We start from the raw sequence: 48,242 nt of genomic DNA on the forward strand, positions 1-48,242 counted from the left end.
CAGCAATCAATACTATTCTCAATTGGTGTGTAATACTTATCTTTACCTGTTAACTCTGCAAGAAGTAAGCATGCACCCATGTGTGTGTCATCCCAAGACATTGTCCAAGAATATGCAATTTCATCGCCACCCTGGAATTCTGAACCAAAGTTTTCAGCATACTTCTCTGCCTTTGTAAGATATGTCTTATCTCCTGTTGCCTTGTACAACCAGCATCCAGCTAAAGCAAGCTCATCATAGAATCCGCTGTATGATGTGTAGAATCCGCTTGCTGCTGTGTAGCCTGCATCACTCTTTGCACTTTCTGCCATCTTATATAAGGTCTTGGCATGTGATAAGTATGATGCTGCTCTTGAAGGATCTGAATCCTTTAATACAAGAGATGCTACTGCAAGTGAAGCTGCAGCCTCACCTGTTACACAAGAACCACCACCTGCAGATGTTCCATCTACCTTAAAGGATGGTCTAGACATCTTTGTTTCAACAAGCTCTGGTGCGCCCCAGAATCCATGGTCCTTTCCACCATCGCCTACTTGATAATAATATGTGTTTGAATCTGGATTACATTTTACAAAGTAATCATTTGCCCACTTAATATCGTGAAGCATCCACTTTTCCTGTCCAGACTCCTTGTATGCCTTTGGATTATTTAAGTATGACCAACCAAGAACCATAGATGAATATGCCATTGGTAAATTAAACTTAACATTATCACCAGCATCATACCATCCACCAGTAAGATCAAGTCCGTTGTCTGAGCCATCCTTAAGTGCAGAATCTGCTCTCCAGTTTGTTCTTGATAATGTTTCCTCTGAAAGCTTTCCAGATTCCTGAAGCTGATAGAACAATAATGACTTTGCAAGAGCATCACCATAATTGTAATTTGCAGCATCAGCCTTAAGTGTTGGAAGGCTAAAGCCGCCAATCACCATGGATGCAGACAGAGAGCACATCAGAACCTTTTTGCAAAAAGATTTTGTGTTTTTGTGCATATAACATATTCCTCCTTAAAAATTGTTTTTATATTATGATATCCGCGCGCTTGATATCATAGTTTACTTAAACGTTTGAGTTTCTGATTAAAAGGAATGCGAGTAAAATTTACTCTAAAAATCTACCCGCATTCTCTAATTTTTTAATCTTACTTAACAGTTATATCTACTGTTGTACCAATTGAACCATTGCCCTGAATTCCGAAGTCTACCGACGCTCCCGCTTCTATAGAAGAATTCCATGACATTGGTGTGATTACATAATAGTCACCATCCTCGGCAACATTTACACACCAGCTTGAATCAATCTTTACATCTTTCTTATTTACCTTCGCTGTCCATGTATTAACCTTAGCTGAAGAATCATTCTTTACCTTGATTAATACCTGATAGCCTGAACCCCAATTATTAATTGTGTACTCTGCCTTTAAATCACCTGTAGCTGAAGGTGTTGCTGTTGGCTGAGGAGTTGGTGTAGGTGTTGGCTTTGGCGTTGGTGTAGGTGTTGGCTTTGGTGTTGGTGTAGGTGTTGCTGTTGGCACTGGTGTAGGTGTTGGAACAACTTTTCCATTGATAGTAGCTGGTGTTCCATCTACATGCTTCATAATTGCACTGATGATTTCTGGATCCATCCACTTTAATGAATTTCTATCAATGTATCTGTGACACTCACCATCAGAACCTGCAGAATTATTCTCATAGACATTGTTATCCCAGAGAACCATTGCTACATTGCTGTACTTTGCAGCTGTTCCCCAATAGTAATTAGCCCACTTTACACGGTCTGCTCTATTGTTTCTGTTTGTTGCACTTGTCTCACCAACGATAACTGGTACGTTCTTTGATAAGAACTTAGAATTTAAATCATTGAAGAATGAATCAATATCCCCCTTATTGCTATCGTCAAACTTTGTTGTGTATGTATCACTTGCAAGAGCGAAATAATAAGGAATATAAGCATGAACTGAAAGAATCAGTCTGCCCGTTGCAGAGTCCTTAGGCATAGCAAATGAATTTGTCATACAGCCTTCGATAGAAGCATCATAACCTGGAACCATTACGCATCTTGTAGCGTTGTTTCCACCTGTTGCTCTGATTGCATCAAGTGCTACCTGATTGTAATCATTGATGCATGCAACAGCCTCTTTAATATCAGAGCTTGGATTATTTCTTGGGAACCACCACTCCTCGCTGTGTCCAACAAGTCTTGGCTCATTCATTGTTTCAAAAACAAGGTGATAATCATAATCCTTGAACTCTTTACCAATCTGTGTCCAAACTGACTTGAAATAAGCCTCTGAACGATTCTTATTAGCATTGTTTGGAACATAGAAGCAATAATCACTATTGATATCATGATGTGTATTTAAGATTACATACATATCATTTGCAATACAGTAATCTACTACTTCATGTACTCTCTTCATGAAGAAATCAGGAATTTGATAATTAGATCCTGTTGTATACTGTCCCCATGAAACAGGAATACGAATTGTATTAAAGCCTGCCTTTGCGACTTCATCGATTAATGCTTTTGTTGTCTTTGGGTTTCCCCAGTATGTCTCATTTGAGCTTGTGTATGGGAAATTGGCTTTCTGACCATATGAGTCAAGACTGTTCCCAATATTCCAACCTACTGTCATGTCTGAGACAACCTGTGTAGCAGTTTTGTTTGTACCGCTGGCAGCATTTGCTGTTTTTACAGGAACTGCTGTTACAACGATTATTAATGTCAATACTAACGATAATAATCGCTTAATTTTTTTAACATTATGCATTCTTATGCATCTCCCTTCAAATTACTGTCGCGACCTATATATATAATAAGTTTTCGAAAACGTTATAGTCAATAACTTATGCCTCGCTGTGTATTATTTCACACGTGCAGTTTTCACGTCGCAAAAACTCTGTCAAGACTAATATACTAGTATTTTTAACAATTAATCGTAGTATTTTTTTATGCACTTTGTATCATTTTCGTAATATTTTGTTAATATTTTACTCTTTCGATTTAATTTTTCACTGTGCATATTTACTAAAAAAGACCCAATTTTTTCTTACAAAAAAATCGGGTCTTTTTTTAGAGTTTCCTTTTTCAGAAGGAAAACTTTAAATTGGCGAGTATCATTTTTACTCTACTACTTTTATATAACTGCTTACGCAATATAGTGTCTGTCCGTTGTAATCAATTCTTGACCAGCCATACTCATTATTAATCCCTGTACGTGTAGCCGTCATACCATTGTATAAAGTGATAACAACCTGCGAATCTGCATCGGTAACACTTGGCTTAGAGCGAAGGTTAACTATTTCCTTTGCAGTTATTAACTCATTACAATCTGTAAATTTTGTTTTAAATCCTGTTGTAGCTGGTGTCTGCTCTGCTTGGGCTGCATCTGTAGCTGTTTCTGGAGTAGGTGAAGGTGCTGTCTGGGCGGCTGCAGATAAATCTGTTGTAAGGTAGCTTGAAACTGCATAATATGTGCCACCCTCAAATACCACTCTTGACCATCCGCTCTTGCTGACTCCTGTACGTGTAGCAGTCTGACCATTAAGAAGTGTCACCTTAACTGTACTATCTGCTCCCTGGCTAGGCTTATCTCTTAAGTTTGTCTTACTCTTCGCTGTAACTGTTTCCTCCACAGCATCGAACTTCATAAGTGCTTCCACGTCAGCTGACGCCACTGCTCTTTCAGATGTATCCTTGGCTGTTTCTGTGCCGTTGTAACCAAAGTATGCCACATCAACATCTACCTTTTTGCTAATTCCAGGAATAGTTCCCTGATTTGTGTACTGCCACATAGCGCATTTTCCGCTATATGCAGGACCTGTAGCAATGGCTGATGTGTCCTGGTTATACCATGCCATCCAGATTTTCCATTTTTTCTCTAACGAAGATGCATTCCACTTGGCATCATTTGTCAGCTCATTTTTTGAAGCGTAGAAAATAGGTGTATATCCGGCCTTATATATGGCATCCAAAAAAGCATCTGCAACTGCACTTCTCTCATCCATTGTCAGATTGTACTGTCGACTTGAGCTATTTTCAAATCCCTCACAGTTATATCCAACAGGATATGTTATAGGATATTGAGCAATATAATTTGCAACCCAGGTAGCCTCCTCATTGGCCTCTGTAGAATTTATCGCTGTAGAAAAGAAATAAGCACCAATCTTAATTCCATTCTTTTCAGCTTCCTGCATATTATATTTTGCATTTGTGTCAGCTTTGATTTCTCCTGTAGATGAATCTCTGTAACCAACACGAATCATTGCAAAATTGATACCAGATGAAGCTACCTTGGCCCAATCGATTGTACCCTGGAATTTAGAAACATCTATACCATAAGTGATGTTTGAATTCTCTCCTACTGTGCTGGCACTAACCAAATTACCAACATCTACAACCTCGCCTGATTCCACCTTTACTTCTGTCTGTGGATCCTTTGCTGTTTTATCCTCTTCGGATTCCTCCAGCTGCTCCGTTGCCTCTTCTGATTCTTCCTGTGGCTCCCCAGTCACCACTTCGATTTTCACATCATCCTCTGGCTCCTGTATCTCTGCCACCTCGACTGGTTCTTCCTTTCCACCAGCTAGTTTTTTGACAATAAATACGGTCCCCAGTGTGAAAAACAGAATACCTACAGCGATGCCGCCAATAAGTATCCTGCGTTTAATAATATTTTTTTGCTTCCTTCCTCGGCTGGAAGCTTTCTTGTTGTAATCAAAATGATCAAAGTCCTTCATTGTTGTTATATTCTTCCTCCAATTTTTTCAAAACATACATGTTTAGTATAACAAAATAAAAAAAATAAGCCAGCCCGAAGGCTGGCAATTTCAACATTTTTAAGCTATGAAGTTTTTAATCATCTGACGTCCATCAGGTGTGAGAATTGATTCTGGATGAAACTGTAACCCGTAAATTTCATAATCCTTATGCTTTACAGCCATTACCTCTCCATCATCTGAAGTAGCTACCACTTTTAGATTAGAAGGAAGAACTTCAGGGTCTGCTGCCAAGGAATGGTAACGGGCTACTTTTATCACTTCAGGAAGTCCCTTAAATAATTTGCAGTCTTTGTCAATTGAAACAACCGACTGCTTTCCATGCATCAATTCCTTAGCGTAGGTAATGTTAGCGCCAAATGTCTCACAGATTGCCTGATGTCCAAGACATACTCCAAGAATAGGAACCTTTCCTGCAAAGTGAGCTATTACATCTTCGCAAATCCCAGCATCTATTGGCCTACCCGGACCTGGGGAAATAATAATCTGATCAGGATTAAGCTTTTCAATATCGCATAGACGAAGTTCGTCATTACGAATTACTAATATATCTGAATTAATCTCTCCAACCAGCTGATAAAGATTGTATGAAAAACTGTCGTAATTATCTATTAGTAAAATCATGCCAATCCCCCTTCTGCGTATTTTACAGCATTAACTACTGCCTTTGCTTTATTGATACACTCCTCTGCCTCTGTAAGAGGTACTGAATCATACACAATTCCAGCCCCCGAACGAATACAGATTGCATCTTTTTTCTTATAAACAAGTCTGATAGCAATACACACATCAAGATTGCCTGCAAAATCAATATACCCTAATGCACCGCCGTAGATACCACGTTTGCTCTGTTCCAGTTCTTCGATAATCTGACAAGCTCTAAACTTTGGTGCACCTGAAAGAGTTCCAGCTGGTAAAATTGCATCGACAGCATCTATAACATCCTTATTGTCAGCAAGCTGTCCTACCACTGTAGAACCTATGTGCATTACATGAGAATAACGCTCTACTCCCATATACTTTTCTACATTTACGGAACCAAGCTTACTTATTTTTCCAATATCATTTCTACCAAGATCCACAAGCATATTGTGTTCTGCCAGTTCTTTTTCATCCTTTAGGAGCTCTGCCTCAAGTGCTTCATCTTCGCTCTGACTCTTTCCTCTAGGACGTGTCCCTGCAAGTGGAAATGTGCTTACAGTTTTTTGCTCTACTTTTACTAAAGTTTCAGGTGATGCACCTGCAATTTCTATGTCATCACTGTTGAAATAAAACATATATGGTGATGGGTTTGTAGAACGTAGATACCTGTATGTATCAAACAGACTTCCTTCTGCCTTTGCTGTCATAGGGTTAGATAGAACCACCTGGAAGATATCCCCCTCCTTGATGTAATGTCTGGCTTTTTCAACCATCTGACCATATTCTTCTTTTGAAAACTTTGGTGTTATTTCTGAATTGAGCTTAAGTGGTTTAAACTCCATTTTAACACCCTCATTAAGAAGCTTCTTTAGCTGCTCTAGTCTCTCGCCGGCCTTTGAGTATGCTTCATCCATAGAATCAGTATCTAGCATTATTCCTGTAATTATGAAAATCTTCTGCTTGTAATTGTCGAATGCAATTACATCATCAAAAAGCATAAGGTCCATATCCTTAAAATCATCTTCTCCATGATTTTCAAGGGCAAGCTTTGGCTCAGCATACTTAATATAGTCATAAGAAAAATATCCAACAAGACCTCCTGTAAAAGTTGGTAAGCCTTTTACAGTTGGGCTCTTATAGTCATTAAGTATCTGACGAAGAATTAATCCTGGATGGGCAACCTTACGCTCCTCTACAAGAGTTTTATCTGCCCCATGATTATCTTTAATCTGCACTGTACCATCCTGACAGGTGATTTCCATTTTAGGGTTGAACCCTAAGAATGAATACCTTCCCCATGTCTCAGACTGGCTGGCACTTTCTAAAAGATAACATTGATGGCTTGCATTTCTTAAAATTCTCACTGTCTCTATTGCAGTAAGGCTGTCTGAAAGCATCTCAATTGCTACAGGAATACGTTTATAGTCACCGCTTTCAGCCAGCTTTTTTACTTCCTCTAAACTAGGAAACATAATAAGCCTCCTTCATTTCTTTAACGAATCTTCCTACATGCTTAGGTGCATCTTTACCATGCTCTGCAATAACTCTCACAATTGCAGAACCTACAATAGCTCCATCTGAAATACCTGCCATTTCACCAGCCTGTTCAGGTGTAGATATGCCAAAGCCTACTGCACATGGTACATCAGTATTCTTTCTAACACGTTCCACTAAAGACTTGATATTTCCATTAAGCTCTTTTCTTGTACCTGTAACGCCAAGGCTAGATACGATATAAATAAATCCTTTAGCATCTGCAGAAATCATATCAATTCTGTCTTCTGAAGTAGGTGCAATCATTGACACAAACTCTACATCATATTCTACAGCTACATCTTCAAACTCAGCCTTTTCCTCAAATGGAACATCAGGCAGGATAATTCCGCAGATTCCTGTTTCCTTACACTTTTCAAAGAATCTTTCACTTCCATATGAATAAACTACATTTGCATATGTCATAAATACTAATGGTATACTTACTTCCCCACGAACCTCTGCAACCATATTGAACACATCATCAGTTGTGACCTTATTCTTGAGAGCTCTGATATTTGCCTCCATGATGACTGGTCCCTCTGCTGTAGGATCTGAAAATGGGATACCAAGCTCAATTAAATCTGCGCCGTTTTTCTCAAGCTCTTTTATTATTTCTTTTGTGGTCTCAAGGTCTGGATCACCGCATGTAATAAATGGAATAAATGCTTTTTTATTGTTAAATGCTTCTGCTATTTTACTCATAGATGTTCTCTCCTCTGTAACGTGCAATTGCGGCACAATCCTTGTCGCCACGACCTGAAACTGTAACCATGATAATCTGATCCTTGCTCATTGTAGGTGCCAGCTTCTTCGCATATGCGATAGCATGTGAGCTTTCGATTGCTGCAATAATTCCCTCTGTCTTAGCTATATACTCAAATGCCTCCACTGCCTCATCATCTGAAACAGGTACATATTCTGCTCTGCCAATGTCATGAAGATATGCATGCTCTGGACCAACTCCAGGATAATCAAGACCTGCCGAAATAGAATATACAGGTGCAATCTGTCCATACTCATCCTGACAGAAATATGACTTCATACCGTGGAAGATTCCCACCTTACCAGTGTTAACTGTAGCTGCTGTCTCAAATGTATCAATACCACGACCAGCTGCCTCACAGCCGATTAGCTTTACATTTTCATCTCCAATATAGTGATAGAATGAACCCATTGCATTACTTCCGCCACCTACACAGGCTAGAACAGCATCTGGAAGTCTTCCTTCCACCTCAAGAATCTGTGCTCTGGATTCTCTTGAAATAACAGCCTGGAAATCTCTAACAATTGTAGGAAATGGATGTGGCCCCATAACAGAACCAAGACAGTAATGTGTATCATCAATTCTTGTAGTCCATTCTCTCATACACTCTGAAACCGCATCCTTAAGAGTTGCTGTTCCACTTGTAACTGGAACTACATCTGCGCCTAAAAGCTTCATTCTATATACGTTTAATGCCTGACGCTTAGTATCCTCTTCACCCATGAAAATTACACATTCCATATCAAGAAGGGCTGCCGCTGTGGCTGTTGCAACGCCATGTTGTCCTGCACCAGTTTCAGCAATGAGTCTGGTCTTTCCCATCTTCTTTGCAAGAAGAGCCTGTCCTAAAACATTGTTAATCTTATGGGAACCTGTATGATTCAAATCTTCTCTCTTAAGATAAATCTTTGCTCCGCCCAAATCCTTAGTCATCTTCTCAGCGTAATAAAGAAGACTTGGACGACCAGCATAGTTATCAAGAAGTTCCTTTAACTCTCTATTAAATTCCGGATCATCCTTGTAGTGGTTGTAAGCTTCCTCCAACTCATTTACTGCATTCATAAGAGTCTCTGGAATATACTGACCACCGTGTACACCAAATCTTCCTGTAGTCTTAGATGCTTTTTTATCCTCTCGTACCGCATTTACGAATTCACGCATCTTATGACCATCCTTAAGCTTGTCAGTCTCAATACCTGAACTTACATCTACACCATAAGGATTAGTAGCTTCAATAGCATCAGCAACATTTTCCTGATTGAGACCACCAGCTAACATAAAAGGTCTATCGATATATGAAAGCAATTTCCAATTGAAAGTCTTTCCTTCTCCCTGACCTACATCAAAAAGAATCATGTCTGCACTGGACTTTTCAGCCTTAATAAGCTCCTCAGGTTCATCACCCTTAAATCGCTTGATTACAGGAATACTCTTATCCTGAAGCTCCTTGATATAATCCTCACTTTCATTTCCATGAAGCTGAGCCACATCAATAATTCTCTCATCATATAGATTTTCAATTTCAACTGGATTGGCATCAACAAAGACACCTACAGTTTTAATTTCTGGGTTAAGCATTGCTCTAAGCTTTTTCGCCTTATCCTTTGTGATATTTCGTCTGCTCTTCTCATAGAATACAAAACCAACATACTCTGGCTTAACTTCGTTTGCTTTTTTAATATCTTCTTCTCTTGTAAGTCCGCATAATTTAATTGCTGTCATATCAATTTCCTCTTAACTCTCTAAGTTTTGCTGCTTTATCTTCTGCCTTCATCAACGTCTCGCCAATAAGGACCGCATCTACTTTGGAATCCTTTAGAAGCTTTATATCTTCTGGTCCCTTAATACCACTTTCTGATACGAATATCACATCCTTTGGAACCATTTCTCTAAGGTTTCTGCTATTACCTGTATCTACCGAAAAATCCTTTAAATTTCTGTTATTAACACCAATCAGGCGTGCCCCTGCTCTTATTGCCATTTTAACTTCGTCAGCATCATGCGCTTCCACCAAAGCACTAAGTCCCAGATTATCGCATATACGAATATATTCTCTTATCTGTTCTTCAGTAAGAATCGCACATATAAGAAGTACCGCCTTGGCTCCAAGAACCTTTGCCTCGTAAATCATATATTCATCTACAGTAAAATCTTTTCTTATACATGGAATCTTTACCGTATTTGCTATTTCTCTAAGATAATCATCACTGCCTAAAAACCATTTTGGTTCGGTAAGAACTGATATGCAGTCTGCTCCAGCCTTTTCATAATCCTTTGCTATCCTAAGATAATCAAATTCTTCTACAATGATTCCCTTTGAAGGAGATGCCTTTTTGCATTCACATATAAAACTGATACCTGGTTTCTTAAGGGCTTCTTCAAATTCGAAGCTCCCCTTTGGAAGACTTGTAGCCTTTTCCTTTAATTCCTCTAAAGAAACTTGCTTTTTTGCTTCCTCAACTCTATGCGTTGCATGCTGCCCTAGCTGCTGTAGTATGTTCATCTGCCTCTCCTGCTTTAATCTCATTGCTAACTAAAATAAATTTCTCTAATGTTTCAAGTGCTTTTCCTGAATCAATGATTTCAGCAGCCAACTTAATTCCCTCTGAAAAGCTCTCAGCTTTTCCACCAATAAAAAGTGAAGCTCCAGCGTTCAAAAGAACTGCATCTCTCTTAGCACCCTTTGCACCGTTTAAGATTTCTCTAGTGATCTTTGCATTCTCCTCAGGTGTGCCTCCCTTTAAGTCTTCCTTTGTACATCTGTTAAATCCAAAATCTTCTGGCTTAATTGTGTATGTAAGCAACTCGCCATTATAAATCTCACAAATTTTAGTAGGAGCGCTTAATGAAATCTCATCAAGCTTGTCCATACCATATACAACCATACCTCTCTTTACGCCAAGGCTTACAAGAACCTGTGCAAGTGGCTCAACTAGATACTCATCATATACACCAAGAAGCTGCATTGAAGGAGTAGCTGGATTTGTAAGAGGTCCTAAGATATTAAATACTGTTCTAAATCCAAGCTCTTTTCTGATTGCTCCTACATACTTCATTGATGTGTGATATTTCTGAGCGAAGAAGAAGCACATTCCTACTTTATCCAATAGCTCCACACACTTTTCTGGGTCCTGCTGGATATTTACACCAAGTGCTTCAAGACAATCGGCTGTTCCACAAAGTGAAGATGCTGCTCTGTTTCCATGTTTTGCAACTTTCATTCCACCAGCAGCTGCTACTAATGCAGAAGTTGTAGAAATATTAAAGCTGTGCGCATTGTCTCCACCAGTTCCAACTATTTCAAAAACATCCATACCAGTTTCTACTTTCAATGCATGTTCTCTCATGGCTGCAGCACATCCTGCGATTTCATCTGTTGTCTCAGCCTTTGCACTCTTTGTAGAAAGTGCTGCAAGGAAAGCAGCGTTCTGAGTCTGCGATGTTTCTCCATTCATAATCTCATTCATTACCTGATAGGCCTCATCATATGTAAGGTCTCCTTTGTTTACGATTTTTACAATTGCTTCTTTTATCATTTTTATTCTCCTTTCTACTATTGAGCAGCATCCTGTTTTTTTATGCTCCCGCAGGCCACCTTCCATACTTCGCTAGGCAACCTCCCCTTCGGGTTCCTTCCTAGCTTGCATGGAGCCTTCCTGCTCGCGCTTACCTAGTTTTTCTAGCCGCTCTAAACTAAAAAGTCCTTGATAGAAACGCTAGGTTACGTTTCCATCAAGGACGAAAATTTTATTCCGCGGTGCCACCTTGAATTCATGAATACTCATGCTCTTACAGGATACTATCATATCCCTGACAACTAACGTATGTCTTACGTCGTGCAATACTCTAGCTAACAGCTATTTCCTCACGCCCTCAGGAGTCCATTCCCAAAACACTATCTTACTGCATCCCACCATCGCAGCTCTCTCTAAAGAATCATGTAGAGGTACTCTTCTCCCTCATCGGTTTAATACTTTATTATGTTGAAGTAAATATATCATCACAATTAGTATGTGTCAATACAATATTTCAGATTATTTTTAAAATAAAATCATGATTTACAAAAAATGGATCTTACACCTTCCACATCATACTTTTTTTGCAAGTAAACTTTTGTGATAAAGATACGAAAATCTACATAATGTGTATAATATTTTTTCACACTCAGATGATAATATCTAATTTAGGAGAGTGTATCTATGAATATAAAAGAGAAAAAAAGCAAAGATATATTAATAAGCGATTCCGGAATAACAAAGGATATACATACCAAACAGGCACGAGCTTTTGTACTGCTATGTAATATCCTTACCATTGCATTAATTATTCTTGGACTCATAGCGTTTATCAAAGGTGGTAACATCTAATGGAAACTCAATACGATTTCAAACGAAGAATTTATGAGGTGTTAGAAGTATCTTCTATAGGTGATATTTCTAGCCGCGCCTACGACAGGCTTATGACTGTAGCTATTATTGTAGGTCTTGTTCCTTTGACTCAAAAAGGAAATAACACACTCACTCTTATCATAGACATATCTGTAAGTATTCTGTTCATAATTGATTATATAGCCAGAATATATACTGCAGATTATAAGATGGGATACAAGAATTATAGAGCCTACATAGCATATATTTTTACACCTTTAGCGTTATTTGACTTACTGTCAATTTCACCTGTGTTATATATCTTCTTTCCAGTTTCAACCATAATTTCTCTATTTAGACTTTTTAGAATCTTTAGGGTTCTCAAGCTGGTTAGATACTCAAAAACAATGATTATCATTGCTAATGTAGTGAGAAAAGTTAAAGCACAGCTTTTGGCGGTACTAATACTTATCATCGTTTATATAGTGGTATCAGCTATGTTAATATATCAGCTGGAACCAGACCTATTTGATACATTTTTCGATGCTCTATATTGGGCGACTATTTCAATTACAACTATCGGATATGGTGATATATCTCCTGTCACACCGATAGGCCGATTTATAACAATGATTTCTGCGTTAGTAGGAATGGCTGTCATTGCACTGCCGACTGGTATTATCACAGCGGCTTATATGGCAGAAATTACCAAGAAAAAAAGTAAATATGAGTTATAAATTCAATACACAAAAAAGGCACTGCATATGCAGTGCCTTTGCTAATTCAAAACTATTTCTTAATTGAGCTCATGAAATCTGGCATCTTAATGTTGAGCTCTGGAACTGAGCTCTCTGTAGGAGCCACTGGTGTAACTGGCTTCTGAATAGATGGTGTAGGTGTAACAGGTCTGTTAACTACTGGTGTAGGATTTGTAACACCTGCCTGACCAGCTGGAGCTACTGTACGCTGCATGCTAGCAAGTAAATCTGCGCTAGACTGTCTAGGCTGTGAGTTGTAAACCATACCAGCAGAATTGCGGAATGCACCTGTTGGTGTAGAAACTGGCTCACCAAGACCTGTAGCAATAACTGTAACAGATACTTCGTCGTCCATAGTCTCATCAACTGTGATACCAAGGATGATATTTGCATCTGCACCTGTCATATCCTGAACATAAGATGTAGCCTCGTTTGCATCATTAAGACCAACATCACCACAGATATTAACGATAACATCTGTAGCACCCTGGATGCTTGTCTCAAGAAGTGGAGAAGCAACAGCTGCCTTAACAGCCTCAAGAGCCTTCTCATCACCCTTTGCAGAACCGATACCTACATGTGCTAAGCCCTTATCCTTCATAACAGTCTGAACATCTGCGAAGTCAAGGTTAATAAGTGAATTCTTTGTAATGAGATCTGTGATACCCTGAACAGACTGATGAAGTACCTGATCTGCCATACGGAAGCTCTCTCCAATACCCATAGACTTGTTGCAGATTTCAACAAGCTTCTGGTTAGGGATAACAATAAGAGTATCCACACTCTCCTTTAATCTTTCAATACCATTAAGGGCATTGTTCATACGTGGCTTTCCTTCGAACTGGAAAGGCTTAGTAACGATACCTACTGTAAGGATGCCCTGTTCTTTTGCGATTCTTGCAACAACTGGAGCAGCACCTGTACCAGTACCACCACCCATACCACATGTGATGAATACCATATCAGCACCCTTAATAGCTGCTGAAATATCCTCTGCACTCTCCTCAGCAGACTTCATACCTACCTCTGGATTAGCGCCAGCGCCTTTTCCACCTGTTGTTTTCTCACCTATAGCTAAAAGAGTAGGCGCTTTGCATAAATCCAACGCCTGCTTATCAGTGTTGATGCCAATGAACTCAACTCCCCCAATTCCCTCTTCAACCATACGCTTTACAGCATTATTGCCGGCGCCGCCTACGCCTACAACAATGATTCTGACAGGAGCCCCTGTCTCGTCAGTCGTAATGTTAATCAAAACTTTATCCTCCTTATTATTAAACCTCAAGGGAGGTTAAACAAATTCTCTAATACCAAAATACTATATATAATATTATATTTTTTCACTCTATTTATCAACCGTTTTTTATCAAAAAAAGTTAATTTTCTTCCTCCGCAGAGTCCTTTTCGAATACAATATCTGTGCTGGAGCTGGAATAATTCTCAAGATGTAGTGTTCCAACCATTCCTTCCAACTGTGGCAGTATACGCAGTGCTCGGTCTATCTTCTCTTCCAGATAAACACTACTTCCAAGAGATATATTATAGGTGTCATATGACAATGTAATACGTCCATCTTCATCATATGAAACCACATTTGGCATCAAATCATTTTTATTTAATATCTTGATTAATGAAGTGAGATATCCTATCTGTTCCTTTCCTATTGGAAGCTTGACTCCAATTTCTGGATCTTCACAGTTTACTCCCTCCACCTTCATGTATCCTCTATCCACAAAGGTCTCGCTAATCTCGACTATTTCTCCACTATAGTTAAAGTAGATGTACTTTCCATCCTCCTGAGGGATATATCCAAGAATCTTCTTCTCATTACACACAATTGTAATTGAGTTCATGCCTGTGAGCTTAACATCAAAAGACTCAATAAATTCCGCATCCCCCTTTGGAAAGAGTTTATTCTTTCCGTATGCATAAATAGCGTTGCCGGAATATTCATCATCTAGAATATAGTTCTTTATCTCATCAGGTGTGTAAAGATCCGTTCCCTCCACAGAAAGCTCCTTTATTGGGCAAAGGATGTACGCTCCTACTGCCAGTAAGGATGCCACAATAACTATAGCTAATATTAACTCTATAAGAATAAGCAAAAAAGCTTTTCTACGTCTTCGACTTCTTTTACTCATATTCCTCCGAATCAAAATCCATATTCTTAGAAACACTAAGGGCTAATCCAAATTCTGATAATAGAATAGCTACCGATGTACCACCATAACTTATCAGCGGAAGAGATACACCTGTATTTGGAATAGAATTGGTAACAACTGCAATGTTAAGTACAACCTGAAGTGCAATGTGAGCCATAATCCCTATGCATATATATGAGCCAAACATATCCTTAGCATGCGTTGCAATAAACAGTAATCTGTAGAGAAGAAGGATGTATAAAAGAATGATACAAACCGCGCCAAATACACCTAATTCTTCACAGATAATAGAGAAAATCATATCATTCTGAGCCTCTGGCACAATATACTTCTGCATGCTGCCACCCAGGCCTTTTCCAAACAATCCTCCACTACCGATAGCGTAGAGTCCCTGAAGAATCTGGAAACCAGTCTCTTCGATATAAGCCTCTGGATTTAGCCACGCTGCAATACGCTGTGCTCTATAACTTACAAAATGGATTGCCAAAAGACCAAGGAAAAAGAATCCAGCACCTGCAAGAAAAAATGGCCTGTATTTTGGTGACGCAACAAATGTCATAACAAATGCAATTCCTGCAATAATAATGGCCGTAGATAAGTTATTGTATGCAACTACACCTAAAACCGGTATAGTAAGAAGCAATGTGCGTATAGTTCCCTGAACAGTACGCTGCTTTTTTGGTGCCCTGTCAATAACAAAGGCAATTAGCAAAATAACTGATACCTTTGCAATCTCCGACGGCTGAACAGAAACTCCGGCAATATTAAGCCAACGGCTAGAACCATTTAATTCCGTACCTACAAAATTAACCATTAAGCATAACACAAAGGCTATAGTATAAAATGGAATAACAAAGGCGCTCCACCTTCTGTAATCAACCTTAGTAAAAAAGCTCATGCCAATAAATCCAAGACCAGCTGCGAACATCTGCTTTTTAAGATAGTAAATGGAATTTCCAAATTTAAGAGATGCTGCATAAGCAGAAGTACTGTAAAGCATAACCAGACCGAAGGCTAAAATAAACACAACGATAAAAAGCAGAGTGTAATCAAAATTCAATAGCTTTTTTAATTTTTTTCGTTGTCTGGCCTCTCTTCTCGAGGCGGCCAGCTCCTTGTCTCTTTTCATAAAACTAAATTAACTCCCCTATACCAAAAAATATGCAAATGTGCATAAGAAAATTGTAACTGTAGTAAACACAGCAACAACCTTAACCTCAGACCATCCACCAAGCTCATAGTGATGATGAATTGGTGCCATTCTAAAAATTCTCTTTCCACCTGTCATCTTAAAATATCCCACCTGAAGAATTACTGAAAGAACCTCTGCAAGATATATAAGTGCTACAACAATGATAAAGATTGGCATCTGTAAAGTATATGCTACAGATACAACAAATGCGCCAAGTGCAAGTGAACCTGTATCACCCATAAAAATCTTTGCTGGGTGGACATTAAACATTAAAAATCCAAACAATGCACCAATCATAGCTGCAATTGCTGGAGTAATATCTGAAGAAAGGTGAATAGCTACAAGACCCCAAAATCCTGCAATTGCAAGTGTAACTGAAGTTGCAAGTCCATCAAGACCATCTGTGAAGTTTGCACCATTAACTGTTCCAAGAACTGCAAGGAAAAGAAGCGGTACTGAAAGCCAGCTGATATCAACAAATGCTCCTGTAGCTGGAATTCTAAGCTCTAGTGATACATCCGAAAACTTTACCATATATACAGCAAAACCTGTTGTTAAAACAATCTGACCAAGCATCTTCTGCCATGCCTTAAGACCATCCGAACTACGCTTCAAAGCCTTGAGTAAATCATCTACAAAGCCAAGTACACCGAAGCCTACAGTAAGAAAAACAATTGGATAGATGTGTGGAGCTGTTCTTGCAAAAAACAGACCAACAACTGCAAAAGCAATAAGAATCATTATACCGCCCATGGAAGGTGTTCCGTTCTTAGCCTTGTGCTCCTTGATGTACTCACGCTCAGTGTTTCCCATCTTAAGACGTCTCAAAAGCGGAATACATATAGGACTAAGCGCAACTACTATAAAAAATGAAATTAACATAGGTAAAAAAACTTCTAACATAATAAAACTCCTTAATTGTTCTCTTCTTCGTTACCATTGTCTGGTGTTACGGACGGGTCGGCTGTAGATTCGCCGCCCTCTGGAGTATCTTCCGCTACTCCTTCATCTGGTTCGCTCTGCTGAGCGGCCTCTGTAAGTGCTGATGCTGCAGCAGCCTCCTCCTCTTCTGTAAGGGATGACTCCACCCCCATATAAGGTAATGCCTGTTCGAAAATATTGTGTACAATTTCCTGTGCGAAGCTACTGTGGGCCTGATTGTCGCCCTCAGCACCTACACCAGGCTCGTCTACAATAACATATACAACAAGCTGAGGATTCTCCACCGGTGCAAAACCAATGAATGATACCAGATACTTGTGATTTCCTCGAGGAAGCTTCTCGGCAGTACCGGTCTTTCCACCGATAGTATAGCCATTTACTCCTGCTGTCTTTCCTGTTCCGTCAGATACTACGAAGTGAAGATACTCTTTTAGCATATCACTAACTTCTTTTGAAACTGTTTTCTTAAGAAGTGTAGGCTCTATCTCACTAACTGTGTTTCCATTTGAATCGGTTATCTTTTTAACCAAATGAGGTTCATATAAATTTCCACCATTTACCAAAGAACAAAAACCAGTTCCAAGCTGAATCATAGTTGTATTAAAGTTCTGTCCAAATGAGTTTGTTGCAAGGTTGATTGCTGAATGCAAATCATCCTTACTGTAAATCAATCCTGCTGTACTAGCCTCTCCAGTAAGATCAATTCCTGTCTTTTGACCAAATCCAAAAACTGACTGATAATCTGCAAATGTATCTGGGCCAATCACTCTTACCATCTGCATCAAAGCATCATTACATGAATTGGAAAGGGCTTCAGCTATAGTCTGTGTACCATGTCCGCCCTTTTTATGGGCAACACACTTGACAAGCTTTGGATAGCCAGAAATCATCTCACCACCATCACAAAAGTATGTCTCATTTCCGTTCAAAGCACCAGTTTCCAACCCCATAGCTACAGTGAATGGCTTGAAGGTAGAACCAGGCTCATAAGTATATGTAATTGGGAAATTCTGCCAGATTTTGTTGAGCTTATCCATCTTGTCATCTGTGGACATTTCTGCGATTTGCTCTTCTGTATAATACGCAGATAAATCCCTTGGATTATTCAAATCGAAGGATGGATACTGTGCCATAGCCAGAATCTCACCTGTATTAGGATTCATTACAAGAGCTGCAGTGTGAAGGGAACCCTGATATTCTGGTTCATCTGGATGATCAGCATTCCACTGTGCCATTGTTTTATCATTCCATTCCTTAATTGCATTTTCTGCAATAGTCTGAATGTTTACATCAAGTGATAAAACAATGTTGTTACCATTTGTAGCGTCGATAGTAGTCTGCTCTAAGTTACTGTCTGAATTAAGATAACCGTAGGTACGACCATTAATTCCATTTAATACATTGGAATATTTATTTTCAAGACCGATTACACCAACATTACCGCTACTAGCATAACCTATAGTGGCGGCCCCAAGACTTCCGTATGGATACTGTCTTACATATTCCTTTTCAAACCAGATACCAAAAACCTTTCCTTTGTTTTCTTTTGAAGCTTTCTTCTCTTCAAATGCAGCCATCTCTTCATAGGGAACCTTTTTTGCCAGAACAAAATATGCTGATTTTGGATGTTTCTCAAGCTGAGTTCTAATCTTTTCTTTATCTATTTCAGGAAAGCATTCTGCTACAAGGTTTACCGTAGCTGTAATACAGCTATCCTTATTTTTATCCTTAGCTTTCTTTTCATTTTCATTAAGCACCTTGCTATCAAGAATAACGTTGTAAACATCCACACTGGTAGCAAGTACTGTTCCTCTGGTATCAACAATGTTTCCTCTTTGAAAAGGAATAATCGTGCTGTCGTATTTTTGCTGGGCTAAAACAATCTTTTCGTATTTATCTCCGCTGGTGTACTGGATGTACATAATACGACCTATTAGAACAACAAAAAGAATACAAACAACTCCAAAGACCAGCCAGAGTTTTCTTTGCATTCTTTTTAAGATTTTTTTATTTGGTTTTATTCTTCTTCGTTTTTTATTACTAGGCATTATGCATTATCTTCCTATGGTATATCCTTGTACTGACTCATGTAGTCAGCACCATCTATACTATAATACACTATTTGGTTGCTGGTTGCATATACCATTCCCAACTCATTTATTGCCTTGTCTTTTATATCCGAAAGATTGGTATTTGTAGCAATTCTACTCTCTGCTGCGTTGTTATCTGCATTGATAGTAGAAAGCTCATTTTCCATATCTGCAATATGGCTCATTCTTGTTGTAACATTAGTCTGAAGAGAAACATAGCTAACTAACATAAGGCAAGTAAGTATAACTGCCATAATCATATAGCCTGTTAACAATCTATTCTTTCTAAGTGCGGCCGCACGTCTTCTATCTGTAATCTTTTGACGACGAATGGCATCTTCTCTCTTCTCCCTCTCACGCTGCTCACGTGTAGGCAGACTTCTAGCCGGACGCATCTGATATTCAGTCTCTTTGCGGACGGCGTTGCCATCGTTGTAGTAGTAAGTCTTTAATTCCTGCATATCTCTATTCCTCTATCCCAACTAGCAATTAAAACTAGTAATATTTCTCTTATTGCTTAGGCTTCGTCACCACGTTCGAATACTCTAAGCTTTGCACTCTTCGAGCGAGAGTTTGCCTCCAGCTCCTCATCACTAGGTAAAATTGGTTTTCTCGTAACCACCTTACCCTTTGACTTTTTTCCACATACACAAACCGGAAAATTCTTTGGGCAGGTACAAGGGTCCTCATTCCTCTTAAAGGCAACCTTTGTAATTCTGTCCTCCAATGAATGGAAGGTGATGATGCAAAGTCTTCCACCTGGATTAAGTAAATCGATCATGTCATCTATATGATCTTCAAGAACTGTTAGCTCTCTGTTTAATTCAATTCTAAGAGCCTGATAGGTTCTCTTAGATGGATGTCCCTGACCAACCTGAGCTTTCTTTGGAATACTTTCGGCGATAATTTTATTGAGCTGACCAGCTGTAAGTATTGGAGCCTTTTCTCTCTCCTTAATAATGTTCTTAACAATCTGCTTAGAGAACTTCTCTTCACCATATGTGTATAGGACTCGGGTTAAATCCTCAGCTGAATAAGTATTAACAATGTCAGCCGCCGTCATAGGATTATCCTTGTCCATACGCATATCCAAAGGAGCATCCTCAACTCTGTATGTAAATCCTCTGTCTGCCTCATCAAGCTGGAAGCTGGAAACACCAAGGTCGAGCATAATGCCATCCACCTTAGTAACGCCAAGCTCAGCAAGACGCTCCTTCATGAATTCATAGTTACTATGAATTCTGGTGACCTTATCCCCGTAGCAAGCAAGCCTCTCCCCAGCTGCCTTCAGGGCGTCGGTGTCCTGATCAAATCCGTAAAGATGTCCTGTAGTAAGATGACTTGCAATTTCAAATGAATGGCCGCCACCCCCTAATGTTCCATCAACATAAATTCCGTCAGGCTTAATATTTAAATTGTCCACTGTCTCATGTAAGAGAACTGAATAATGATTAAATTCCATTTAACTCCTTAAATTCCAAGGCCTAATTCAGCCATATGCTCTGCAATTTCATCCATATCGTCATAGGTACCTTCCTCTATCCAGCGCTCCTTAGACCAAATTTCAATTCGGTTAAGAACGCCAACGGAAACAACCTCTTTATCAATTCCAGCATATTCTTTTAATGTGGCTGGAATAAGTACTCTTCCCTGCTTATCAATGTCGCATTCTGCAGCTCCTGCAAAGAAGAATCTGGAGAACTTTCTAGCATCCTTTGTGGTACGTGGAATCTCGCGGAACTTTTCCTCGATAGTCTGCCATTCGCTAAGTGGATAAACGAAAAGGCAACCATCAAGTCCCTTAGTGGCAACGAAGTGATCTCCCAACTGCTCACGAAACTTAGCAGGCATAATAAGACGGTTCTTCGCGTCTAAATTGTGACTGTATTCGCCCATGAACATGAGACACTTCCTCCTTTCTAAATGGTAGACTGTCTCCACATCCACCACTTTATGACACTTTTGTTCCACTTTCCTCCACTTTTAACTACATTCTAAACCAAATCACAGTTCTATGCAACCCGCGAAGCCCGTAAAATCAATATTCCCCACATGTGGTATAAAGTGGTGAGCTCTCCCACTATTGGCACAAAATATGCTAAAAAAGACATAAAAAAAAGACATCGGAAGCACCGATGTCGAAGATTGTATCTAAAAAAATACAATTTTATTTAATTTTCTTTCAATTTTTTCATGTTATATACATACAATCCTGTTCCAAGAACAATCAGAATCGCAGCCAACGCCTGGGATACTGGGATGTTTGTTCCCCAAAGCTTAAGCTGATCTGTACGTATACCTTCTATCCAGAAACGTCCCGCTCCATATCCTAAAAGGTATGTAAAAAATACTTGTCCATGAAACTTCTTTTTTCTTATCATCAGGAACATGATGATAAACAAACCTAGATTCCATAAAGACTCATAGAGGAACGTAGGATGTACGGAAATATAATCCACTCCGTTTATCTGCACAAGGTTTGTAAGCATCTCAGAAGTAACATCTGACTGGCTTCTAATAGAATTAATTGGCAGAAGCATAGCAAACAATCCATCTGTATACTGTCCGAAGACTTCTCTATTGAAGAAGTTGCCCCAGCGGCCAAATATCTGACCAATAACAACTCCGCCAATGCAAATATCCATTACCTGAAGGAAATTATGCTTTCTAATCTTACAAAGCACAGCCACCGAGGCGATACCAGCAAGAACACCACCATAAATTGCGAGACCACCCTGCCTGATATTGAATATGCTCAGGAAATCATCCTTATAATATTCCCAGGCAAAAATAACATAATACAATCTGGCTCCTATCACTCCAACAATAATAGTGATAATACAGATATCCAGAAATCTGTCTTCGTCAAAGCCCTCTCGCTTTGCCATTTTAAGAATGTAAGTAACCCCAACCAGCATACCGATAGCGATAATTACGCCATAAAACGCAATGAAAAAGGACCCGACGTGGAATCCTTTTTCAATATTGTTTAAAGTGATATGAAGATTTGGAAAAATAATGCTAGAATCCAAAATTATGTCTCCTCTATTCTGCGTCGCTAAACAACTGGTAAATTTCAATCTTTAGCGCATCTGTATCTGTCATTCCAACAAAAATACAGCCATACTCATAGATGTCGCCATCAAGCTTGTTTGAACGAACAACCTTAAATACGGAATCAATGGTTTCCTTAGTCCAAATCTGAATCTTCGCATCAAAACATGCACCAATTTCAAATTCAACATTAGGAACCCTAAAAGCTAAACCTGTCTTCGAGATATTGGTAACCTCAACTTCCATGTACTTCACGGTTGTTATGTTGGCTTCATCAATTCGCTCGATTTCAACCTTTACACCAATGTCTAAACGTTTGCTTTTTCTTTTCTCCTCCATCTCATGCCCCCCAATACATTAATTAGTAGTTACCCGTTTAAGCTTTAAGATTTATCCCCTTATTCTTAAGCTTCTCAATAATCTCGTCAACTACATTCTGAACCTCGTCATGTGTAAGAGTACGCTCATCATCCCCAAAGAGCAATCTTACGGTAATTGACTTGCTATCTCCATCTGAATAAACGTCAGATACACCGACCTTCTTCAAGATATCCTTAGCACTTTCTTTTATTGTATCATTTATTTCTGAAAATTTCTCGGCAATAAATGATAAATCTACTTCAATTGATGGATATTTTGATGGTTCTTCATATTTTATTGGCTCTGGATTGATATCTGAAAGAGCTTCAACATCGATTTCTGCAAATACGATAGCCGCTTTCTTATCAATCTTCTTTGAAACTACTGGATGAGCAACGCCAATTTCACCAATCTGAACACCGTCAAGAATAAGGGCATTAAGATTCTTTGGATGCTCATATGAATGTGTAGCTTCAAGCTTCTTATATGTAAGAGCCTTATTTCTAACATCATCTACTGTCTCAGCGATCATATCGCGAAGCTCAAAATAAAGTTTCTCAAGTGACTTTGTCTTTGAGAATAATGTGATACAAAGTTTCTTCTTCTCATCGCAAAGGCCATCTGCCTTAAGTCCCTCAACAACGCGACCAACTTCGAAAATACCAAAATCAGTAGCATATCCTGTATTGTAATTAACCTGGCAAAGCTGTGTTGGAATCATTGAACGTCTAAGTGTCTCAATGTTAGGGTTTGTAGAATTTGCAAGCTTAACATTCTCTTCTACATCCATTCCAAGCTTCTTATATTCGTCAGCATACTGCCATACATAAGAATGAACCTCGTGGAGCTTAAATCTCTTAACAAGAATATCCTTAATTCTGTCTTCTACATTCTTTGTCTCGTCCATACGAACTGGGTAAAGAGGAGCAGCTGTTGTAACTAATTCAAAGTTATCATAACCGTAGATACGTGTAATCTCTTCGATAATATCTGCCTTTAAGCTGATATCCTTTGTAGCACGGTATGAAGGAACATCAACATGGAAGTTATCCCCTTCATGCTTAACCCCAAAACCTAAAGCTGTAAGAGTATCCACAATGTGCTCGTTTGTGATCTCAATACCAGTGTACTTATCCACAAAGTTCTTGTCAAAATCAAGGGCAACGTGTGGATAATGGAATGCATATTCATCAGTAAGCGCTGACACAACCTTTACTCCTGGATCGATATCAAGAAGAAGCTTCATGAATCGAGCAATAGCAACTGTTGTCATCTCAGGGTCAAGGCTCTTCTCGTAACGAGCAGAAGCGTCTGTTCTGTGAGCAAGACGAACTGCGCTCTTTCTGATTGAAGCAGCATTAAATGTAGCTGACTCAAGTGTGAGCTGTGTTGTATCCTCCACGATTTCTGAATCAAGACCACCCATGATACCTGCGATAGCAACTGGTGTGTTATCGTTGCAAATCATAAGAGTGTTCTCATCTATGTTTCTCTCAACACCATCAAGTGTTGTGAAAGTAAATGGCTTATCAAATCTCTTGATACGAATCTTGCCAACCTTTCTAGAATCAAAAGCATGCATTGGCTGACCCATTTCAAGCATGATGTAGTTAGTAAGGTCTGTAAGGAGATTGATTCCTCTCATACCACAGTAGAAAAGACGAATTCTCATATTCATAGGAGCAACGTTCTTTTCAACGTTTTCTACCTTGATTGAAGAATATCTCTGGCAAAGCTCATCCTCAATCTTAAGATCAATCTTTTCAAGATTATCGTACTTGCTTAAGTCGATTGTAGGGAGCTCCTTAAGTGGACGCTTTGCAATTGTAGCAAACTCTCTTGCGATACCGTAGTGCCCCCAAAGATCAGGACGATTTGTAAGTGACTTGTTATCAACCTCAAAGATAATATCGTCAATTTCGTATAAATCCTTGATATCTGTTCCGTTGGCAACATCTTCTGTGATATCCATGATGCCATCGTTATTGTCAGAGATTCCGATTTCTTTCTCTGAACAGCACATACCGTGTGACTCAAAACCAGCGAGTGGACGTGGCGCAATTGTAATTTCACCAAGCTTTGCCCCAACCTTTGCAAAAGCTGTCTTCATACCAACACGAACATTTGGTGCTCCACAAACAACATCTGTAAGCTTTCCATCACCAGCATCTACCTTTAAAAGATGAAGCTTCTTCGATTCTGGGTGCTCCTCTACTGACTTAATCTCAGCAACAACTACACCTGATAAATCCTCACCTTTATGGAAAATATCATTTTCAACCTCTGCTGTTGCAAGAGAGAACTTAGCAATAAGCTCCATCTTGTCGAGACCTGAAAGGTCAACAAAATCAGAGATCCAATTCATTGAAATAAACATTTATTCGTCCTCCCTTACTGCTCGTCATCTGTGAACTGAGCTAAGCTGTTAAGATTGCCGCTGTTCAAATCACGGATGTCCTTAATACCATATTTCATCATAGCAAGTCTTGTAAGACCAAGGCCAAATGCAAATCCAGTGTACTTCTCTGGGTCGATACCGCCCTCTTCAAGAACCTTTGGATGAACCATACCACATGGGCAAAGCTCAAGCCATCCTGAATGCTTGCATGAAGGACAGCCTTTCCCGCCACAGTTAAGGCAGTTGATATCAAGCTCGAAACCTGGCTCCACAAATGGGAAGAAACCTGGGCGAAGACGAACCTTAATATCTCTTCTAAATACTTCTGAAAGCATAGTCTTCATAAAGTAGATAAGGTTTGAAATAGAAATATCCTTACCTACCATAACACCTTCCATCTGGAAGAATGTATTCTCATGACATGCATCTGTAGCTTCGTTTCTGAAACAACGTCCTGGGAAGATAGCCTTAATAGGTGTACCATTCTCAAGAAGCTGCTTTCTATATTTCTTGTAAATAGCGTTCTGGGCAGCTGTAGTCTGAGACTTAAGAAGCTGACCATTCTCAAGATAATATGTATCCTGCATATCACGGGCAGGATGATACTTAGGGATATTAACTGACTCGAAACACTCGTAGTCTGTAACCACCTCGCTGTAATCCTCAACGGTAAATCCCATTGATTTAAATATAGTCTCGCACTGACGCTGAACAAGTGTGATTGGATGATAGCTTCCCTGATCAAAATGTTCTGGAAGGGAAATATCAAACTCTGGAACCTTATCGATTTCCTTCTGAAGCTCTAATGCTGCAAGCTCATCCTTCTTCTGAGCAATCTTGTCTGCAACAGTGTTCTTAAGCATGTTAATTTTCTGACCAAACTCTTTTTTCTCTTCCGCTGAGAGCTTGCCCATTTCTTTCATGGCAGCAGTAACGCTACCCTTTTTGCCAAGGTATGAAACTCTGATGTTCTCGAGCTCTTCAGAATTCTTAATATTCTGAAGTTCTGTCTCGAACTTGGCACTTAACTCTGAAATAATATCTACCATAGGTGGCCTCCCTAAACTAAATTCTCACTAAGTCAAAATTTTAACAGTTGAAAGTGTTAAATTCAATACTTCTGCTACTCCTGTAAGTCAGTAATCATCATAGCATCACCAAAGGAGAAGAATCTGTATCTCTCCTTAACAGCCTCCTCATATGCTGCAAGCACATGCTCTCTTCCAGCCAATGCCGAAACCAACATAATAAGTGTAGACTGTGGAAGATGGAAATTGGTAATAAGACAATCTATTACCTTGAATTCATAACCAGGATAGATGAAAATCTGTGTCCATCCGCTCTTTGGAACAAGTGGCTTTCCTGGCTCCGCAGCTGATTCAAGAGTACGTGTGCTGGTAGTACCAACCGAAATAACTCTTCCTCCGTTAGCCTTTGTCTCATTAATAATATCGCAGGCTTCCTGTGTAAGCTCGTAATATTCTGAATGCATATGGTGATCTAATACTTCATCCTCCTTAACAGGACGGAATGTACCAAGACCAACATGAAGAGTAACCTCTGCTATCTTCACACCCATTGCTTTTACTTCTTCAAGAAGCTCAGAAGTAAAATGAAGACCAGCTGTAGGCGCTGCGGCACTTCCATCAAACTTCGCATAAACAGTCTGATATCTGTCTCTATCCTGAAGCTTATGTGTTATATATGGTGGAAGTGGCATCTCACCAAGCTTATCCAAAATCTCTTCGAAAATACCTTCGTATGAAAACTCAATGATACGATTACCTTCATCAACAATATCAATAATCTTTCCGATTAAAAGACCATCTCCAAAGGAAATCTCCATACCAGGGCGTGCTTTCTTACCTGGCTTAACAAGACACTCCCACTGAGTATCGCTGAGTCTCTTTAATAGAAGAATCTCTACCTTTCCACCTGAGCCAACTCTGGCTCCATATAATCTTGCTGGAATAACACGAGTGTTATTGATAACCAGGCAGTCACCTGGTCTGAGATATTCTTTAATATCATAGAAATGGCGATGAACTGTCTCACCTGTGTTTTTGTCCAAGACCATAAGTCTTGAGTTACTTCTCTTTTCAAGAGGATCCTGAGCTATCAGCTCCTCAGGAAGCTCGTAATCAAAATCTTTTACTAACATCTTAATTTCTTTCTAAATCATTTATAAACATTCAACCTAGTTTAGCACAGAATTACTTAGTAGTCCAATTGCTAAAATGCTTCGCCTTAAAGTCAATTTTAAACTTTTCCCATGCCTGTCCAAATGCGTCTGCAAAAAATACATTAGCCTCTGCTGCCATAAGCATGAAGTACATACAAAAGTAAAGCCAGAACATAAAAATCATCATGGTAGCAAGGGCTCCGTACATAGAAAAACCATTAAAATACTTTACCCAAATAGCAAGGAACAAACTGAATACATACCAGCTAACCGCACATATTATTCCGCCTGGAAGCTGACTCATAAACTTTAGATTTTTATTTGGCAACGCTGTAAATAAAAACGTAAATACGATAACCAAAAAAATAAACACAAAAATACTTCTAAACAAAGGACGTATTCCAAACACATAAGCAAGAAAACCATATGTGCTCTTGGCATAGCCCTGAAGCTTTTGGGTAAATACAAGCATAAGCATGATTACCACAATAATTGAAAGAAGAAACATCGTGTAGAAAATAGCTTTAAGTCGTCTGGCGAACCAGTTTCTTGTTTCTTCTATCTGATTAACCTGGTTAAGACCAACCATAAGATTCTGAAAGGCTTTTCCAGAAGACCAGATGGCCATCAATGCAGAAATAGAAATTGCACCAACTGACCCCTTTGTAACAAGGTCAACCACCTTAGCCATAAATGGAGAAAACTCCGCCGGAATAACCTCATAAATCAGCTCATTGAGATAATGGCTGATAGATGGAATTAAGCCCGCAATCCATACCAAAAGCATAGTCACAGGGATTGCAGTCATAATGATAAAGTAGGCTGTCTGAGCAGCATACGCACCAATATTATCCCTGCCACATTTATCTAAATATGTTTTTCCATATCCTAAAAATGTCCACATAAAATATTCTCCTCAACGCCTAAATTTTAACAAAGAAAAAGCGTCTATGCAACGCATAGACGCTTCAGTTTTCATTTAAAACCTAACCCGGAGGTGCCGGGCCTATCAATTGACTCCTAGCGCCAGCTAGGTGGATCGCCGCAACTAATCTTTTGCCTTCCACTGCAAAGGAGGCCTGACAGCCGATTAGAAATATAAGCATTCCATTTAAAGTAAATGTAGGTTCAAAAAGGATAAGTTAAATCGTACATCCCAGGTTAGGTAAAAGTCGGTATCTTGTACCTGCAATTATATTACATCATATTTGTGACAAAATAAAGAACTGTTTTTTCACAATTTAATCATATTCGTGTTATAAAAAACAAAAGCACCCTAAATTACATATTTTTATGTAACATTAGGGTGCTAAAATTTATTAATTAAGTATCAAAACTAAATTTTAGAGCTGTGGACCTGCAGAAACAAGTGCCTTACCAGCCTCATTTGTTGTGTACTTAACGAAGTTCTTGTTGAATCTTGCAGCAAGATCCTTAGCCTTCTCTTCCCACTCAGAAGCGTTAGCATATGTGTCTCTAGGATCAAGAATCTTAGGATCAACACCTGGAAGCTCTGTAGGAACCTCGAAGTTGAACATAGGAATTGTCTTTGTAGGAGCCTTGTTGATGTCACCAGAAAGGATTGCATCAATGATTCCTCTTGTATCCTTAATTGTGATACGCTTTCCTGTTCCGTTCCAACCTGTGTTTACAAGGTAAGCCTTTGCTCCAGACTTCTCCATCTTCTTAACAAGCTCCTCAGCGTACTTTGTAGGATGAAGCTCAAGGAATGCCTGACCGAAGCAAGCAGAGAATGTAGGTGTAGGCTCTGTGATACCTCTCTCTGTACCAGCAAGCTTAGCTGTGAAACCAGAAAGGAAGTAGTACTTTGTCTGCTCTGGTGTAAGGATAGATACTGGAGGAAGTACTCCGAATGCATCAGCTGAAAGGAAGATAACATTCTTAGCATCTGGACCTGCAGAAACAGGGTTAACCTTCTGTACAATATTCTCGATGTGGTTGATTGGGTAAGATACACGAGTATTCTCTGTAACGCTCTTATCCTCAAAATCAATCTTGCCATCAGCAGCTACTGTTACGTTCTCAAGAAGAGCATCTCTCTTGATTGCGTTGTAGATATCTGGCTCAGATTCCTTATCAAGGCCGATAACCTTAGCGTAGCAACCACCTTCGAAGTTGAATACACCATTGTCATCCCAGCCGTGCTCGTCATCACCAATAAGGAGACGCTTAGGATCTGTAGAAAGTGTTGTCTTACCTGTACCAGAAAGACCAAAGAAGATTGCTGTGTTCTTTCCGTCTTTGTCTGTGTTAGCTGAGCAGTGCATTGAAGCCATGCCCTTAAGTGGAAGGTAGTAGTTCATCATAGAGAACATACCCTTCTTCATCTCTCCGCCGTACCATGTATTGATGATAACCTGCTCACGAGATGTGATATTGAAAGCTACGCAAGTCTCAGAGTTAAGACCAAGCTCCTTGAAGTTTTCAACCTTAGCCTTTGATGCATTGTAAACTACGAAATCTGGCTCGAAGTTTGCAAGCTCTTCTGCTGTAGGCTGGATGAACATGTTCTTAACAAAGTGAGCCTGCCAAGCAACCTCAACGATGAAACGAACTGCCATACGGCTATCCTTGTTAGCTCCGCAGAATGCATCTACTACATAAAGATCCTTGTTTGAAAGCTCTTTCTTAGCGATTTCCTTAACTGCTGCCCAAGTCTCCTCGCTCATTCTGTGGTTATCGTTTGGATACTCCTCTGATGTCCACCATACAGTGTTCTCAGAGTTCTTATCTACTACGATATACTTATCTTTAGGTGAACGACCTGTATAAATACCAGTCATAACGTTAACAGCGCCAAGCTCTGTCTCTTTACCTACCTCATACCCCTCAAGCTTAGAATCAATCTCTTCCTTGTAGAGATCCTCATAAGAAGGATTATGAACAATATTAGTTGTTCCTGTGATGCCATACTTTGTCAAATCGATACTAGCCATCTTATCTTACCTCGCTTTTCTAAATATAATTTTTAACTAGCTAACCCCTATATATTAAAGGTTTATAACTAATTTTCGCTAGTTATCATTCTAGACGTTACACAAATTATTGTCAATAAATTCACAAAAAAAGTGTTTTATGATTTGTACAATTTTTATCACTAAAATTAAGCAATTTGCTAACTATAAAAAATTTCATAAATTTGCCCATATCTCTTGCAAATTAACTTAAATAAATGTAACAATTAAGCTTGTATATTTACCTTATTTTATGGTAGTATACTTTAAATTACAGTTTAGCACACTAAAGTGTGAAATAGTTTTAAGGAGGATTATGTTACATGGTAATTGAGAATTATAGCGAGATAACTCCTGAATTGGAACAGCTGGCAGAGCTTTCCAAAAAATCTTCATATATAGATCCAGAGTTGTACACAACATACGATGTAAAAAGAGGTCTTCGTGATCTTAATGGTAAGGGTGTCCTGGTTGGTATTACAGAAATATCAGAGGTTAATTCAAAAAAGTTCGTTGATGGAAAAGAGGTTCCTTGCGACGGTCAGCTTTTCTATCGTGGTTACAATGTACGTGACTTAGTTAAGAATCTTCCACAGGAGCAGCATTTTGGATTCGAGGAATGTGCATATCTTTTATTATTTGGCACATTACCTACAAAGGAACAACTGGAAGATTTCAAAGGCATCCTAGCTCACTACCGCTCTCTTCCGCCAAATTTCGTTCGTGATATGATTATGAAGAGCCCATCAAAAGACATGATGAATTCACTTGCTCGTTCAGTACTTGCTCTTTATTCATACGACGATTACGCTGATGATACTTCAGAGCCAAACGTATTAAGACAGTGCTTACAGCTCATTGCTAATTTCCCATTGCTTTCGGTTTATAGCTATGCAGCTTATGATTACTATTATAATGAGAATTCTCTCATCATTCATCAGCCAAGACCTGATTATTCTACAGCAGAGAACATCCTTCACTGCTTAAGACCAGATAGCAAATTTACTCCACTTGAGGCAAAGCTTCTTGATGTTGCATTGATTCTTCATATGGAGCACGGTGGTGGTAACAACTCTACATTTACTACTCACCTTGTTTCATCTTCTGGTACAGATACATACGCAGCTATCGCGGCAGCTCTTGGTTCACTTAAGGGACCAAAACACGGTGGTGCTAATATCAAAGTAGTAAAGATGTTTGATGAAATGAAGTCTGTTATAAAGGATTGGGAAGACGAAGAGGAAGTAGGAAATTACCTTCGTGCTCTTCTTCACGGAGAAGCCTTCGATAGACAGGGACTTATCTATGGTATGGGACACGCTATCTATTCTGTTTCAGATCCACGTGCTCTTACATTCCATTCATTCGTTGAAGATCTTGCCATTGAAAAGGGCATGGAAAAAGAATATCGTCTTTACGAATTAGTAGCAAAGCTCGCTCCAAAGATTATCGCTGAGGAGAGAAAAATCTATAAGGGTGTTTCACCTAATGTGGATTTCTATTCAGGATTCGTTTATCAGATGCTTGGCATTCCTGGAGAGCTATTCACTCCTATCTTTGCAATCGCTCGTATCGCTGGCTGGAGTGCTCACCGCATGGAGGAAATCTGTCATAAGGGTAAGATTATGAGACCTGCTTACATGACAGTATGCCAGCATAAGAAATACATTCCAATTGAAGAGAGAGTTGTGGATTAAAGAAATGCATTTAAGGATTCTAGTTTTTGACTAGAATCCTTTTTTATTTTCAAGCCTGCTTGAAAATGGGACTGTGGCAAACCACCAGCCCTTCAAAACACATATATTCAGGGAATCTACAGTGTTTTTCGTATTTTTCTCAAAAAACACTGTATGGTTTTTCTTTTTAGTAGACACTCCTACACTAGATGAGTCTAATCTACTCTCAAAATCCTATTCCAATTTTTCCAATAAGAGTATTAATTCTCTTATACTCTATTGTGAGTTGAAAATATACAGTGTTTATTTACTTTTTTGTAAAAACACTGTATATGCAGGAAATAACTACTCTTACAAGAGATTCATTTACGTAATAATGCTCTTTTTCCACGATTATTCCGTAAGCAATAATCCACATATTTACTTATATATCCATCTACTTCTATATAGCCATTCAATTATACACATCACTCAAAATATGTTCCCGAAATAATACTCACTCTATCAAAACTCTACGTAACAAAAGCATAAACCATACCATTTTTCCGTAAATCGCAGTTTTAGCATATATTTGCCCTAAATATATCTATTCACTGGGGCCTCGCCACAGTCCAATTTTATTTTGAGCTTGTTTGCCTAATATCTGCAAAAAGAACCTCTGTCAAGGGAGCGAAGCTGGCTTTTGCCCTTGCCCTTGATAGGGGTTCTTGGCAGATATAATGTACTAAGCTCAAATAAAAAATGTATGGGTATCATGTAATCAGCAGGTTGAAAATAAAAAAGGACCCCAGCCAAATACTAGAATCCTTAAACAAATTTATTTTATTCCTCATCCTCTTCTTCAAAAGGATTGATTGATATTTCAAACCAGAAGGTAGCGCCCTGCCCCTGAGTGGAGAAAACTCCGTATTTTGCTCCGTGGAGCTCCAGCACATTTTTAACAATAGAAAGTCCTAAGCCTGTGCCCTGGATAGCACGGCGGTGAGCTGCAGAATCCTTGTAATAACGATCCCATACGTAAGGAATATCCTCCTGCTTCACTCCTTCACCAGTATCCTTTACTTCTATTCGAAGAACATTATCCAATACTTTCTGGATGACAGTAACCTTCTTATCATCACCAGTATAGTTGATAGCATTATTTACCAGGTTGTATAGCACCTGATACATCTTCTGCTCATCCGCATATACGTTAACTTCATTATCGTATACAAAATCAATAGTATATCCATCCACCTCACGAAGCTTATTATATCGCTCCAAAACGTGACGAATACTTTCTGTAAAATTGTATTCCTCTGGCTGGATTGTAATTGTTCCTGCTTTTAGCTTCGAAATATCAAGCATGTCATTAACGAGTCCTGATAATCTCTCAGTCTCATCAATAATTACCTGTACATTCTCAGGAGTATTCTCTCCTGGTATATCACGCATAACCTCAGCATATCCCTTAATCATTGTAAGAGGTGTTCTTAAATCGTGAGATACGTTTGCGATGAGCTCCTTCTGAAAGCTATCTGCTTTACCAAGTTCTGATGCAGCATAATTCAATGTATCAGAAAGCTCAGATACCTCCATGTAATCATGTGAGCTAAATTTTACAGAATAATCCCCAGCAGCCAATTTCTTAGCACCGTCATTTATCTTTATAATAGACTTTGAAATACTTCTCGATAAACCTACCGCAAGAACAAAAGCAATAACAATAAGGATGATTGAAATATACTTAAGCTCCGCTTTTAATGTACTGACTGTTGCATCCACAGGAGTAAGAACTGAGTTAATCATAATTACCTCCTTGGTGCCACCCACATCTGCTACCCTAACATAGATAACAGACTCAGCCATGTCATCGCCAATGTTTTGTCTAAACTGTCCTGGTTCCTCTCTCTTTGGCGGTATCGTATATGCGATTCGGCCCTCTTTAGAGTCCTCCTCTTCAGTAGGCTGTTCCATGCTATCAAGAACTTCTCGAATCTTGTTTTGCATCTCCCCGCCCTTATACTCAATGACCGCTTCTCCACCATTTGCCACTGCTTCATCATAAAATATTTCAAACATAAAAGGTGGTAAGGATGACATCTGTGAATTATAGATATACTCTGCATTATAGATAGAATTGCCATCCTCGTCTGTAATGTAAATACCAAGATTATGATTTGCAGCAATCTTTTCAATTTCTTCGGAGCAGTCATTATCACCTTCATGTGAAGATAATAGTAATTCCTCCACATTATTAAGGACCGTCTCCGTCTCCTGACGCTTGATGATTTTATAGAAATCATCAAGGTAGACTATCTGAAAAAACCATAGTACTCCGAGAAGTACTATGGTAAAAATCAGGAATATTGAAAAGGTCTTCCATTTAATACTAATACGACTTTTTCTCAAAGGAATACCTCCATCTGTTACGCTTCAAATCTGTAGCCAACGCCACGAAGAGTGATTAATAATTTTCTGTATTCTCCAAGACTGTTTCTCAGCAACTTAATATGGGTATCCAATGTTCTGTCATCGCCATAGTAATCGTAACCCCACACCTCAGTGATAAGTCTTTCTCTCTCAAGGGCAATATTCTTATTACGAACTAGATAAAACAGAAGCTCATACTCCTTTGGAGACATTTCGATTCTCTTTCCATCGATAGAAACAGTACGGGCCGTAAAATTGATTTCCAAACCTTCGTATTTGAATACATCCATAGTTGCTCCAGCGTCAGGCTTGCTACGGCTGGTAACAACATTCACTCTCATCATCAGTTCCTTAGGTGAAAATGGTTTAACTACATAATCATCAACTCCTGCTTCAAAGCCGTGAATTCTGTCATACTCCTCGCCTCTTGCCGAAAGCATAATAACAGGAATATCCTTTATCTTTTTTATTTCACTACATGCCGAAAATCCATCCAACTCCGGCATCATAACATCCATAATTATAACATCATAATCACTGTTGGCCCTGACCTTTTCTATAGCATCCATTCCGTCGCAGGCCTCATCAATTTCATATCCTTCAAACTCACCATACTTACGAATAATTGAACGAATCTTTTCTTCGTCGTCAACTACTAAAATCTTCTTCATGCACGCCTCCTAAAACACGATTCGTATGTTATCGGTTATAGTATCCATCACTTATGTGAATTCTGGGTGATGTTATTTAAATTTTTTAATGAATATACTGCTTTTTTGCTTTATGAATTGCAGCTGAGAAAAGTCCCCATACAATAACAAATGCAACAAGGAAAACTATATTTACATACTTTGGAAATGTAACTACCTGTGAATCATTTAAAAGTCCCTGGGCACCAAACAGCATACAAAATCCACCAAAGATAGCAACCTTAGGCATTAAATACTCAGACAAACCCTTAATATCTCCGCATCTAGTCAGTTCCTCTGTTGTTATAACCATTGGATCTACCTCGCCGCGCTTGTATCCTTTTATTCCTACGAATACAAGGTACACTCCCAGCAAAGATATAATTGCATCAAAAATTGAGAAAAAATTCATTGTCATTATTGTTCCCTCCAAAAACTTAATGTAATAATTATACCCAACATCCCTTTGTATTTCTATTAAATACACAAATTTAATCAGTATTAATTGAACCATTAAATTTTTCTTAAATTCATAAAATCTCCTTATTTTATCTGATAAATCTATTTGAATATACCTAATTGTTATTGTATTATTAACTTATAATATGCAGGAGGTATTGGCTTTATGGACATAACTAATAAAAAAATTCTTATTTGCGATGATTCAGTACTTGCCAGAAAGCAATTAGTTGATGCTGTTAATGAAATTGCAACAGGCGCCATCTTTGTCGAAGGTAAAAATGGAGCTGAGGCGGTTGACCTTTACAAGAGTGAAAAGCCTGACCTTGTTTTTATGGATATTGTAATGCCTGAAAAAGATGGTAATACTGCACTTGCTGAAATTAAAGATTTTGATCCAGATGCAGTCATCATTATTGTATCTTCTGTAGGTACACAGGAGCAGCTTAAAAAAGCAATTAAATTAGGCGCGAAAGATTTTATACAAAAGCCATTTGAGAAAAACCAGATTAAAGAAATTATCGAACTACGCCTTGGAGGAAAATAGTTTATGTATACACAGTTCTTAGGCAACTATCTCTTACAAAGGGGACTTGTAACGCAAGAACAGCTTTTCAATGCCATGGCTAGACTTTCTCAAACGCACATTAAACTTGGAACAATCGCTATCCATGAAGGGCTTATGACTGCGAACGAGGTAGATGAATGCCTATATGTTCAAACACGTGAAGATAAAAGATTCGGTGAAATCGCCATTGCCAGAGGATACTTGGATGAATCACAGGTTGAAGAGCTTCTTTCAAAGCAGACACCTGACTTCATTCTGCTAGGTCAGAATCTGGTTGAAGATGGAGTTTTTTCTTACGAAGAGCTTGAGCGAATAGTCTTTGATTACAAGAACGAAGCTGAGCTCTATGATTTGAGCCTTGATGTCGAAAATCAGGAAGCCATCCAGACTATTATTTCAAAGTTTTTCCTTATGGCAGAAATGCCTGTCAATGACTTGAATCTTATGTACCTTGAGCTTATGTTTAACAGCTTGATTAGATTTATTGGCGAGGACTTTTCTCCACTTTCACCAATGATACTGGATGAATTTCCTATTACCTTTGGAGTGTCTCAGGCTATTAGCAGTGGACATGATTATATAACTCATATAGACTGCGATAGAGAAACTGCAATCGCTTTTTCATCAAGATATGCAAAAGAAGATTTCAACGAATTTAATGAATATATTGTGGCTGCATTAGAGGATTTCCTTAATCTCCACAATGGATTATTCATTGTAAATGCTTCTAATCAGCTATCTAAAGATATTTCACTTTCACCTCCAGTTATTACGGAGGAAGGTATTCTATCGGGACCTAATAAATGTGTAGATTTTCCAGTGGCTTATCCATTTGGAACTGTGCACCTTTTAGTTTGTTTCTAAATAATACGAGCCCTCAGTTACGGCCACAAGCCTAATGAATTCTACGCTCAGCTGAAGAAAGCTTCGCTTAAGAATTATTAGAGCTTGTTACCTACTGGGGGCTCTTAATTTTCCAAATCCTTTAATACGAATTAAATTCCGAGGAAACGCTTAACCTCAGCGCACATATCTTCTACTTCTACGACTGTATCGTGACGAACTGGAGCTGAACGGATTTCTTCGATTGCATTAGGTACTGCAACCTTGCCAAGCTCTGAAAGCTTATCTACAAGAACGAAATCCTCTTCCTGCTCGTAAGCAGAATCGATAGCACCCATTACCGCACGTGTAAACTTGAATGGGCTTGCTGTAGATGCGATAACAGTTACCTTATCATCACCTGTTTCCTTTTTATATTTGTTATAAACTGATGCAGCTACACCTGTGTGTGTATCAATAATGTAGCCTGTCTCATCATATAAATCCTTGATTGTCATGCCTGTCTCAAGCTCTGATGCATAGTTACCATAGAAGCTGTCCAGCTTTGCACGCATATCATCTGTAATCTGATATTTTCCAGTAGCTTTAAGTGACTCCATAAGATCTGCATTCTTTGCAGCATCATTGCCAGCAATATGATAAATCAATCTCTCAAGGTTACTTGAGATAAGGATATCCATTGATGGAGAGTTTGTAAGAATAAAGTCTCTGTTCTTGTCGTACTCACCTGTTGTAAAGAAATCATAGAGAACCTTATTCTCATTTGATGCACAAACAAGCTTAGCAATAGGAAGTCCCATATTCTTTGCATAGTAAGCTGCAAGAATGTTTCCAAAGTTACCTGTAGGAACTACTACGTTTATCTCCTGGCCTGAAGTAATCTTCTCCTCGGCAAGAAGCTTTGAATACGCATATACGTAGTAAGCAATCTGAGGAACAAGACGACCAATGTTGATTGAGTTTGCAGATGAGAACTGGAATCCTGCTGCATCTAATTCTGCTGCAAGAGCCTTGTCATTAAACATCTGCTTAACACCAGTCTGAGCCTGATCAAAGTTACCCTTGATTCCAACTACATGAGTGTTATCACCCTTCTGAGTAACCATCTGGCGCTCCTGAATAGCAGAAACACCATTCTTTGGATAGAAAACAACAATACGTGTACCCTCTACATCTGCAAAGCCAGCAAGTGCAGCTTTACCTGTATCACCTGATGTAGCTGTAAGAATAACGATATCATTTTTAATATTATTTTTTCGAGCGGAAGTAATCATAAGATGTGGCAAAATTGAAAGTGCCATATCCTTAAATGCAATTGTAGCACCGTGGAATAGCTCTAAGTAATATGCACCATCAGCATATACAAGTGGAGCTATTTCTTCAGTATCAAACTTGCTGTCGTAAGCACTGTTAATGCAATGCTTTAATTCTTCTTCTGTAAAATCTGAAAGAAAGAGCTTTAACACCTCATAAGCTACCTGCTGATATGTCATCTCAGCAAGCTTCTCTATTGGAACTTCTAACTTAGGAATAGATGTTGGAACAAATAAACCACCATCATCTGCAAGTCCCTTTAAGATCGCCTGAGAAGCAGTGATTTCCTGCTTATTTAAATCTCTAGTACTAACATAATTAACTGACATGATTCTTCCCTCGCTTATCTATAAATTTCTTTTCAGTTTACTGTAGCACAGTAAAGAAGTAAAGTCTAGATGAAATTTCACTTTTATTCAACTGCTTTCAGAGACTCCGTCATACTAATCTCATCAAGCTTTGGTCCCATCAGCACATTTATTACTAACGTAAATATTACAGTCAGTACAAATGAAAGAACATAGCTAAGAGGAGTTACCCTCACATCAAAGGTGATGAGATCCACAATAATCTGGCTCATTATAAATGCATGGAAAAACTTACCCAGCACAAGACCTACTGCTGCACCCATAATAGCTAAAAGAATATTTTCTCTAAACACATAAGATCTGGTCTCTTCCTTATAGAAGCCAAGCACCTTCACTGTTGCAATTTCCCTTACGCGCTCAGAAATATTAATATTTGTTAGATTATATACAACTACTGCCGCAAGTGCCATAGCTGAACCAATAACAAGGTATATTATGATATTCAAGCTGCCCATCATATTCTCTACTCTGTCTAACATATCCTGAGTTGGCTGAACGATGCTTATGGCGTTATCCCCCATAAGAGCAGCACCTGCCTCGTGAGAATCTATTCCCTCATCAACAACCACAAAGAGATTTTTCTTTTCCGGTATAGGACCAATGTTCTTCTCATAGGTGCTGGCATTCATGTACATATAGTTGTTAATAAAGTTCTGATTGATTGCACCTATTGTGAGAGTCACAGGCTTCATATCCTCAGAAGATATTGTAACCTTATCACCCTTCTTTATATCAAACCTGTCACATATACCCATGTTAAGAACTATCTCATCATCCCCAAGACTTTCCATATCTATATGATTGCCCTTCACATCATGGATGTCAAAAAACTTATCGATGTCAGCGCCGTCATCATATACGTTCATATAGATATTCTTGGTATGCTTGCCAAATTTCAAGTCTACCGAGCTATGATAGAAAAGAATATAGTCCTCTGTGTCATATCCATTCTTCTCTAAAACATGTACTGGCACCTTGCTTCCCTTCTTCAGGGTTATATCCATATCGTATAACGAAATATTTGTATATTGGTTCTCCGCTATATCAGCGATGGAATCATACACACCAAAACCAGCGACAAGCAGTGCCGTACATCCTCCGATTCCCATTACCATCATAATCAGACGACCTTTATATCTGAATATGTTTCTAAGACTTACCTTGCGTAAAAACTTAAGTCTGTTCCAGAAGAACGGAATGTATTCTAAAAAGATTCGCTTTCCTGCTTTAGGTGCCTTTGGTCTCATCAGGGATGCTGCCATCTCAGTCATTTCCACACGACATGAAACAAGTGTCACCCCAACTGAACATATAAAAGCAACTACAAAACAAATCACAAGCATAACAGGGTCAAAGTAATAATCCACCCCTCTGGTATTATACATCATCTGATATGCATACCAGATTGCCTGTGGGAATCCGAATGTACCAAGGAAGAATCCCAATAATGTACCAACAAATGCTGCTGAGCCTGAATAAAAAGCAAACTTCCCCATTATAGCCCCATTGCTGTAGCCCAATGCCTTCAGCACACCTATCTGAGTTCGCTGATCCTCCACCATTCGGTTCATGGTAGTCATACAAACCAGCGCTGCAACCAGGAAGAAGAATATTGGAAATACGTTACCGATAGCACCTACTATGGTAGAATCACTTTCAAAGCAAACATATCCAGCATTTCCATCTCTTTTCAGAAGATATGTGTCTGCCTCCTCAATGTCATCAATCTCCTTTTGTGCATCAGCAATCTCATCCTCTGCTTCTGCTATCTTTTCATCAAACTCCTTAACACCATCCTCATACTCAGCCAAACCATCTTCGTATTCCTTCTTGCCACTGTTGTATTCCTTTCGGGCTTTTTCAAGTCCAGACTGAAGTGTATATAACTGAGCAGATTTCTCTTGATACTCTGCCATAAGTGCATTGTACTGATTCTCATCAAACATGGCTGGATTCACAGACCGGGCCATCTCCATCTGATTAATGCCAGAAAGCATCTGATCTAATCCATCCTTTAGCTGAGCCTCCAGGGACTCGTACTCCTCTATCTGCTTTTTACCGCTATTTATCTTTTTCTTTGCCGAATCCAATTCTGCTTTGGCATCATCAAACTCTTTACCTGTGGAAGCCTTCTTCTCCTCCAGTTCTTCCCTGGCATCATCCATCTTATCCTGTGCTTCTTTAATAATTCCAGCGTACCTGTCCTCAGCCGCCTTATCTAATACTGCCTGAACAGCATCTTCTTTAGATTCTATGAGCTTGTCATATTCATCTGAATAAATAGGTGGATCTGAATCAAGCTTAACGTAGCAATCCGTATATATATCATCCTTAAATGCTTCATTTTTTACATATAAGAATCCATCTAGTACTCCTGTTCCAATAGATGTGGTACCTCTTTCGTACTGAATATATAGAGGTGATTTTGCTATTCCTACAATCTTAAAGCTACTGTATTTAAAGCGATCCCTGTCCTCCTTCTCATTACCGTCTGCCACCTTAATGGTATCCCCAACATGAATCTCATCAAATGCTGCTGCATCCACAAGACACTCATTTTCATATTTTGGCCAGGTGCCCTCCATAAGAACTACCTTATTGATGTTTGTTGGAAGGCTGATTATCTTCATAGCATATTCGCTATCCGCGTACGACATCATTACATCAAATGCTATAGATTCCTCTACATATCTGGCATCAATATTATTCTTAATATACTCGATTTCATCCTCTCCAAAGCCAAGTGACGAAATAAGACGAAAATCATAGAATTCATTATCCTCAAAGTATTGTTGCATGGACGCACGAAGAGCAGGGTCTGTGACCTTCAGACCTGCAAAAAAGCCTACTCCGATGGCAATAATCATTAGAAGCGCGATGTATCTCCCTAGAGACTGTTTTATTTCTCTAAATGTTGATAAAGCTAACATATTTTTTACACCTCATCAGTCAGCTCTGCTGACAGCTTCACCTCAATGGGAGCCTTTGCTACCATTCAATCTCATCCACACTCTTTGGTTTTTCATTCATATACATATCTGCTATAGTCCCAGATTTAACTGTTATTACTCTGTCAGCCATAGCAGTCAATGCATGATTGTGGGTAATTACCACAACCGTCTTTCCGTTTTTACGGCAGGTGTCCTGCAAAAGCTTTAAGACCTGACGGCCTGTTTCATCATCAAGAGCTCCTGTAGGCTCATCACATAAAAGTAACTTCGGATTCTTTGCTAACGCTCGAGCTATTGCCACTCGTTGCTGTTCTCCTCCTGAAAGCTGGGCAGGGAAATTATTCATTCGCTCCTTAAGACCTACCTCTTCCAATATCTTCTCTGCCGGTATTGGATCCTTACATATCTGAGCAGCCAACTCTACATTTTCCTTAGCTGTAAGGTTACCTACAAGATTGTAGAATTGAAATACAAATCCCACGTCAAAACGTCTGTAGCTTGTAAGCTCTCTTGGAGAATAACCTGACACATCTCTGTCTGCCAGATATACACCTCCGCTTGTAAGAGTATCCATGCCGCCAAGTATATTTAATATGGTGGTTTTACCTGCGCCAGATGCCCCTACTATAATGCAAAATTCCCCTTCTTCAATCTCAAAATTCACGTCATGAAGGGCTTCTATTCTGACCTCTCCGGTTTTATAAATCTTACCTACATTTTTAAATTCTACAAAACTCATAGACACCTCCAAAAAAAGCAAAGGAATGTAGCCTAATAATAACATGGTCTAAATTTACATACGTATTTTTTAGGTTAAACAAGTATGAATTTTCTGTGTAGTTAACAATTTGTTCATTAATCATTCGTTATAATAATATTACCAGTTACAACTACTACTCGAAACTTTAACTTTTGAGGTATAAAATATGGTAAGATTAGTAAATAAGCACATTGGTAAGGGAATAACCGGCATTTGCATTATTTCAATTCTTGTAATGCTATTTATGAATTGTGATTTTGAGGCCTATGCTGTTAATGATTTATATATCTACAACACGGTACTGAGTCAAAAACAACAGCAGGTGTACAAGCAGGTTTATGAGAATATTCTGGCCTTCAACGAGAGTGTATTTACACTGGTATCACCACTGACTCACGATTCTTTGTACACCACAATGAATGCCGTCTATAATGATCATCCCGAGCTGTTTTGGGTTAATACATCCTATAAATATGGCTATAATTCCAAGGGCATGGTTATACAGTTAAAGCTAAATTACTGCATTCCAAAATCTAATCTTGCCTCTGCAACTTTAGCTTTTAACAACGCTGTCAATAATATAGTTGAGCAGGCTGCTGCTTATCCTACTGACTTGGAAAGAGAACGAATCGTTCATGATATGATTTGTGATTTATCGACCTACGACAATGTGAATTGCAGTCATCAAAGTGCATACTCCGCTTTGGTAGAAGGAAGTAGTGTATGCGCCGGATATTCAAGAGCTTTCCAGGTTGCCTGCCAGAAACTTGGCATAACCTGTTATTACGTTACTGGAATTGCTAATGGCGAAGAACACGCCTGGAACATCGTTAAGATAGGTGGAAACTTCTATAACGTAGATGTTACTGGAGATGACACCATCAATGAAACTTTAAATACCTATTCATATCAATACTTCAACGTTAGCGACACAGAGATAGCGCATAACCATGTTCGTTCTGCTCTATCGTCAAGACTTCCGGTATGTAGCTCACTATAATTAAATACGTTCAAAATCTTCCCGCAGGACTCGCTCGTACTGGCTCTTGAACCAGGCGCCGATTCCTGCGGAATTATCGTTATGGCGTCCATGCAGTCCCTTACCGTACACCTGAACTCCCGATGAATTTAATTCTGATAACAGTTTTTCGTATGCTGTATCATCATAATCATCTTCGTACATATAAGAGACTATAAATTTAGTATGACCAAAGTCACTATTTCTTACTTTATTCCAAAATCTGTCATTCAATTTTTCAATAGCATCCTGTCCCATTCCACCGCCATGAAAACGCAACAAGTCTAAAGAGGTAGGAAATCCTCCCGGCCTCTTTAATCTTTCATTCTCTGCAATATTTCCAATACTCGCCAAAGGCTTACCCAGAATCAAGGCATGCGGTCTCAAATCACAGCCATAGTACATGGAACCTATTGTGCCCATGGAAATCCCCGACAAAATAAGCTGATCAGAATAGAATCCCAGTCGATTTAAGTATCCCTCAATTACAGAAATCATCAGCTTTTCATATTCAGTATTTCCCATATAAAAACCACCACCCTGGAAACGCTGCTCTGCAATAAGCAGAAATGGGCATCCCATCTTCTTCATCATGTAATACCCTTCAAAGCCTTCCATTGTCTTATATCCAGAAAAATATACTGCCATTGGTGGTTTCATATCACCAGGATCAAAATAGGCGAAAATCTCCTCTCTGTCAGAGGTTACGTATCGCTCTCCACCTACCATAAAGCATCCCTGGTCCCATCTTGAAATACGGTCATGTAACCCAATTATATCCAGTCTTCCACTTCCCTTTGCTTTTAGCTCACAGAAAATAGTACCGGAACCATTTCTTCCTTCAATGAGTACCGGATTTTTTAAATCTTCCTCTGTAAATTCCCAGCTGTCACAAATATCTGCAAGGCTTCCTGAGACAAACTGCTTTATTACAAGCATTATCTCCACTTCAGGCGCCTTTTTGTATTCCAGCCAAAAATCGATAGCCTGACCTTCCTCAATAGGAATATTTCCTCTCCAAAAGGCTATCTGATTAAACTCCTGCCCGTAACTTCCATCCACTGTAACACTATACTGGCCATACCATTTTATGCTTCCTTTAAATCCCTGGGCGATACCAAGAGCCTCCGGTCTGAACTTCTCACCGTATGGCTTAGGAAAGTACTTTTTAACCTCGTTATCCAAAAAATTTTGGATAGCACTCTCTGGAATAATCTTTCCCATTTTTCGTTCAAAAAGCTTCTTGGTTAATGGCGATAGTACAAAAGAATCCACCACAAAAAAACAATAAGCCATGGACATCTTATCTACTGCTTTGAACTCCTCTTCGGTAATATTACGCTCCAAAACAACAAGCTCATAAATTTCCTTTTTGAGCTCGATCTTATCATCGGAGTGTATAAGCTTTACCCGTGTTGGAAGCTGGAATCTGTCTTCCCAGCTATCCTGTCCAATTTGCAGTATTCTAATTCTATCCATGGCTTTCTTCCATTTGAATAATTAAAACTGTCTCTTCTCTACAGTCAATCCAAGGAACTTGTCAAAAAGAGAACAAGCACTTGCGATAGGAACAATATAAAGAGCTTTTGACAACTGCACTATTGATGTCGGATTATCTCCCTGTAACGCGATTATTACGTAAGAAACAAACATAAATCCAAGCCAGAAACATAAATCCGAAACGTTTTCTTTCTTTAAATGTTTAATGATAATAACAATAATTAAAACTGTAAGTAAAATAATCCAAGGTGTTCCACAAACAGTCTTTAGACCTTCGCCAAATGTCCCCATATTGCTGAAGTTATACACAACAACCTGCTGCCAGAACGCTTTGGCATTTTTGAAATACCAAAGGTACAGACCCATAGGGATTATTACAGTAATGAGTCCCTCAATCACAGATATAACAAAAGCTTTATAGGCATCTGAAGAAATTTTCTCTGTCTTAAATTTTACAGCAAAGAAAATAATCAGGACTATCCAAATCAGCGAATAAACCGGCTGCAAGAAAAATACCAATCCAAAATCGATTGTAAGCAAATATGTATGATATGAAAGGAATCCATACTTTAACTGTCTCGCAACGTGATAAGCAGTCAATGACATCAGGAAGAACATAAACTCTTCTGCTCCTGCATGGGTAAAAGAACCCATTTCAAATACAGTAAGGAAGAATGTGCTTATCAATGCAAAGACCTCAGATGTATACAACTTTGCAGTCTTGAAATTAAACAAAACTGTAAAGAATATCACTACGCTTTCCATTATAAAATGAACAATATGAGTATCTGTTGGAAGATATCCAAGTCCGTAGAACTCATATAGCACTGGACCATAGTGTCCATCCAGTTCAACATAGGCTAAGAAGCCCTGTCGCACAGAATATGCTATATCTAATATTTCAGACTGGATTGTCGTGAAAGTGCCTTCAATCCATGGATTAAATGGACTGGACATGGCAATAATCATAGTGATTGAAAGAATTGCCAAAGCCTCCAAACAAGATTTTACTTTTCTGTTCATAAGTCACTCCTCTCATTTCAGAAAAAAGCAAAGAGAGCAGTAGGAAACTCCCCACTACCCTCTTAATTATAGAAAATATTTTTTTTACAATCTACCAACTTTTGTGAATTTTTATATCCAAGCCGGGGCTTACTCAGAAATTTCGTTTACCTTATTCTTTCTCTTATCTTTTGCAATCTTTCCAGAAATAGCGCTGATAAGAATAAGAATCCAGTACCACCAAACTCTTCCGCTTATTCCTGCCTTTGACATTCCAAGAGGTGTCTCCTCCTCAAGAATCTCAACTACATCATCAACCTTAGCTGCCTCATCATCAAGAACTACTGCAAGGCTAACTTCCTGATTCTCAAGTGCTACATCCACTTCATTGAACTTAGTAGTCTTTACAGTAATCTTTGCATCTGCAAGCTCATTAAAGTTATTAATAGCTGTAGTCTCAGGTGCAACTTGAGCTGTCTCTGTTGCTGATGTAGATGAACCAGAACCATTTCCTGATCCATTTCCATTACTACTTCCCTGATTTACAGTAGACGCTGCAGCAGAAGCAGACTCAGAAGCTGATGTACTTGCTGAAGCACTCTCACTTGCGCTTGTTGATGCAGACTCTGATGCTGATGTGCTTGCACTTGTTGAGGCACTCTCTGATGCTGATGTGCTTGCACTTGTTGAGGCACTCTCTGATGCTGATGTGCTTGCACTTGTTGAGGCACTTGCAGACTCTGACATACTTGCTGAAGCTGACTCAGATACAGAAGCACTGAGGCTTGCTGAAGCACTCTCAGATACTGCTGCACTCTGAGACATGCTCTCAAGCTCGCTTAATCTCTGAGATGCTGACATGCTCTCAAGCTCGCTAAGTCTTACAGAAGCAGATTCAGAAGTTGAGATGCTCTCACTTGTTGAAACTGACTCTGATACAGATATGCTCTCACTTGTTGAGATACTCTCAGAAACACTTACACTTGTGCTCTCACTTACTGATACTGACTCACTAAGGCTTACAGAAGTCGAAAGGCTCTCAAGAGTGCTGATGCTTGCTGATACAGACTCTGAAGTTGAGATGCTTTCACTTACTGAAGCTGACTCTGATGCACTTACTGAAGTACTCTCAGAGATGCTTAATGAAGCAGACTGACTCATGCTATATGAAAAAGATACACTCTCCAATTCACTAATTCTTTCAGAAACACTAGCTGACTCTGATGCACTAATTGACTCAGAAACACTAGCTGACTCTGATGTACTAATTGACTCAGAAACACTTGCTGACTCTGATGCGCTGAGTGATGCAGAAACACTTGCTGATTCTGAAGTGCTCATTGACTCAGATGCTGAAATGCTTGCACTTGTTGAGGCAGACTCAGAAGCTGATGTGCTTGCGCTTATTGATGCAGATTCTGACATGCTCTGGCTCATTGAGGCACTTGTGCTTACAGAAGCCGACTCACTTGCTGAGTTGCTCATGCTTGTAGATGCACTTTCAGATGCTGATGTACTTGCACTTGTTGATGCACTCTCTGATGCCGATGTGCTGGCACTTATTGAAGCACTTTCTGATGCTGATGTACTTGCACTTGTACTAGCTGATTCAGATGTACTATTACTCATTGATGTACTAGCTGACTCTGATTCACTTACACTATTTGAAGTAGACTCTGAAGCTGATGTACTTGCAGATTCTGACATGCTCTGGCTCATTGAAGCACTTGTGCTTGCAGAAGCAGACTCACTAGCTGAGTTGCTCATGCTTGTTGAAGCACTTTCTGATGCCGATGTGCTGGCGCTTGTTGAAGCACTTTCTGATGCCGATGTGCTTGCACTTGTTGATGCACTCTCTGATGCCGATGTGCTGGCGCTTGTTGAGGCAGACTCAGAAGCTGATGTACTTGCACTTGTGCTAGCTGATTCAGATGCACTATTACTCATTGATGTACTTGCTGACTCTGATTCACTTACACTATTTGATGCAGACTCTGAAGCTGATGTACTTTCAGATTCTGATATGCTCTGGCTCATTGAAGCACTTGTGCTTGCTGATGCAGACTCACTAGCTGAGTTGCTCATACTTGTTGAAGCACTTTCTGATGCTGAAGTACTTGCGCTTGTGCTGGCTGACTCTGATGCACTATTGCTCATTGATGTACTTGCTGACTCTGATTCACTTACACTATTTGAAGCAGACTCTGAAGCTGATGTACTAGCAGATTCTGACATACTCTGGCTCATTGAGGCGCTTGCTGACTCTGATGCAGATGCACTAGAGGAAGCACTCTCACTTGCACTAGTAGAAGCTGACTCACTTGCTGAGTTACTCATGCTTGTTGAAGCACTTTCTGATGCTGATGTGCTTGCGCTTGTTGAAGCACTCTCAGAAGCTGATGTACTTGCACTTGTGCTAGCTGACTCTGATGCACTCTGGCTTGCACTAACAGATGTAGATTCACTAGCTGAGTTGCTCATGC

General features: G+C 39.2%; 39 protein-coding genes, 1 other RNA gene, 2 pseudogenes and 1 other annotated feature (1 of these 43 cut by a window edge). Of the genes and pseudogenes, 7 read left to right on the top strand and 35 right to left on the bottom strand.

Annotation, left to right across the window (positions count from 1 at the left end):
• The 10 genes and pseudogenes from BUA88_RS15855 to trpD all read right to left on the bottom strand — a co-directional run.
• On the bottom strand, nt 1-992 hold the 5' portion of the coding sequence (locus BUA88_RS15855) for a glycoside hydrolase family 9 protein (RefSeq protein ID WP_083572375.1). It extends 1,480 nt beyond the left edge of the window; 992 of the gene's 2,472 nt are visible here — the first part of the coding sequence; the start codon lies at nt 990-992; the stop codon falls past the left edge of the window.
• Between the two features lie 149 nt (nt 993-1,141).
• Nucleotides 1,142-2,770, bottom strand: coding sequence for a cellulase family glycosylhydrolase (locus BUA88_RS03645; RefSeq protein WP_072912858.1), 1,629 nt, complete (start codon nt 2,768-2,770; stop codon nt 1,142-1,144).
• A 352-nt stretch (nt 2,771-3,122) separates the two neighbouring features.
• A complete protein-coding gene (locus BUA88_RS03650) occupies nt 3,123-4,739 on the bottom strand; it encodes a GH25 family lysozyme (protein ID WP_072912860.1) in 1,617 nt (538 codons plus the stop codon).
• Between the two features lie 99 nt (nt 4,740-4,838).
• Nucleotides 4,839-5,402, bottom strand: coding sequence for an anthranilate synthase component II (locus tag BUA88_RS03655; protein WP_072912862.1), 564 nt, complete (start codon nt 5,400-5,402; stop codon nt 4,839-4,841).
• Entirely contained in the window at nt 5,399-6,892 is a 1,494-nt protein-coding gene (gene trpE / locus BUA88_RS03660) for an anthranilate synthase component I (RefSeq protein ID WP_072912864.1), read from the bottom strand. The genes BUA88_RS03655 and trpE overlap by 4 nt, the downstream gene beginning before the upstream one ends.
• Nucleotides 6,882-7,658, bottom strand: coding sequence for a tryptophan synthase subunit alpha (trpA, locus tag BUA88_RS03665; protein ID WP_072912866.1), 777 nt, complete (start codon nt 7,656-7,658; stop codon nt 6,882-6,884). The genes trpE and trpA overlap by 11 nt, the downstream gene beginning before the upstream one ends.
• Complete coding sequence (trpB, locus tag BUA88_RS03670; protein WP_242939575.1) at nt 7,651-8,880, bottom strand: tryptophan synthase subunit beta; 1,230 nt, start codon at nt 8,878-8,880, stop codon at nt 7,651-7,653. Before trpB ends, trpA begins: the two co-directional genes overlap by 8 nt.
• Nucleotides 8,875-9,441 (bottom strand): annotated as a pseudogene (locus tag BUA88_RS16705) (phosphoribosylanthranilate isomerase); the annotation flags it as partial. The gene trpB and the pseudogene BUA88_RS16705, both read right to left, overlap by 6 nt.
• Nucleotide 9,442: 1 nt before the next feature.
• Nucleotides 9,443-10,222 carry an indole-3-glycerol phosphate synthase TrpC gene (gene trpC, locus BUA88_RS03675; RefSeq protein WP_072912871.1) on the bottom strand — a complete coding sequence of 260 codons (780 nt, stop codon included), beginning with the start codon at nt 10,220-10,222 and terminating at the stop codon, nt 9,443-9,445.
• The gene (gene trpD, locus BUA88_RS03680; protein WP_072912873.1) at nt 10,182-11,255 is read right to left on the bottom strand and encodes an anthranilate phosphoribosyltransferase; all 1,074 of its coding nucleotides are present in this window, start codon (nt 11,253-11,255) and stop codon (nt 10,182-10,184) included. Before trpD ends, trpC begins: the two co-directional genes overlap by 41 nt.
• A gap of 195 nt (nt 11,256-11,450) precedes the next feature.
• Nucleotides 11,451-11,691: a binding site (T-box leader), on the bottom strand.
• Between the two features lie 227 nt (nt 11,692-11,918).
• Between trpD and BUA88_RS16135 the strand changes: the two genes are divergently transcribed.
• Nucleotides 11,919-12,086: a hypothetical protein gene (locus BUA88_RS16135; protein WP_159430878.1), complete on the top strand. Its 168-nt coding sequence runs from the start codon at nt 11,919-11,921 to the stop codon at nt 12,084-12,086.
• Nucleotides 12,086-12,823: an ion transporter gene (locus BUA88_RS03685; protein WP_072912875.1), complete on the top strand. Its 738-nt coding sequence runs from the start codon at nt 12,086-12,088 to the stop codon at nt 12,821-12,823. The genes BUA88_RS16135 and BUA88_RS03685 overlap by 1 nt, the downstream gene beginning before the upstream one ends.
• Nucleotides 12,824-12,875: 52 nt before the next feature.
• Here the strand turns inward: BUA88_RS03685 and ftsZ are convergent, their stop codons facing one another.
• The 16 genes from ftsZ to pckA all read right to left on the bottom strand — a co-directional run bounded on the left by ftsZ (nt 12,876) and on the right by pckA (nt 30,181).
• Entirely contained in the window at nt 12,876-14,099 is a 1,224-nt protein-coding gene (gene ftsZ / locus BUA88_RS03690; RefSeq protein ID WP_072912878.1) for a cell division protein FtsZ, read from the bottom strand.
• Nucleotides 14,100-14,220: 121 nt separating this feature from the next.
• Nucleotides 14,221-14,985 carry a cell division protein FtsQ/DivIB gene (locus BUA88_RS03695; RefSeq protein WP_072912879.1) on the bottom strand — a complete coding sequence of 255 codons (765 nt, stop codon included), beginning with the start codon at nt 14,983-14,985 and terminating at the stop codon, nt 14,221-14,223.
• Nucleotides 14,978-16,135, bottom strand: a complete 1,158-nt coding sequence (locus tag BUA88_RS03700) for an FtsW/RodA/SpoVE family cell cycle protein (RefSeq protein ID WP_072912882.1) — start codon at nt 16,133-16,135, stop codon at nt 14,978-14,980. Before BUA88_RS03700 ends, BUA88_RS03695 begins: the two co-directional genes overlap by 8 nt.
• 18 nt (nt 16,136-16,153) lie before the next feature.
• Entirely contained in the window at nt 16,154-17,101 is a 948-nt protein-coding gene (gene mraY / locus BUA88_RS03705; protein WP_072912885.1) for a phospho-N-acetylmuramoyl-pentapeptide-transferase, read from the bottom strand.
• A gap of 11 nt (nt 17,102-17,112) precedes the next feature.
• A complete protein-coding gene (locus BUA88_RS03710) occupies nt 17,113-19,188 on the bottom strand; it encodes a peptidoglycan D,D-transpeptidase FtsI family protein (protein WP_072912887.1) in 2,076 nt (691 codons plus the stop codon).
• A 14-nt stretch (nt 19,189-19,202) separates the two neighbouring features.
• Entirely contained in the window at nt 19,203-19,691 is a 489-nt protein-coding gene (locus BUA88_RS03715; protein ID WP_072912889.1) for a hypothetical protein, read from the bottom strand.
• Nucleotides 19,692-19,747: 56 nt separating this feature from the next.
• Nucleotides 19,748-20,692, bottom strand: coding sequence for a 16S rRNA (cytosine(1402)-N(4))-methyltransferase RsmH (gene rsmH, locus BUA88_RS03720; protein ID WP_072912891.1), 945 nt, complete (start codon nt 20,690-20,692; stop codon nt 19,748-19,750).
• 8 nt (nt 20,693-20,700) lie between these two features.
• Nucleotides 20,701-21,132 (bottom strand): division/cell wall cluster transcriptional repressor MraZ, encoded by a 432-nt coding sequence (gene mraZ / locus BUA88_RS03725; protein ID WP_028246662.1) that lies wholly within the window; start codon nt 21,130-21,132, stop codon nt 20,701-20,703.
• Nucleotides 21,133-21,401: 269 nt separating this feature from the next.
• Nucleotides 21,402-22,262, bottom strand: a complete 861-nt coding sequence (lgt, locus tag BUA88_RS03730; protein WP_072912893.1) for a prolipoprotein diacylglyceryl transferase — start codon at nt 22,260-22,262, stop codon at nt 21,402-21,404.
• Nucleotides 22,263-22,275: 13 nt separating this feature from the next.
• Nucleotides 22,276-22,623 carry a PilZ domain-containing protein gene (locus tag BUA88_RS03735; RefSeq protein WP_028246660.1) on the bottom strand — a complete coding sequence of 116 codons (348 nt, stop codon included), beginning with the start codon at nt 22,621-22,623 and terminating at the stop codon, nt 22,276-22,278.
• A gap of 37 nt (nt 22,624-22,660) precedes the next feature.
• Nucleotides 22,661-25,021, bottom strand: coding sequence for a phenylalanine--tRNA ligase subunit beta (pheT, locus tag BUA88_RS03740; RefSeq protein WP_072912895.1), 2,361 nt, complete (start codon nt 25,019-25,021; stop codon nt 22,661-22,663).
• Nucleotides 25,022-25,035: 14 nt separating this feature from the next.
• A complete protein-coding gene (locus BUA88_RS03745; protein ID WP_072912897.1) occupies nt 25,036-26,091 on the bottom strand; it encodes a phenylalanine--tRNA ligase subunit alpha in 1,056 nt (351 codons plus the stop codon).
• Nucleotides 26,092-26,165: 74 nt separating this feature from the next.
• Nucleotides 26,166-27,203 carry a tRNA preQ1(34) S-adenosylmethionine ribosyltransferase-isomerase QueA gene (gene queA / locus BUA88_RS03750; RefSeq protein WP_072912899.1) on the bottom strand — a complete coding sequence of 346 codons (1,038 nt, stop codon included), beginning with the start codon at nt 27,201-27,203 and terminating at the stop codon, nt 26,166-26,168.
• 52 nt (nt 27,204-27,255) lie between these two features.
• Nucleotides 27,256-28,128 (bottom strand): YihY/virulence factor BrkB family protein, encoded by an 873-nt coding sequence (locus BUA88_RS03755; protein WP_072912901.1) that lies wholly within the window; start codon nt 28,126-28,128, stop codon nt 27,256-27,258.
• Nucleotides 28,129-28,208: 80 nt separating this feature from the next.
• A non-coding RNA gene (gene ssrS, locus BUA88_RS03760) (6S RNA) lies at nt 28,209-28,390 on the bottom strand.
• Between the two features lie 177 nt (nt 28,391-28,567).
• Nucleotides 28,568-30,181 (bottom strand): phosphoenolpyruvate carboxykinase (ATP), encoded by a 1,614-nt coding sequence (gene pckA, locus BUA88_RS03765; RefSeq protein WP_072912903.1) that lies wholly within the window; start codon nt 30,179-30,181, stop codon nt 28,568-28,570.
• A gap of 341 nt (nt 30,182-30,522) precedes the next feature.
• Between pckA and BUA88_RS03770 the strand changes: the two genes are divergently transcribed.
• Nucleotides 30,523-31,896 carry a citrate/2-methylcitrate synthase gene (locus tag BUA88_RS03770; protein ID WP_072912905.1) on the top strand — a complete coding sequence of 458 codons (1,374 nt, stop codon included), beginning with the start codon at nt 30,523-30,525 and terminating at the stop codon, nt 31,894-31,896.
• Between the two features lie 801 nt (nt 31,897-32,697).
• Here the strand turns inward: BUA88_RS03770 and BUA88_RS03775 are convergent.
• The 3 genes from BUA88_RS03775 to BUA88_RS03785 all read right to left on the bottom strand — a co-directional run bounded on the left by BUA88_RS03775 (nt 32,698) and on the right by BUA88_RS03785 (nt 35,394).
• Nucleotides 32,698-34,266: a sensor histidine kinase gene (locus tag BUA88_RS03775; RefSeq protein WP_072912907.1), complete on the bottom strand. Its 1,569-nt coding sequence runs from the start codon at nt 34,264-34,266 to the stop codon at nt 32,698-32,700.
• Nucleotides 34,267-34,283: 17 nt separating this feature from the next.
• Nucleotides 34,284-34,958: a response regulator transcription factor gene (locus BUA88_RS03780; protein ID WP_072912910.1), complete on the bottom strand. Its 675-nt coding sequence runs from the start codon at nt 34,956-34,958 to the stop codon at nt 34,284-34,286.
• Between the two features lie 85 nt (nt 34,959-35,043).
• Nucleotides 35,044-35,394 (bottom strand): hypothetical protein, encoded by a 351-nt coding sequence (locus BUA88_RS03785; RefSeq protein ID WP_072912913.1) that lies wholly within the window; start codon nt 35,392-35,394, stop codon nt 35,044-35,046.
• A 207-nt stretch (nt 35,395-35,601) separates the two neighbouring features.
• Between BUA88_RS03785 and BUA88_RS03790 the strand changes: the two genes are divergently transcribed.
• Nucleotides 35,602-35,982 carry a response regulator gene (locus tag BUA88_RS03790; protein WP_072912916.1) on the top strand — a complete coding sequence of 127 codons (381 nt, stop codon included), beginning with the start codon at nt 35,602-35,604 and terminating at the stop codon, nt 35,980-35,982.
• Nucleotides 35,983-35,985: 3 nt separating this feature from the next.
• Nucleotides 35,986-36,867, top strand: coding sequence for a chemotaxis protein CheX (locus tag BUA88_RS03795; RefSeq protein WP_072912919.1), 882 nt, complete (start codon nt 35,986-35,988; stop codon nt 36,865-36,867).
• A 131-nt stretch (nt 36,868-36,998) separates the two neighbouring features.
• On the opposite strand, the gene thrC is transcribed toward BUA88_RS03795, so the two are convergent.
• From thrC to BUA88_RS03810, 3 genes are all read right to left on the bottom strand, one after another.
• The gene (thrC, locus tag BUA88_RS03800) at nt 36,999-38,489 is read right to left on the bottom strand and encodes a threonine synthase (protein ID WP_072912922.1); all 1,491 of its coding nucleotides are present in this window, start codon (nt 38,487-38,489) and stop codon (nt 36,999-37,001) included.
• 83 nt (nt 38,490-38,572) lie between these two features.
• A complete protein-coding gene (locus tag BUA88_RS03805; protein WP_072912925.1) occupies nt 38,573-41,458 on the bottom strand; it encodes an ABC transporter permease in 2,886 nt (961 codons plus the stop codon).
• Between the two features lie 58 nt (nt 41,459-41,516).
• Nucleotides 41,517-42,218, bottom strand: a complete 702-nt coding sequence (locus BUA88_RS03810) for an ABC transporter ATP-binding protein (RefSeq protein WP_072912928.1) — start codon at nt 42,216-42,218, stop codon at nt 41,517-41,519.
• Nucleotides 42,219-42,405: 187 nt separating this feature from the next.
• Here BUA88_RS03810 and BUA88_RS03815 point away from each other — a divergent pair, with 187 nt between their 5' ends.
• The gene (locus BUA88_RS03815; RefSeq protein WP_072912931.1) at nt 42,406-43,239 is read left to right on the top strand and encodes a transglutaminase domain-containing protein; all 834 of its coding nucleotides are present in this window, start codon (nt 42,406-42,408) and stop codon (nt 43,237-43,239) included.
• Here the strand turns inward: BUA88_RS03815 and asp2 are convergent, their stop codons facing one another.
• The 3 genes from asp2 to BUA88_RS16305 all read right to left on the bottom strand — a co-directional run bounded on the left by asp2 (nt 43,240) and on the right by BUA88_RS16305 (nt 47,184).
• Nucleotides 43,240-44,736 (bottom strand): accessory Sec system protein Asp2, encoded by a 1,497-nt coding sequence (gene asp2 / locus BUA88_RS03820; protein WP_072912934.1) that lies wholly within the window; start codon nt 44,734-44,736, stop codon nt 43,240-43,242.
• Between the two features lie 21 nt (nt 44,737-44,757).
• A complete protein-coding gene (locus BUA88_RS03825) occupies nt 44,758-45,780 on the bottom strand; it encodes a hypothetical protein (protein ID WP_072912937.1) in 1,023 nt (340 codons plus the stop codon).
• A 129-nt stretch (nt 45,781-45,909) separates the two neighbouring features.
• Nucleotides 45,910-47,184, bottom strand: a complete 1,275-nt coding sequence (locus BUA88_RS16305) for a hypothetical protein (RefSeq protein WP_200798842.1) — start codon at nt 47,182-47,184, stop codon at nt 45,910-45,912.
• Here BUA88_RS16305 and BUA88_RS16310 point away from each other — a divergent pair.
• Nucleotides 47,117-48,242: pseudogene (locus tag BUA88_RS16310) on the top strand (hypothetical protein); the annotation flags it as partial. The gene BUA88_RS16305 and the pseudogene BUA88_RS16310 overlap by 68 nt on opposite strands.

Origin of the sequence: Pseudobutyrivibrio xylanivorans DSM 14809 (assembly GCF_900141825.1) — a bacterium.
GTDB classification, from domain to species: Bacteria; Bacillota; Clostridia; order Lachnospirales; family Lachnospiraceae; genus Pseudobutyrivibrio; species Pseudobutyrivibrio xylanivorans.

Bases quoted from the DNA above. Each gene is read 5' to 3' on its own strand.
- BUA88_RS03645 (WP_072912858.1), bottom strand. From the start codon at position 2,770: ATGCATAATGTTAAAAAAATTAAGCGATTATTATCGTTAGTATTGACA.
- BUA88_RS03650 (WP_072912860.1), bottom strand. From the start codon at position 4,739: ATGAAGGACTTTGATCATTTTGATTACAACAAGAAAGCTTCCAGCCGA.
- BUA88_RS03655 (WP_072912862.1), bottom strand. From the start codon at position 5,402: ATGATTTTACTAATAGATAATTACGACAGTTTTTCATACAATCTTTAT.
- trpE (WP_072912864.1), bottom strand. From the start codon at position 6,892: ATGTTTCCTAGTTTAGAGGAAGTAAAAAAGCTGGCTGAAAGCGGTGAC.
- trpA (WP_072912866.1), bottom strand. From the start codon at position 7,658: ATGAGTAAAATAGCAGAAGCATTTAACAATAAAAAAGCATTTATTCCA.
- trpB (WP_242939575.1), bottom strand. From the start codon at position 8,880: ATGCGTGAATTCGTAAATGCGGTACGAGAGGATAAAAAAGCATCTAAG.
- trpC (WP_072912871.1), bottom strand. From the start codon at position 10,222: ATGAACATACTACAGCAGCTAGGGCAGCATGCAACGCATAGAGTTGAG.
- trpD (WP_072912873.1), bottom strand. From the start codon at position 11,255: ATGATAAAAGAAGCAATTGTAAAAATCGTAAACAAAGGAGACCTTACA.
- BUA88_RS16135 (WP_159430878.1), top strand. From the start codon at position 11,919: ATGAATATAAAAGAGAAAAAAAGCAAAGATATATTAATAAGCGATTCC.
- BUA88_RS03685 (WP_072912875.1), top strand. From the start codon at position 12,086: ATGGAAACTCAATACGATTTCAAACGAAGAATTTATGAGGTGTTAGAA.
- BUA88_RS03695 (WP_072912879.1), bottom strand. From the start codon at position 14,985: ATGAGTAAAAGAAGTCGAAGACGTAGAAAAGCTTTTTTGCTTATTCTT.
- BUA88_RS03700 (WP_072912882.1), bottom strand. From the start codon at position 16,135: ATGAAAAGAGACAAGGAGCTGGCCGCCTCGAGAAGAGAGGCCAGACAA.
- mraY (WP_072912885.1), bottom strand. From the start codon at position 17,101: ATGTTAGAAGTTTTTTTACCTATGTTAATTTCATTTTTTATAGTAGTT.
- BUA88_RS03710 (WP_072912887.1), bottom strand. From the start codon at position 19,188: ATGCCTAGTAATAAAAAACGAAGAAGAATAAAACCAAATAAAAAAATC.
- BUA88_RS03715 (WP_072912889.1), bottom strand. From the start codon at position 19,691: ATGCAGGAATTAAAGACTTACTACTACAACGATGGCAACGCCGTCCGC.
- rsmH (WP_072912891.1), bottom strand. From the start codon at position 20,692: ATGGAATTTAATCATTATTCAGTTCTCTTACATGAGACAGTGGACAAT.
- mraZ (WP_028246662.1), bottom strand. From the start codon at position 21,132: ATGTTCATGGGCGAATACAGTCACAATTTAGACGCGAAGAACCGTCTT.
- BUA88_RS03735 (WP_028246660.1), bottom strand. From the start codon at position 22,623: ATGGAGGAGAAAAGAAAAAGCAAACGTTTAGACATTGGTGTAAAGGTT.
- pheT (WP_072912895.1), bottom strand. From the start codon at position 25,021: ATGTTTATTTCAATGAATTGGATCTCTGATTTTGTTGACCTTTCAGGT.
- BUA88_RS03745 (WP_072912897.1), bottom strand. From the start codon at position 26,091: ATGGTAGATATTATTTCAGAGTTAAGTGCCAAGTTCGAGACAGAACTT.
- queA (WP_072912899.1), bottom strand. From the start codon at position 27,203: ATGTTAGTAAAAGATTTTGATTACGAGCTTCCTGAGGAGCTGATAGCT.
- BUA88_RS03755 (WP_072912901.1), bottom strand. From the start codon at position 28,128: ATGTGGACATTTTTAGGATATGGAAAAACATATTTAGATAAATGTGGC.
- pckA (WP_072912903.1), bottom strand. From the start codon at position 30,181: ATGGCTAGTATCGATTTGACAAAGTATGGCATCACAGGAACAACTAAT.
- BUA88_RS03770 (WP_072912905.1), top strand. From the start codon at position 30,523: ATGGTAATTGAGAATTATAGCGAGATAACTCCTGAATTGGAACAGCTG.
- BUA88_RS03780 (WP_072912910.1), bottom strand. From the start codon at position 34,958: ATGAAGAAGATTTTAGTAGTTGACGACGAAGAAAAGATTCGTTCAATT.
- BUA88_RS03785 (WP_072912913.1), bottom strand. From the start codon at position 35,394: ATGACAATGAATTTTTTCTCAATTTTTGATGCAATTATATCTTTGCTG.
- BUA88_RS03790 (WP_072912916.1), top strand. From the start codon at position 35,602: ATGGACATAACTAATAAAAAAATTCTTATTTGCGATGATTCAGTACTT.
- BUA88_RS03795 (WP_072912919.1), top strand. From the start codon at position 35,986: ATGTATACACAGTTCTTAGGCAACTATCTCTTACAAAGGGGACTTGTA.
- thrC (WP_072912922.1), bottom strand. From the start codon at position 38,489: ATGTCAGTTAATTATGTTAGTACTAGAGATTTAAATAAGCAGGAAATC.
- BUA88_RS03805 (WP_072912925.1), bottom strand. From the start codon at position 41,458: ATGTTAGCTTTATCAACATTTAGAGAAATAAAACAGTCTCTAGGGAGA.
- BUA88_RS03810 (WP_072912928.1), bottom strand. From the start codon at position 42,218: ATGAGTTTTGTAGAATTTAAAAATGTAGGTAAGATTTATAAAACCGGA.
- BUA88_RS03815 (WP_072912931.1), top strand. From the start codon at position 42,406: ATGGTAAGATTAGTAAATAAGCACATTGGTAAGGGAATAACCGGCATT.
- asp2 (WP_072912934.1), bottom strand. From the start codon at position 44,736: ATGGATAGAATTAGAATACTGCAAATTGGACAGGATAGCTGGGAAGAC.
- BUA88_RS03825 (WP_072912937.1), bottom strand. From the start codon at position 45,780: ATGAACAGAAAAGTAAAATCTTGTTTGGAGGCTTTGGCAATTCTTTCA.
- BUA88_RS16305 (WP_200798842.1), bottom strand. From the start codon at position 47,184: ATGTCAGAATCTGCATCAATAAGCGCAAGCACATCAGCTTCTGAGTCT.